Annotated in this window: 50 protein-coding genes and 1 pseudogene; 36 read left to right on the top strand and 15 right to left on the bottom strand. The window is 55.6% G+C overall.

Features of this window, described 5'->3' with window-relative positions; translation table 11 throughout:
* Positions 1-53: 53 nt before the first annotated feature.
* The 14 genes from ndk (at position 54) to M987_RS22325 (ending at position 13756) form a co-directional block, all read left to right on the top strand.
* Complete coding sequence (gene ndk, locus M987_RS22390) at positions 54-485, top strand: nucleoside-diphosphate kinase (RefSeq protein WP_014071336.1); 432 nt, start codon at positions 54-56, stop codon at positions 483-485.
* Between the two features lie 168 nt (positions 486-653).
* Entirely contained in the window at positions 654-1820 is a 1167-nt protein-coding gene (gene rlmN, locus M987_RS22385; RefSeq protein ID WP_014071335.1) for a dual-specificity RNA methyltransferase RlmN, read from the top strand.
* Positions 1821-2113: 293 nt separating this feature from the next.
* Positions 2114-3124: a cytoskeleton protein RodZ gene (rodZ, locus tag M987_RS22380; RefSeq protein WP_014071334.1), complete on the top strand. Its 1011-nt coding sequence runs from the start codon at positions 2114-2116 to the stop codon at positions 3122-3124.
* Positions 3125-3150: 26 nt separating this feature from the next.
* Positions 3151-4269 (top strand): flavodoxin-dependent (E)-4-hydroxy-3-methylbut-2-enyl-diphosphate synthase, encoded by a 1119-nt coding sequence (gene ispG / locus M987_RS22375; RefSeq protein ID WP_014071333.1) that lies wholly within the window; start codon positions 3151-3153, stop codon positions 4267-4269.
* 81 nt (positions 4270-4350) lie between these two features.
* Positions 4351-5625, top strand: a complete 1275-nt coding sequence (gene hisS, locus M987_RS22370; RefSeq protein WP_014071332.1) for a histidine--tRNA ligase — start codon at positions 4351-4353, stop codon at positions 5623-5625.
* 13 nt (positions 5626-5638) lie between these two features.
* Positions 5639-6259 carry a YfgM family protein gene (locus M987_RS22365; RefSeq protein WP_014071331.1) on the top strand — a complete coding sequence of 207 codons (621 nt, stop codon included), beginning with the start codon at positions 5639-5641 and terminating at the stop codon, positions 6257-6259.
* A 10-nt stretch (positions 6260-6269) separates the two neighbouring features.
* On the top strand, positions 6270-7448 hold the full coding sequence (gene bamB / locus M987_RS22360) for an outer membrane protein assembly factor BamB (RefSeq protein ID WP_014071330.1): 1179 nt from the start codon (positions 6270-6272) through the stop codon (positions 7446-7448).
* A 112-nt stretch (positions 7449-7560) separates the two neighbouring features.
* Positions 7561-9036, top strand: coding sequence for a ribosome biogenesis GTPase Der (gene der, locus M987_RS22355; RefSeq protein ID WP_014071329.1), 1476 nt, complete (start codon positions 7561-7563; stop codon positions 9034-9036).
* A 202-nt stretch (positions 9037-9238) separates the two neighbouring features.
* Positions 9239-9730 (top strand): Hcp family type VI secretion system effector, encoded by a 492-nt coding sequence (locus M987_RS22350; protein ID WP_014071328.1) that lies wholly within the window; start codon positions 9239-9241, stop codon positions 9728-9730.
* Entirely contained in the window at positions 9727-10275 is a 549-nt protein-coding gene (locus M987_RS22345) for a DUF2778 domain-containing protein (protein WP_014071327.1), read from the top strand. The genes M987_RS22350 and M987_RS22345 overlap by 4 nt, the downstream gene beginning before the upstream one ends.
* Positions 10259-10531 (top strand): hypothetical protein, encoded by a 273-nt coding sequence (locus tag M987_RS22340; RefSeq protein ID WP_014071326.1) that lies wholly within the window; start codon positions 10259-10261, stop codon positions 10529-10531. The genes M987_RS22345 and M987_RS22340 overlap by 17 nt, the downstream gene beginning before the upstream one ends.
* Before the next feature lie 316 nt (positions 10532-10847).
* Positions 10848-12389, top strand: coding sequence for a peptide MFS transporter (locus tag M987_RS22335; protein WP_014071325.1), 1542 nt, complete (start codon positions 10848-10850; stop codon positions 12387-12389).
* 63 nt (positions 12390-12452) lie between these two features.
* Positions 12453-13487, top strand: coding sequence for a Gfo/Idh/MocA family oxidoreductase (locus M987_RS22330; RefSeq protein ID WP_014071324.1), 1035 nt, complete (start codon positions 12453-12455; stop codon positions 13485-13487).
* A gap of 53 nt (positions 13488-13540) precedes the next feature.
* Positions 13541-13756 (top strand): zinc ribbon domain-containing protein, encoded by a 216-nt coding sequence (locus M987_RS22325; RefSeq protein ID WP_014071323.1) that lies wholly within the window; start codon positions 13541-13543, stop codon positions 13754-13756.
* Here the strand turns inward: M987_RS22325 and xseA are convergent.
* Positions 13753-15126 carry an exodeoxyribonuclease VII large subunit gene (gene xseA, locus M987_RS22320; RefSeq protein WP_014071322.1) on the bottom strand — a complete coding sequence of 458 codons (1374 nt, stop codon included), beginning with the start codon at positions 15124-15126 and terminating at the stop codon, positions 13753-13755. The two genes, M987_RS22325 and xseA, sit on opposite strands and share 4 nt — an antisense overlap.
* 159 nt (positions 15127-15285) lie before the next feature.
* On the opposite strand from xseA, the gene guaB reads away from it, so the two are divergent.
* Positions 15286-16752: an IMP dehydrogenase gene (gene guaB / locus M987_RS22315; protein WP_014071321.1), complete on the top strand. Its 1467-nt coding sequence runs from the start codon at positions 15286-15288 to the stop codon at positions 16750-16752.
* Between the two features lie 68 nt (positions 16753-16820).
* The gene (guaA, locus tag M987_RS22310) at positions 16821-18398 is read left to right on the top strand and encodes a glutamine-hydrolyzing GMP synthase (RefSeq protein ID WP_014071320.1); all 1578 of its coding nucleotides are present in this window, start codon (positions 16821-16823) and stop codon (positions 18396-18398) included.
* Positions 18399-18453: 55 nt separating this feature from the next.
* On the opposite strand, the gene M987_RS22305 is transcribed toward guaA, so the two are convergent.
* Positions 18454-19284: a MurR/RpiR family transcriptional regulator gene (locus M987_RS22305; RefSeq protein ID WP_014071319.1), complete on the bottom strand. Its 831-nt coding sequence runs from the start codon at positions 19282-19284 to the stop codon at positions 18454-18456.
* Positions 19285-19576: 292 nt separating this feature from the next.
* Here M987_RS22305 and M987_RS22300 point away from each other — a divergent pair, with 292 nt between their 5' ends.
* The 10 genes from M987_RS22300 (at position 19577) to iolB (ending at position 32746) form a co-directional block, all read left to right on the top strand.
* Positions 19577-21082 (top strand): CoA-acylating methylmalonate-semialdehyde dehydrogenase, encoded by a 1506-nt coding sequence (locus M987_RS22300; protein ID WP_014071318.1) that lies wholly within the window; start codon positions 19577-19579, stop codon positions 21080-21082.
* A gap of 11 nt (positions 21083-21093) precedes the next feature.
* On the top strand, positions 21094-23019 hold the full coding sequence (gene iolD / locus M987_RS22295; RefSeq protein ID WP_014071317.1) for a 3D-(3,5/4)-trihydroxycyclohexane-1,2-dione acylhydrolase (decyclizing): 1926 nt from the start codon (positions 21094-21096) through the stop codon (positions 23017-23019).
* A 346-nt stretch (positions 23020-23365) separates the two neighbouring features.
* Positions 23366-24352, top strand: coding sequence for an inositol 2-dehydrogenase (gene iolG / locus M987_RS22290; RefSeq protein WP_014071316.1), 987 nt, complete (start codon positions 23366-23368; stop codon positions 24350-24352).
* Positions 24353-24383: 31 nt separating this feature from the next.
* Positions 24384-25313: a sugar ABC transporter substrate-binding protein gene (locus tag M987_RS22285; RefSeq protein WP_014071315.1), complete on the top strand. Its 930-nt coding sequence runs from the start codon at positions 24384-24386 to the stop codon at positions 25311-25313.
* A gap of 50 nt (positions 25314-25363) precedes the next feature.
* A complete protein-coding gene (locus M987_RS22280; protein WP_014071314.1) occupies positions 25364-26911 on the top strand; it encodes a sugar ABC transporter ATP-binding protein in 1548 nt (515 codons plus the stop codon).
* Positions 26912-26922: 11 nt separating this feature from the next.
* On the top strand, positions 26923-27951 hold the full coding sequence (locus M987_RS22275) for an ABC transporter permease (RefSeq protein WP_014071313.1): 1029 nt from the start codon (positions 26923-26925) through the stop codon (positions 27949-27951).
* An 8-nt stretch (positions 27952-27959) separates the two neighbouring features.
* On the top strand, positions 27960-29093 hold the full coding sequence (locus tag M987_RS22270; protein ID WP_014071312.1) for a Gfo/Idh/MocA family protein: 1134 nt from the start codon (positions 27960-27962) through the stop codon (positions 29091-29093).
* Positions 29094-29105: 12 nt separating this feature from the next.
* Complete coding sequence (locus tag M987_RS22265) at positions 29106-31010, top strand: bifunctional 5-dehydro-2-deoxygluconokinase/5-dehydro-2-deoxyphosphogluconate aldolase (protein WP_014071311.1); 1905 nt, start codon at positions 29106-29108, stop codon at positions 31008-31010.
* An 11-nt stretch (positions 31011-31021) separates the two neighbouring features.
* A complete protein-coding gene (gene iolE, locus M987_RS22260; protein WP_014071310.1) occupies positions 31022-31912 on the top strand; it encodes a myo-inosose-2 dehydratase in 891 nt (296 codons plus the stop codon).
* Between the two features lie 9 nt (positions 31913-31921).
* A complete protein-coding gene (iolB, locus tag M987_RS22255) occupies positions 31922-32746 on the top strand; it encodes a 5-deoxy-glucuronate isomerase (RefSeq protein ID WP_014071309.1) in 825 nt (274 codons plus the stop codon).
* Positions 32747-32800: 54 nt separating this feature from the next.
* Here iolB and M987_RS22250 read toward each other — a convergent pair whose 3' ends face one another.
* Positions 32801-33544: an alpha/beta fold hydrolase gene (locus tag M987_RS22250; protein ID WP_014071308.1), complete on the bottom strand. Its 744-nt coding sequence runs from the start codon at positions 33542-33544 to the stop codon at positions 32801-32803.
* Between the two features lie 10 nt (positions 33545-33554).
* On the bottom strand, positions 33555-34016 hold the full coding sequence (locus M987_RS22245) for a DUF6130 family protein (RefSeq protein ID WP_014071307.1): 462 nt from the start codon (positions 34014-34016) through the stop codon (positions 33555-33557).
* A gap of 216 nt (positions 34017-34232) precedes the next feature.
* Here M987_RS22245 and M987_RS25235 point away from each other — a divergent pair.
* Positions 34233-34370 (top strand): annotated as a pseudogene (locus M987_RS25235) (oxidoreductase); the annotation flags it as partial.
* A complete protein-coding gene (locus M987_RS24545) occupies positions 34324-34482 on the top strand; it encodes an SDR family oxidoreductase (protein WP_425359145.1) in 159 nt (52 codons plus the stop codon). The pseudogene M987_RS25235 and the gene M987_RS24545, both read left to right, overlap by 47 nt.
* Here M987_RS24545 and M987_RS22235 read toward each other — a convergent pair.
* Positions 34479-35651, bottom strand: a complete 1173-nt coding sequence (locus M987_RS22235; RefSeq protein WP_014071305.1) for an MFS transporter — start codon at positions 35649-35651, stop codon at positions 34479-34481. The genes M987_RS24545 and M987_RS22235 overlap by 4 nt on opposite strands.
* 98 nt (positions 35652-35749) lie before the next feature.
* Between M987_RS22235 and M987_RS22230 the strand changes: the two genes are divergently transcribed.
* Positions 35750-36640, top strand: coding sequence for a LysR family transcriptional regulator (locus M987_RS22230; protein WP_014071304.1), 891 nt, complete (start codon positions 35750-35752; stop codon positions 36638-36640).
* Here the strand turns inward: M987_RS22230 and M987_RS22225 are convergent.
* Positions 36637-36825 (bottom strand): YfgG family protein, encoded by a 189-nt coding sequence (locus M987_RS22225; RefSeq protein WP_041162103.1) that lies wholly within the window; start codon positions 36823-36825, stop codon positions 36637-36639. The genes M987_RS22230 and M987_RS22225 overlap by 4 nt on opposite strands.
* A 352-nt stretch (positions 36826-37177) precedes the next feature.
* On the opposite strand from M987_RS22225, the gene M987_RS22220 reads away from it, so the two are divergent.
* Positions 37178-39418: a bifunctional diguanylate cyclase/phosphodiesterase gene (locus M987_RS22220; protein WP_014071302.1), complete on the top strand. Its 2241-nt coding sequence runs from the start codon at positions 37178-37180 to the stop codon at positions 39416-39418.
* A gap of 4 nt (positions 39419-39422) precedes the next feature.
* On the opposite strand, the gene ppx is transcribed toward M987_RS22220, so the two are convergent.
* From ppx to purM, 4 genes are all read right to left on the bottom strand, one after another.
* Positions 39423-40970, bottom strand: coding sequence for an exopolyphosphatase (gene ppx, locus M987_RS22215; RefSeq protein WP_014071301.1), 1548 nt, complete (start codon positions 40968-40970; stop codon positions 39423-39425).
* A gap of 3 nt (positions 40971-40973) precedes the next feature.
* Positions 40974-43034, bottom strand: a complete 2061-nt coding sequence (gene ppk1 / locus M987_RS22210; RefSeq protein ID WP_014071300.1) for a polyphosphate kinase 1 — start codon at positions 43032-43034, stop codon at positions 40974-40976.
* A gap of 205 nt (positions 43035-43239) precedes the next feature.
* On the bottom strand, positions 43240-43881 hold the full coding sequence (purN, locus tag M987_RS22205; RefSeq protein WP_014071299.1) for a phosphoribosylglycinamide formyltransferase: 642 nt from the start codon (positions 43879-43881) through the stop codon (positions 43240-43242).
* Positions 43878-44915 (bottom strand): phosphoribosylformylglycinamidine cyclo-ligase, encoded by a 1038-nt coding sequence (purM, locus tag M987_RS22200; RefSeq protein ID WP_014071298.1) that lies wholly within the window; start codon positions 44913-44915, stop codon positions 43878-43880. Before purM ends, purN begins: the two co-directional genes overlap by 4 nt.
* A gap of 266 nt (positions 44916-45181) precedes the next feature.
* On the opposite strand from purM, the gene M987_RS22195 reads away from it, so the two are divergent.
* From M987_RS22195 to M987_RS22180, 4 genes are all read left to right on the top strand, one after another.
* A complete protein-coding gene (locus tag M987_RS22195; RefSeq protein ID WP_014071297.1) occupies positions 45182-46612 on the top strand; it encodes a 6-phospho-beta-glucosidase in 1431 nt (476 codons plus the stop codon).
* Positions 46613-46837: 225 nt separating this feature from the next.
* Positions 46838-47464, top strand: coding sequence for a uracil phosphoribosyltransferase (gene upp, locus M987_RS22190; protein WP_014071296.1), 627 nt, complete (start codon positions 46838-46840; stop codon positions 47462-47464).
* A gap of 87 nt (positions 47465-47551) precedes the next feature.
* Positions 47552-48841, top strand: coding sequence for a uracil permease (uraA, locus tag M987_RS22185; protein ID WP_014071295.1), 1290 nt, complete (start codon positions 47552-47554; stop codon positions 48839-48841).
* Between the two features lie 95 nt (positions 48842-48936).
* Positions 48937-49638: a DnaA inactivator Hda gene (locus tag M987_RS22180; RefSeq protein ID WP_217187534.1), complete on the top strand. Its 702-nt coding sequence runs from the start codon at positions 48937-48939 to the stop codon at positions 49636-49638.
* 63 nt (positions 49639-49701) lie between these two features.
* Here M987_RS22180 and M987_RS22175 read toward each other — a convergent pair whose 3' ends face one another.
* From M987_RS22175 to celB, 3 genes are read right to left on the bottom strand one after another with little or no spacing between them, the layout of a single operon-like run.
* On the bottom strand, positions 49702-51126 hold the full coding sequence (locus tag M987_RS22175) for a leucyl aminopeptidase family protein (protein ID WP_014071294.1): 1425 nt from the start codon (positions 51124-51126) through the stop codon (positions 49702-49704).
* Complete coding sequence (locus M987_RS22170; RefSeq protein ID WP_014071293.1) at positions 51126-52082, bottom strand: glycosylasparaginase; 957 nt, start codon at positions 52080-52082, stop codon at positions 51126-51128. The genes M987_RS22175 and M987_RS22170 overlap by 1 nt, the downstream gene beginning before the upstream one ends.
* Before the next feature lie 3 nt (positions 52083-52085).
* Positions 52086-53405 carry a PTS cellobiose transporter subunit IIC gene (gene celB, locus M987_RS22165; protein ID WP_014071292.1) on the bottom strand — a complete coding sequence of 440 codons (1320 nt, stop codon included), beginning with the start codon at positions 53403-53405 and terminating at the stop codon, positions 52086-52088.
* 159 nt (positions 53406-53564) lie between these two features.
* Between celB and M987_RS22160 the strand changes: the two genes are divergently transcribed.
* Positions 53565-54389: a helix-turn-helix domain-containing protein gene (locus tag M987_RS22160; protein ID WP_014071291.1), complete on the top strand. Its 825-nt coding sequence runs from the start codon at positions 53565-53567 to the stop codon at positions 54387-54389.
* On the opposite strand, the gene arsC is transcribed toward M987_RS22160, so the two are convergent.
* Both arsC and bepA read right to left on the bottom strand, forming a co-directional pair.
* On the bottom strand, positions 54386-54742 hold the full coding sequence (gene arsC / locus M987_RS22155; RefSeq protein WP_014071290.1) for an arsenate reductase (glutaredoxin): 357 nt from the start codon (positions 54740-54742) through the stop codon (positions 54386-54388). The genes M987_RS22160 and arsC overlap by 4 nt on opposite strands.
* 18 nt (positions 54743-54760) lie before the next feature.
* Positions 54761-56224 carry a beta-barrel assembly-enhancing protease gene (gene bepA / locus M987_RS22150; protein ID WP_014071289.1) on the bottom strand — a complete coding sequence of 488 codons (1464 nt, stop codon included), beginning with the start codon at positions 56222-56224 and terminating at the stop codon, positions 54761-54763.
* A gap of 221 nt (positions 56225-56445) precedes the next feature.
* Here bepA and M987_RS22145 point away from each other — a divergent pair, with 221 nt between their 5' ends.
* Entirely contained in the window at positions 56446-57510 is a 1065-nt protein-coding gene (locus M987_RS22145) for an AI-2E family transporter (protein ID WP_014071288.1), read from the top strand.
* Positions 57511-57671 lie beyond the last annotated feature (161 nt).

The raw sequence follows: 57671 nt of genomic DNA, 5'->3' as shown, positions 1-57671 counted from the left end.
CGCCACACCATACTCCGGTATGCAAAACAACAGAACATTTGACAGAGGTTATCATGGCTATTGAACGTACTTTTTCCATCATCAAACCAAACGCGGTGGCAAAAAACGTTATTGGCAGCATCTTCGCTCGCTTTGAATCAGCAGGGTTCAAAATCGTTGGCACCAAAATGCTGCACCTGAGCGTTGAACAGGCTCGCGGTTTCTACGCTGAGCACGAAGGTCGCCCATTCTTCGACGGCCTGGTTGAGTTCATGACTTCTGGCCCAATCGTCGTTTCCGTACTGGAAGGCGAAAACGCAGTACAGCGTCACCGCGATCTGCTGGGCGCTACCAACCCGGATAACGCGCTGGCAGGTACTCTGCGCGCTGACTACGCTGACAGCTTCACCGAGAACGGCACCCACGGTTCTGACTCTGTAGAATCTGCTGCGCGCGAAATCGCTTTCTTCTTCGCTGAAGGCGAAGTGTGTCCACGTACCCGTTAATTTAACGGTTTCGTTTACACATTATTTTCGTAAATGCCGCGTGCAGACGTGGCATCCCTGCGCCAGACTTTGTACAATGCAACGCCCCGGATGAGCAGATGCTTTCCGGGGCGTTTCTTTTTAACCCTCCACGGGCCATAACGTGTAACAACGAGGCCGGAAAAAATTATGTCTGAACTAGTGAATACCTCCGAAGTCGTCATTCCTGCGGTTCCAAATAAAAATGGAAAAATCAACCTGTTGGATCTGAACCGTCAGCAGATGCGCGAATTCTTTAAAGAGATGGGCGAGAAGCCGTTTCGTGCCGACCAGGTCATGAAATGGATGTACCACTATTGCAGCGACAACTTTGATGACATGACTGACATCAACAAAGTGCTGCGCAATAAGCTTAAAGAAGTGGCCGAAATCCGTGCGCCAGAAGTGGTAGAAGAGCAACGCTCTGCCGATGGCACCATCAAATGGGCTATCGCCGTAGGCGATCAGCGCGTTGAAACCGTGTATATCCCGGAAGATGACCGCGCCACGCTGTGCGTCTCTTCTCAGGTCGGTTGTGCGCTTGAGTGCAAATTCTGCTCTACGGCTCAGCAAGGCTTTAACCGTAACCTGCGCGTGTCCGAAATTATCGGCCAGGTGTGGCGTGCGGCTAAAATCGTGGGCGCAGCAAAAGTGACGGGCACGCGTCCTATCACCAACGTGGTGATGATGGGCATGGGTGAACCCCTGCTGAACCTGACCAACGTCGTTCCGGCGATGGAAATCATGCTCGACGACTTCGGCTTTGGTCTGTCCAAGCGTCGAGTGACCCTGTCTACCTCGGGTGTTGTGCCTGCGCTGGATAAGCTCGGCGACATGATTGACGTTGCGCTGGCGATTTCCCTGCATGCCCCGAACGATGCGATTCGTGACGAAATTGTGCCGATCAACAAAAAGTACAATATCGAAACCTTCCTCGCCGGTGTTCGCCGTTACCTGGAGAAATCCAATGCGAACCAGGGTCGCGTAACCATCGAATACGTGATGCTGGATCACGTGAACGACGGTACCGAGCATGCACACGAGCTGGCTGAGCTGCTGAAAGATACGCCGTGCAAGATTAACCTGATTCCATGGAACCCGTTCCCGGGCGCGCCGTATGGCCGCAGCTCGAACAGCCGTATCGATCGCTTCTCCAAAGTACTGATGGAGTACGGTTTCACCACTATCGTGCGTAAAACACGTGGTGATGATATTGATGCTGCATGCGGACAGCTGGCAGGTGATGTGATTGACCGAACCAAGCGTACGCTACGTAAACGTATGCAGGGCGAGACCATTGCGGTCAAAGCTGTTTGATTATTATGCAGTCACGGCGCATTATCTGCGCCGTGAAGCATAATCTTACTGAATAATCAGTCAGATTCGTGATGTTTGATTAATAATTACGGTGCGTTTCATATGACTTTCGGGCAGTATGTAACGACGTAACAACAGTTTAGCCGCGCGGGCAGAGCTGCACTGTCATCTCCGGGCTGACAGTTTTATACTCTCTGTTCAAGGTTAACTGACCAGAAGTTTCGCGGTGCGGGTGGCATTGTGACTCACCGGCACCTGAACCCTTATTTTTCACGTACCAGTAGTTGTAGCGAATGAATACTGAAGCCACTCACGACCAACATGAAGCACTCTCCACTGGCGTTCGTCTTCGCAACGCCCGTGAACAACTCGGACTCAGCCAGCAAGCTGTTGCAGAACGCTTGTGCCTGAAGGTTTCCACGGTTCGCGATATTGAAGAAGATAAGGCGCCTGCCGATCTGGCTTCAACATTTCTGCGTGGTTATATCCGCTCTTACGCAAAACTGGTGCATATCCCCGAAGAAGAATTACTGCCTATGATCGAGAAGCAGGCACCGGTGCGTGCAGCAAAAGTTGCGCCGATGCAGACCTTCTCGCTGGGGAAACGTCGTAAAAAACGTGATGGCTGGTTGATGAGCTTTACCTGGCTGGTGCTGTTTGTGGTGATTGGCCTGACGGGCGCATGGTGGTGGCAAAACCACAAAGCGCAGCAGGAAGAGATCACCACCATGGCCGATCAATCTTCCGCCGAGCTGAACAACGCAGGTAGCGATAACGCACAGAACGTGCCGCTGAACACCGACAATGCGGCAACGTCTAACGACCCGCAAACGGCTGCAACAGATGCACCTGCAACCGACCCGGCTCAGGCACAAGCGCCAGCAGCGAATCCTGCTGCGCCAGCACCAAATAATACCGTTGTAGCCCCTTCTCAGGCGAATGTTGATACCGCGGCAACCACGCCAGCGGCATCTGCGCCTGCGGATAGCGCGGCTCAACCACTGCCAACCGATCAGGCGGGCGTAGCGAATGCTGCGGCCAACCCGAATGCGCTGGTGATGAACTTCTCGGCCGATTGCTGGTTAGAAGTGACCGATGCAACCGGTAAAAAACTTTTCAGCGGCTTACAGCGTAAAGATGGCACGTTAAACCTGACGGGCCAGGCACCTTACAAACTTAAAATCGGCGCTCCGGCAGCGGTACAGATCCAGTACCAGGGTAAACCTGTCGATCTGAGCCGCTTTATCAGAACTAACCAGGTTGCGCGTCTTACCGTTAATGCCGAACAATCAGCAGCACAGTAACAGACGGGCAACGCGGGAGATTTTTCATGCATAACCAGGCTCCGATTCAACGTAGAAAATCGAAACGGATTTACGTTGGGAATGTGCCAATCGGCGATGGGGCTCCTATCGCCGTCCAGTCGATGACCAACACGCGCACCACGGATGTGGAAGCCACGGTCAATCAAATCAAAGCATTAGAACGCGTCGGTGCGGACATTGTCCGCGTTTCCGTGCCAACCATGGATGCCGCCGAGGCGTTCAAACTGATCAAACAACAGGTCAGTGTCCCGCTGGTTGCTGATATTCACTTCGACTACCGTATTGCACTTAAAGTTGCCGAATATGGCGTTGACTGCCTGCGTATCAACCCAGGTAACATCGGTAACGAAGAACGTATCCGCATGGTGGTGGACTGCGCGCGCGACAAAAATATTCCAATCCGTATCGGGGTAAACGCCGGTTCTCTGGAAAAAGATCTGCAAGAAAAGTATGGCGAGCCAACGCCGCAGGCGCTGCTTGAATCGGCTATGCGCCATGTGGATCATCTGGATCGTCTTAACTTCGATCAGTTCAAAGTCAGCGTGAAAGCCTCTGATGTGTTCCTGGCGGTGGAATCTTATCGTCTGCTGGCAAAGCAGATCGATCAGCCATTGCACCTGGGGATCACCGAAGCCGGTGGCCTGCGTAGCGGTTCCGTTAAATCGGCGATCGGTCTGGGGCTGCTGCTCTCGGAAGGGATCGGCGACACCCTGCGTGTCTCTCTGGCAGCCGATCCGGTTGAAGAGATCAAAGTCGGTTTCGATATCCTGAAATCACTGCGTATCCGCGCGCGTGGGATCAACTTTATTGCCTGCCCAACCTGTTCGCGTCAGGAGTTTGACGTCATCGGTACGGTGAATGCTCTTGAGCAGCGTCTGGAAGACATTATCACCCCGATGGATGTGTCCATTATCGGTTGTGTGGTGAATGGTCCAGGTGAAGCGCTCGTGTCAACGCTTGGCGTAACCGGTGGTAACAAGAAAAGTGGTCTCTATGAAGATGGTATTCGTAAAGATCGTCTGGATAATAGCGACATGATCGACCAGCTTGAAGCCCGCATTCGCGCCAAAGCCACGATGATGGATGAAGCACAGCGTATCAGCATCCAGCAGGTTGAAAAATAACGTGATGGGAAGCCGCTCGCTTCCCATGTATGATTGAACCCATTCTTTGGGTTCTTTTTTGTATATAGAAAGAGAATAAACGTGGCAAAAAACATTCAAGCCATCCGCGGCATGAACGATTATCTGCCTGGCGAAACCGCCATCTGGCAGCGCATTGAAGGCGCACTGAAACAGGTGCTCGGCAGCTACGGTTACAGCGAAATCCGTTTGCCGATTGTAGAGCAGACCCCGTTATTCAAACGCGCGATCGGCGAAGTGACCGACGTGGTTGAAAAAGAGATGTATACCTTTGAGGACCGCAACGGCGACAGCCTGACACTGCGTCCGGAAGGTACGGCGGGCTGCGTACGCGCCGGCATCGAACATGGTCTCCTGTACAATCAGGAGCAGCGCCTGTGGTACATCGGCCCGATGTTCCGCCACGAACGTCCACAGAAAGGTCGTTACCGCCAGTTCAACCAGCTGGGTGTTGAAGTTTTTGGTCTGCAAGGCCCGGACATCGATGCCGAACTGATTATGCTAACTGCTCGCTGGTGGCGCGCGCTCGGTATTTCTGAGCATGTTTCTCTGGAGCTGAACTCTATCGGTTCTCTTGAAGCGCGTGCGAACTATCGCGATGCACTGGTTGCGTTCCTGGAACAGCATAAAGAGTCGCTGGACGAAGACTGCAAACGTCGCATGTACAGCAACCCGCTGCGTGTTCTGGATTCCAAAAACCCAGAAGTTCAGGCGCTGTTGAATGATGCGCCTGCACTGGGTGATTACCTGGACGACGATTCTCGCGAGCACTTCGCGGGTCTGTGCAAACTGCTGGAAGCCGCCGGCATTGCTTATACCGTCAACCAGCGTCTGGTGCGCGGTCTGGACTACTACAACCGTACTGTTTTCGAGTGGGTGACGAGCAGCCTCGGCTCACAGGGAACCGTATGCGCAGGTGGTCGTTATGACGGTCTGGTTGAACAGCTTGGTGGCCGTGCGGCACCTGCCGTTGGTTTTGCAATGGGCCTTGAGCGACTTGTTTTGCTGGTTCAGGCAGTTAATCCGGAATTTAAAGCAGATTCCGTTGTCGATATATACCTGGTGGCCTCAGGCGCGGATACGCAGTCTGCGGCAATGCAGCTTGCCGAACGCGTTCGTGATGAACTGCCGGGCGTTAAGCTGATGACCAACCATGGCGGCGGCAACTTTAAAAAACAGTTTGCTCGTGCCGATAAGTGGGGCGCAAGTGTTGCACTGGTGCTGGGTGAGTCTGAAGTGGCTAACGGCGAAGTGGTGGTTAAAGACCTGCGCTCTGGTGAGCAAACAACGGTAACGCAGGATGGCGTTGCGGCGCACTTGCGCGCTTTGACTTCCTAAGGAGAAGAACTGCGTGGAAATTTACGAGAACGAAAACGACCAGGTTGATGCGATTAAACGCTTCTTTGCTGAAAACGGCAAAGCACTGGCTGTTGGGGTAATTTTGGGTGTGGGTGCGTTAGTGGGCTGGCGTTTCTGGAACGGTCATCAGGCTGATTCTGCGCGTGGCGCTTCTCTGGCGTATGAAAACACCATCAGCGCTATCCGTGCCGATCAGCCGCAAACGCTGACCGCTGCCGAGAAATTTTCTGCTGAAAACAAAAACACTTACGGTGCGCTGGCCGCACTGGAAGTCGCGCAGCAGTTTGTTGATAAAAATGAGCTGGATAAAGCGGTAGCACAGCTGTCACAAGGCCTTGCTGCGGCGAGTGATGAAAACCTGAAAGCGGTCATCAACATGCGCCTGGCGCGTATCCAGGTTCAACAGAAAAAAGCCGATGATGCGCTGAAAACGCTCGATACCATCAAAGGTGAAGGCTTTGCGGCCATTGTTGCCGACCTGCGCGGTGAAGCACTGCTGAGCAAAGGTGATAAAGAGGGCGCGCGTAAAGCGTGGCAAGCTGGCGTAGATAGCAAAGCTTCACCTGCGCTGAGCGAAATGATGCAGATGAAAATAAATAATTTGTCCGTCTGAGAGGGACCCGATGCAATTGCGTAAATTACTTCTGCCAGGACTGCTTTCTGTTACGTTATTGAGTGGCTGTTCACTGTTCAGTGGCGAAGAAGATGTTGTAAAAATGTCCCCGCTGCCAACGGTTGAAAACCAGTTTACCCCGTCAACCGCGTGGAGTTCTTCCGTCGGTGACGGTATTGGTGAATTTTATTCCAACCTGCACCCGGCATTTGCTGACAGCGTGGTCTATGCGGCCGACCGCAAAGGCACGGTAAAAGCGCTTAATTCCGACGACGGAAAAGAAGTGTGGTCCGTTAACCTGGCGGAAAAAGATGGCTGGTTCTCCCGTAAGCCTGCACTGCTCTCTGGTGGCCTGACGGTTGCTGGCGGCCACGTCTATGTGGGCAGTGAAAAAGCGCAGGTTTATGCGCTGAACACAAGTGATGGCTCAATTGCATGGCAAACCACGGTGGCTGGCGAATCGCTGTCCCGCCCGGTTGTGAGCGATGGTCTGGTTCTGATCCACACCAGCAACGGCCAGTTGCAGGCGCTGAACGAAGCCGATGGTCTGGTGAAATGGACGGTAAACCTGGATATGCCTTCACTGTCTCTGCGTGGTGAATCTGCTCCGGCATCTGCTTTTGGCGCGGCGATTGTTGGCGGCGACAATGGTCGTGTCAGTGCGGTACTGATGCAGCAGGGCCAGATGATTTGGCAGCAGCGTATCTCTCAGGCAACCGGTTCAACTGAAATTGACCGCCTGAGCGACGTGGACACGACGCCGGTTATCGTCAATGGCGTGGTTTACGCGCTGGCTTATAATGGTAACCTGACCGCGCTGGACCTGCGCAGCGGCCAGATCATGTGGAAGCGTGAGCTGGGCTCTGTGAATGATTTCATCGTTGATGGCAACCGTATTTATATGGTTGATCAAAACGATCGCCTGCTGGCACTGAACACCGAAGGTGGCGTAACGCTGTGGACGCAAAGCGATCTGCTGCACCGTCTGCTGACGGCACCGGCGCTGTATAACGGCAGCCTGGTTGTCGGTGATAGCGAAGGTTATATGCACTGGATTGATCCAGAAACGGGTCGCTTCACTGCTCAGCAAAAAGTTGACAGCTCTGGCTTCCTGACCGAACCGGTTGTGGCTGATGGCAAACTGCTGATCCAGGCAAAAGACGGCACGCTGTACGCGATCACGCGTTAATTACTCAGCGGTTGTTGTATACTAAACGGCTCCTGTTAACTCAGGGGCCGTTTTGACTTTTTTAAAAACGCCGCGAAAGCGACGTGATTTTGAATTTTATGAGGCTTCAAACATGGTACCTGTGGTCGCGCTTGTCGGGCGCCCTAACGTTGGAAAATCCACTCTTTTTAACCGTTTAACACGCACCCGTGATGCGCTGGTTGCGGATTTCCCGGGGCTGACGCGTGACCGTAAGTACGGTCGTGCAGAAGTGGAAGGACGTGAGTTCATCTGCATCGATACCGGCGGTATTGATGGGACAGAAGACGGCGTCGAAACTCGTATGGCGGAACAGTCTCTGCTGGCCATCGAAGAAGCAGACGTTGTTCTGTTTATGGTTGATGCCCGTGCTGGCCTGATGCCAGCGGACTCCGCTATTGCCAAACATCTGCGCGCGCGTGAAAAGCCAACTTTCCTGGTGGCCAACAAAACTGACGGCATCGATGCCGATCAGGCGATTGCTGATTTCTGGTCGTTAGGTCTGGGTGAGATCTACCCAATCGCGGCATCTCATGGCCGTGGCGTGACCAGCCTGCTCGAAACCGTTCTGCTGCCGTGGGTTGACGAAGTGAACCCGCCGGAAGAAGTGGACGAAGACGCTGAATACTGGGCGCAGTTCGAAGAAGGTGAAGAGGGCGAAGAAGAAGAGCCTGAAGAGGCATTCAACCCGCAGGATCTGCCAATTAAGCTGGCGATTGTGGGCCGTCCAAACGTAGGTAAGTCTACGCTTACTAACCGTATTCTGGGTGAAGAGCGCGTGGTCGTTTACGACATGCCTGGCACCACGCGTGACAGTATCTACATCCCGATGCAGCGCGATGAACGTGAGTACGTACTTATCGATACTGCCGGTGTGCGTAAACGCGGGAAAATCACCGATGTGGTGGAAAAATTCTCCGTTATCAAAACTCTACAGGCAATTGAAGATGCCAACGTGGTGCTGCTGGTTATCGATGCACGCGAAGGGATCTCCGATCAGGATCTGTCACTGCTGGGCTTTATCCTCAACAGCGGGCGCTCACTGGTTATCGTCGTCAACAAATGGGACGGCCTGAGCAATGAAGTGCGCGAGCAGGTGAAAGAGACCCTGGACTTCCGTCTGGGCTTTATCGACTTCGCGCGTGTGCACTTTATCTCTGCGCTGCACGGTAGCGGCGTGGGTAACCTGTTCGATTCCGTTCGCGAAGCCTATGACAGCTCTACCCGTCGCCAGAGCACCGCGATGCTGACCCGTATTATGAATATGGCAGCAGAAGACCATCAGCCGCCGTTGGTGCGTGGTCGCCGTGTGAAGCTGAAATATGCTCACGCCGGTGGTTATAACCCGCCAATCGTGGTTATCCACGGTAACCAGGTGAAAGATCTGCCGGATTCCTACAAACGTTATCTGATGAACTACTTCCGCAAGTCGCTGGACGTGATGGGCACACCTATCCGTATCCAGTTCAAGGAAGGGGATAACCCGTTTGCGAACAAGCGCAATACCCTGACGCCAAACCAGATGCGTAAGCGTAAGCGTTTGATTAAGCACATCAAGAAAAGCAAATAATCATTGCTAGCTTTCATATAACCCGCGTATTTCGCGGGTTTTTTGTCTTTGTGATACGTGATAGCAAGGCATGAAAGCACAGGTTAAAAGGACCTTTCTGAACTTTCGGAATAACTAAAGATAAAGACGCATTTTGGGCTCAGGAAAAAATGATAAGCAGGTGTAGAAAAGTGGAAGCAATAACGACAAAAGGAAAATCAAAATGTCTGTACCCGCTTATATCTGGCTTTATCACTCTACCGGAATCCTGATACAGGGTGGCTCTAACGTCCTGATGCGTGAAGGCGCGATAGAAATGCAGAGCTTCAACCACGGCATACACATCCCCTACGATAATAATTTTGGAAAACTCACCGGCACACGCGTGCACGATCAGCTGAGCTTCACCAAAGAACTGGACAAGGCAACACCATACCTAAATCGCGCCGTCTGCAAGGGCGAAACGCTTCAGGAAGGTATTATCAAGTGGTATCGGATAAACGATGCTGGCGTGGAGGAAGAATTTTTGCACATCATTTTGAAGAGTGTGAAAGTGGTGGCGGTGACTCCTGTTATGCACAATTTCAAAAACACCGCTGGGCAAATGAATAACCCGGCTGAATCCATATCGCTGGCTTACGAAAGCATCACCTGGCTTTATCTCGACGGGAATATCACCTATACAGATACCTGGAATCAGAGGGTCTACGCGTGATCAGTTGCCGAGTTGATTTTAACCATCTTTATGATGATGGTCGCGAAGCTCGCCTTGATGTGAGCGGCGTTGGCTCATTCCCTGTGTTTAGCGGGCTGGGCGAGCTGGTAAACAAGCCTGAGTGTTCTGTCATGGAGAATGCGACCGTCCCTCCTGGAAGCTATTGGATTGTAGACAGGCCCGCTGGTGGCATGTACTCCCATGCGCAAACGTGGTTTAAACACGCTTTTACGGGGAATAATTATTATGACTGGTTCGCCTTGTATCGTAAGGATGGCGTGGTGGATGACTTTATGAAGTTTGATGTGGATGCCCAGCACCACTATCTCCGCGGTCATTTCCGGCTTCACCCGCCGCGGCCAGATGGATCGGGAATTAGCGAAGGATGCATTACCTTTTTTCTTTCGAGTGACTTTTACACAGTGCGAGCTGCGCTTCTACGTGCTCACCGTCACCGCATCTTGCAAGGAGATAACCTGTGGGCGTACGGTGATATAACCGTGATTGGTAATACCTCGGGGAGATGTGATGTCACGCCCGGCTAAATGGTCTATTCGCGTTTTGGGTATTCTGGCCATGACGTTCATGTTGATGCTTTCGGGCATTTTTGATCCACTGGCCGAATCCCTGAAATTCACCGTTACGGACCTGCTAAATTATATCCCATATGAAAAGGGACCATATGCTGACCGCGTAGAAGATAACTATTTCACGCTTTATATCATTTGTAATGCGCTGGCATCTGTTATGACTGTATTTATCGGCGAGATAGTAGTGAAATTAAGCCGTATCGAGTGTTAAAGGCAGAAAAGCAAGTAATTATTGCTGACTTCTCTAAAACTTGCGCACGCCGCGGTTTTTTTACGTCTTTCATACCGTGCGTTTTCTCTCTGTGATGTCAATCACTAATCATTTTTAACCTTGTTTAAATCCAGAAAAGTAGACAATCATCGAATTTTCGTCTTAAAGTCCTGTGTCTGGTACTAGACAAAACTAGCACCTGGTTATCAAATAGTTAACCAATTTTCGCCGCATGTAAAAAATCGATCAGATACGTAACTGATCGGCGTACATGTCGGTGTTTACAAGCACGACGACATACCTTTTCGGGAGAATTATGCAATCCTCTGTTAATCAAAAAGAAAGCCGAACGTTCTTCGGCCATCCGTATCCGCTTGGCTCACTGTTCTTTACTGAAATGTGGGAGCGCTTCTCGTTTTACGGTATCCGCCCGTTACTCATTCTGTTTATGGCGGCAACCGTTTATGACGGCGGCATGGGGCTGGCACGTGAGAACGCGTCTGCCATCGTGGGGATTTTTGCCGGTGCGATGTACCTCGCCGCGTTGCCGGGCGGCTGGCTGGCAGATAACTGGCTCGGCCAGCAAAAAGCCGTCTGGTACGGTTCTATTCTGATTTCCCTCGGCCACCTGTCGATCGCGCTCTCTGCTGTGATGGGGAATAACCTGTTCTTCATCGGCCTGATGTTTATTGTGCTCGGCTCTGGTCTGTTCAAAACCTGTATCTCGGTGATGGTCGGGACCCTGTATAAAAAAGGCGATGCACGCCGTGACGGCGGTTTCTCGCTGTTTTATATGGGCATCAACATGGGGTCGTTCATTGCTCCACTGATCTCCGGCTGGCTGATTAAAACTCATGGCTGGCACTGGGGCTTTGGTATCGGTGGTATCGGGATGCTGGTGGCGCTGGTTATCTTCCGCGTGTTTGCCGTTCCGTCCATGAAACGTTATGACAGTGAAGTCGGCCTGGATTCCACCTGGAACAGCCCGGTCGTGAAGCGAAAAGGCGTGGGTGCCTGGCTGCTGGCGCTGGCCGTGGGTGTGGCTGTTGTTGTGACGCTGATTGCGCAGGGTGTGATTGTCATTAACCCGGTAGCGGTTGCCAGTACGCTGGTTTACGTCATTGCCGCGTCTGTTGCGCTGTACTTCATCTACCTGTTTGTTTTTGCTGGCCTCAACCGTAAAGAGCGCGCCAGACTGCTGGTGTGTTTCATCCTGCTGGTTTCTGCGGCATTCTTCTGGTCTGCGTTTGAGCAAAAGCCAACCTCGTTCAACCTGTTTGCCAACGACTACACTAACCGCATGATCGGCGATTTCGAGATCCCGGCGGTGTGGTTCCAGTCGGTCAACGCGCTGTTTATCATCATTCTGGCGCCGGTATTCAGCTGGGCATGGCCGAAGCTTGCGAGCATGAACATTCGCCCAAGCAGCATCACCAAATTCGTTATCGGCATTCTGTGTGCCGCAGCGGGCTTTGGCCTGATGATGCTGGCCGCGCAGAATGTGTTGGCTAACGGCGGGGCGGGTGTTTCTCCGTTCTGGCTGGTGGGCAGTATTCTGATGCTGACCCTGGGTGAGCTGTGTTTAAGCCCGATTGGCCTGGCGACCATGACGCTGCTGGCACCGGAAAGAATGCGTGGTCAGATGATGGGCCTATGGTTCTGTGCAAGTGCGCTGGGTAACCTGGCGGCTGGCCTGATTGGTGGGCATGTGAAGGCCGACCAGCTGGATATGCTGCCGGATCTGTTTGCCCGCTGTTCTGTTGCACTGCTGATTTGTGCCGCGGTACTGATTGTGCTCATTGTTCCGGTACGCCGGATGCTGGAAAATACCCAGACTAAACCGGCCGCTAACGCCTGATAAAACCTCGACATTGCCGGGGCAGGCGTAATGCCCCGGCAATTTACTCAACGAGGTAAGCACATGCTGTTAGGGTTTGTTGGACTTGGCTCCGTGGTTGAAACGGCATACCTGCCTGCATTACGACATCGCTTCGGCGACTCGCTACAGTGTCTGGGGTTTGATGTTGACCCCGCAAAACAGCCCGACGGCGTGATGCGATGCGCATCGCTTGCTGAACTCCTCACCCAACCTCTTGATACCCTGTTTATCACCACGGCTTCTCTGCACCATCTTGAGGTGCTTGAGCAGGCGCTGGCTTCCCCGGTCCGGCGTATTGTGGTCGAAAAGCCCATCGTCGCGACGCTAACCCAAATCGAAAAACTGAAAACTCTACTGGTTTTGCCCGGTGCGGCTAGCCGGGTGCTGGCGCTCGATCACTGGATGGCGCGTCTCGGTACCGTACATCAGGGGCTGGTCGACACCGTGGCTGATATTGTCAGAATCGAAGGATTTCTTCAGGAGCCGAGTGGGTTTAACGCGGCGGGTGAGCCCATTGCGCTGAACTTTGCCACCGGCGAGCCGGATACGCGCACGCTTCGCCACCCGGATGGCGTTATCCTGGATATTGGCACGCATGTGCTGGCAATGATGCGTGAAACCTTGCGCTATCTGGGGGGAAAGGGCGATATGGCCTTGCAGGTGGTGACCGCTAAGGACCGTCTGGGTCGCGATATCAGAAAAGGGGATATGACCACCGCAGAGGGCGAGGCACACCTCCAGGGGCAGATCAGCGGCTTGCCGGTCGATCTCTGGTTAAACAAATATGCCGGGCCGTCTGGCGGGCAAAAAGGGCTGCGGATTTATCTGCGCGATGGACGCATCATCAGTCACGACAGACGTGGTGCAGAAGATGTTCTGGAACATATTGATGGCGAGGATATTCAGCGCTGGCACGTGCCCGGTTCCATCTATGAGCACTGCCTGGCCGGGCATATTCTGGGGGCACAAAGTCTGTTCGAACGCGATCCGCAGGAAGTGCCCCGCACGACGCAACGCAGGATTGAGGAGGTTGAGCTGCTGCTGACATTACAGCAACAGCTGCGTGGCCCTCATTAAGCGCATCGTGATAAAATTAACGCAGTAATGAATACCTGGCCAAAGGAGTCACTATGTCGATTATCTGCCCGGATTGCCATGCAGAGCTGGAGCCACAAAACGGTGTGGCGCACTGTGAACAGTGCAACAACGATATTGCGCTGGAAGCGCGCTGCCCGGAGTGCCATAAGCCGCTCCAGGTGCTAAAAGCCTGCGGAGCAGTGGATTATTTCTGCCAGAACGGCCACGGGTTGATCTCTAAAAAACGTGTGGAATTTGTGCCGGTTTAATCCGGCTTTTTCTTCCGCGTTTTTTTCGCAGCGGTCACGCCTTTCACTTCGCTTTCCACCCAGCCATCTGACAGCCGGGTGGTGAGCACATCACCGGCTTTCACTTGTTTGGTCTGTTTCAGCACTTTGCCATCCGTTGCGGTTGTCACGCTGTAGCCTCGCGCAAGCGTAGAGAGCGGGCTGACGGCCTCAAGATGGGTCACGGCATTACCAAAGCGTTCACGGGTGCTGCTCAGCCGTGCACGCAGGTTCTCTGCCAGGCGAAACTCCAGCTGCTGAATACGCGTTTGCGCGCGATAAATTTTCGGCTGCGGGTTTTGCTGGTTCAGGCGCTGAGTCACGCGCTGCTGGCGTGATACCGCGCGCTTAAGCTGATTATCCAGGGCGAAGTTCATCCGCTGACGCAGGCGATCCAGCACGGTTTGCTGACGCGCCAGACGCAGCTGAGGGTGCTGCTGTTGCAGGCGATGATGAAGCTGCGTAAAGCGGCGGGTGCGGTTGGCGAGGAAATAATCCATCGCCATTTCAAGACGCTGCTGCCCGTTCTGAAGCTGGCGCAGTAATTCAAGCTGATTGCGGCTCACCACTTCTGCTGCCGCCGATGGCGTTGGTGCGCGCAGATCAGCCACAAAATCCGCGATAGTCACGTCTGTTTCGTGTCCGACGGCGCTCACCACCGGGATAAGGCTGGCAAAGATGGCCCGCGCTACCCGCTCGTCGTTAAAGCTCCACAAATCTTCCAGCGAGCCGCCGCCGCGACCGACGATCAGCACATCACACTCCTGACGCGTGTTGGCCAGTTCTATTGCGCGGACGATTTGCGCTGGCGCATCGTCACCCTGAACGGCTGTCGGGTAGATGATGACGGGCAGGGAAGGATCACGACGCTTAAGCACGTGCAAAATATCGTGCAGGGCCGCACCGGTCTTAGAGGTGATGACGCCCACGCAGTGCGCAGGTGAGGGCAGTGGTTTTTTGAACTGCTGGTCGAACAGACCCTCTGCGGAGAGTTTGGCTTTTAACTGTTCGTATTTCTGTTGCAGTAAGCCTTCACCCGCGGGCTGCATACTCTCGACAATAATCTGATAGTCGCCGCGCGGTTCATACAGGGTGATATTGGCGCGAACCAGAACCTGCTGGCCATGCTGTGGGCGGAAGGTCACGCGACGATTGCTGTTGCGGAACATCGCGCAGCGTACCTGAGCGGTATCATCTTTTAGCGTAAAGTACCAATGGCCGGATGACGGTTGGGTGAAGTTTGAAATTTCACCGCTGATCCAGACCTGCCCCATTTCCTGCTCAAGCAGTAAACGAACCGTTTGATTTAGGCGGCTGACAGTAAAAATTGAGGGGGTTTGAGAGGATAACATGTGAGCGGGATCAAATTCTAAATCAGCAAGTTATTCAGTCGATAGTAACCTGCTGAGAGGGGAGCGCAAGTATTTTTTATAAAAAAGTGTGGATGCAATCGGTTACGCTCTGTATAATGCCACGGCAATATTTAACCACCCAGGTCAGAGATATTGCCCATGCTACGTATCGCTAAAGAAGCACTGACGTTTGACGACGTCCTCCTTGTTCCCGCTCACTCCACCGTTCTGCCGAATACTGCCGACCTCAGCACGCAGTTGACTAAAACCATTCGCCTGAACATTCCTATGCTCTCTGCGGCAATGGACACCGTGACTGAAGCGCGCCTGGCTATCGCCCTGGCACAGGAAGGTGGCATTGGCTTTATTCACAAAAACATGTCTATCGAGCGTCAGGCTGAAGAAGTTCGCCGCGTGAAGAAACATGAGTCCGGTATCGTCACCGACCCACAGACCGTTCTGCCAACTACCACGCTGCACGAAGTTAAAGCCCTGACCGAACGTAACGGCTTTGCCGGTTACCCGGTTGTGACTGAAGCCAACGAACTGGTCGGTATCATCACCGGCCGTGACGTGCGTTTCGTGACCGACCTGAACCAGCCTGTCAGCGTTTACATGACGCCGAAAGAGCGTCTGGTGACCGTTCGTGAAGGCGAAACGCGTGAAGTGGTCTTCGCGAAAATGCACGAAAAACGCGTTGAGAAAGCGCTGGTTGTGGATGCGAACTTCCACCTGCGTGGCATGATCACCGTTAAAGACTTCCAGAAAGCAGAACGCAAACCAAACGCCTGTAAAGACGAGCATGGCCGTCTGCGTGTAGGTGCTGCGGTTGGCGCGGGTGCTGGCAACGAAGAGCGTGTTGATGCGCTGGTTGCGGCTGGTGTTGACGTGCTGCTGATTGACTCCTCTCACGGCCATTCCGAAGGCGTTCTGCAACGTATCCGTGATACCCGTGCGAAATACCCTGACCTGCAAATCATTGGCGGTAACGTGGCGACTGGCGCAGGCGCTCGTGCTCTGGCTGAAGCCGGTTGCAGCGCGGTGAAAGTGGGTATTGGCCCAGGCTCCATCTGTACGACCCGTATCGTGACCGGCGTGGGCGTTCCACAGATCACCGCCGTTTCTGACGCGGTTGAAGCGCTGGAAGGCACCGGTGTTCCGGTTATCGCTGATGGCGGCATCCGCTTCTCTGGTGACATCGCTAAAGCTATCGCCGCTGGCGCTGCTGCCGTAATGGTAGGCTCCATGCTGGCCGGTACTGAAGAATCCCCGGGCGAAATCGAACTCTTCCAGGGCCGTTCTTACAAATCATACCGCGGTATGGGTTCCCTGGGCGCGATGTCCAAAGGCTCTTCTGACCGTTACTTCCAGACCGATAACGCCGCTGACAAACTGGTACCGGAAGGTATCGAAGGTCGCGTTGCCTATAAAGGCCGTCTGAAAGAGATCATTCACCAGCAGATGGGCGGCCTGCGCTCCTGTATGGGTCTGACCGGCTGTGGTACCATTGACCTGCTGCGTACTAAAGCGGAATTCGTACGTATCAGCGGTGCGGGTATCCAGGAAAGCCACGTTCACGACGTGACGATCACCAAAGAGTCCCCGAACTACCGTCTGGGATCATGATTTTCTTCGCCCGACCTTGTGTCGGGCGATTTATTTAATCTGTTTCACTTGCCTCGGAATTAGCGTCAATGACGGAAAACATTCATAAACATCGCATCCTCATCCTCGATTTTGGTTCTCAGTACACTCAGCTGGTGGCGCGCCGCGTGCGTGAACTGGGCGTTTACTGTGAACTGTGGGCGTGGGATGTCACGGAAGCACAGATTCGCGAATTCAATCCAAGCGGCATCATCCTGTCCGGTGGCCCGGAAAGCACCACCGAAGAGAACAGCCCGCGCGCACCGCAGTACGTGTTTGAAGCAGGCGTTCCGGTGTTCGGCGTGTGCTACGGGATGCAAACCATGGCAATGCAGCTGGGCGGCCACGTTGAAGGTTCTAACGAGCGTGAGTTCGGCTATGCTCAGGTTGAAGTGGTAACTGACAGCGCGCTGGTGCGTGGTATCGAAGACTCCCTGACCGCAGATGGCAAACCGCTGCTGGATGTATGGATGAGTCACGGCGATAAAGTGACCGCTATCCCGGCTGATTTTGTGACCGTTGCCAGCACCGAAAGCTGCCCGTTCGCGATTATGGCGAACGAAGAAAAACGCTTCTACGGCGTACAGTTCCACCCGGAAGTGACCCATACCCGTCAGGGGATGCGCATGCTGGAACGCTTCGTGCGTGACATCTGCCAGTGTGAAGCCCTGTGGACCCCGGCGAAAATCATCGACGACGCGGTTGAGCGTATCCGTCAGCAGGTTGGCGATGACAAAGTGATCCTCGGCCTGTCCGGTGGCGTTGACTCCTCTGTAACTGCGATGCTGCTGCACCGTGCTATCGGCAAAAATCTGACCTGCGTATTCGTGGACAACGGTCTGCTGCGTCTGAACGAAGCCCAGCAGGTTATGGACATGTTTGGTGACCACTTCGGTCTGAACATCGTTCATGTGGAAGGCGAGAAGCGCTTCCTCGATGCGCTGGAAGGTGAAAACGATCCAGAAGCCAAACGTAAAATCATTGGCCGCGTCTTCGTAGAAGTGTTCGACGAAGAAGCGCTCAAGCTTGAAGACGTTAAATGGCTGGCACAGGGCACTATCTACCCTGACGTTATCGAATCCGCTGCATCAGCAACCGGTAAAGCACACGTCATCAAATCTCACCACAACGTGGGCGGCCTGCCGAAAGAGATGAAGATGGGTCTGGTTGAACCGCTGCGTGAGCTGTTCAAAGATGAAGTGCGTAAAATCGGTCTGGAGCTGGGTCTGCCGTACGATATGCTCTACCGTCATCCGTTCCCGGGTCCAGGTCTGGGCGTGCGTGTGCTGGGCGAAGTGAAGAAAGAGTACTGCGACCTGCTGCGTCGTGCGGATGCTATCTTCATCGAAGAGCTGCACAAAGCTGACCTGTACAACAAAGTGAGCCAGGCGTTCACCGTGTTCCTGCCGGTTCGTTCTGTAGGCGTGATGGGCGATGGCCGTAAATACGACTGGGTTGTTTCCCTGCGTGCGGTAGAAACCATCGACTTCATGACTGCACACTGGGCGCACCTGCCGTACGACTTCCTGGGCCGTGTGTCTAATCGCATCATCAACGAAGTTAACGGTATTTCCCGCGTGGTGTATGACATCAGCGGTAAGCCACCGGCTACGATTGAGTGGGAATAATCCCCCTCTGATCTAACCCAAAACCCTCTGCCTGTGCAGGGGGTTTTTTATTTCCTTACTTCCCCTCACCCAACCGATACGCCAGCGCCACCACCAGCGACTGCACCAGACACAGCGTTGCCGACTGAGACCGGAACGCATCTACCTGCGCCTCTTTCACCACAAAGCAGAGATCGCTAAACGTCGCCAGCGGGCTGATCTGGCTGTCCGTAATCACAATCTGCCGCGCGCCGACACTGGCGGCGGTTTCACTGACCATCACCGTCTCTTCCGCGTACGGCGAGAAGCTGATCGACACCACAATGTCCCGCGCCTTAATGCGGCTGATCTGCTCGCGCAGCATCCCGCCCATGCCATCGAGCAGAATAGGGCGGCACTCCAGATGGCTCAGGGCGTAGGTCAGATAGGCAGCGACGCTAAAGGAACGGCGTAAACCGGCGATGTAGATGGTGTCGGCATCGGCCAGCAGCTGCACGGCGCGCTCCAGCATCTCCGGCTCGGCGCGGGCGGCCAGCTGTTGTAGCGCCTGCGCATTTGAACGGGCGAACTCTTGCAGGATATCGAGCGGCGTTTCCGGCACGGTCTCGTTCTCCATTTCGCGGAACAGCCGGGCGCGATCGCTGTAGCTGGCGGTTTCTTCCACCAGGTTCATACGAAACAGCTGTTTCATTTCGTTGAACCCGGTGAAGTCAAAGGCGTTAGCAAAGCGGATCAGCGTCGATGGCGGCACGTCGGCGCGCTCGGCAATGACGGCAACCGTATCAAAGGCCACGCTGTTAGTATTATCCAGCACATAGCGGGAGACCTGTTGCAGCCTCTTGCTCAGGCTATCGTAGCGATCGCGGATTTGCTGCTGCAGTTCGTTCAGGCTGGTTGCTGTCGTCATGTTATCCCCCAAATACAGTCATATGATTCTAAACGCAAAACCGCGTCTTTTAAATGTCGGCCATCCATCTGGCAGCAAAAATGAAACAGAAGCTTCAGTCATTTCCTCGCCTGAAATGCCTTAATAGCGCACGCTGCGTCAGTGTTGTTGGCTGTTAACATGAAAATCCATCCTTGATCACAATAATCATCATTTATTTTATTTCAGCTTAAAATGGAATATTTGTTTCATATATAGTGTTCTGTACACAGTGTTCAGGTAACAGTCACGTATCAACAGCGAGAGGTTAAGGATGGAGACGGTAGCGAATTTTATTCACGGCGAAAGTGTCACCGGTTCAGGCCAGCGCGTTCAGGCGATCTTCAACCCGGCCACCGGCGAGCAGATCCGCCAGGTGGTGATGAGTACGGCACAGGAAACCGGGCAGGCCATTGCCGCCGCGCAGCAGGCGTTTCCGGCATGGGCGCGGCAGGCTCCGCTTAAGCGCGCGCGTGTGATGTTCCGTTTCAAGGCGCTGCTGGAAGAGAACATGACGCGCCTGGCCCGTATCATCAGCGAAGAGCACGGCAAGGTCTTCTCCGACGCGGTGGGCGAACTGACCCGCGGCCTGGAGGTGGTGGAATTTGCTTGCGGCATCCCGCATCTGCAAAAGGGTGAACACTCTGCGAACGTGGGCACCGGCGTCGACAGCCACTCGCTGATGCAGCCGCTCGGGGTCTGCGTCGGGATCACGCCGTTTAACTTCCCGGCGATGGTACCGATGTGGATGTTCCCGATTGCACTGGCAACCGGCAACACCTTTGTGCTGAAACCGTCGGAAAAAGACCCTTCTCTCGCGCTCGCACTGGCGCAATTGCTGAAAGAGGCTGGCCTGCCGGACGGCGTTTTCAACGTAGTGCAGGGCGATAAAGAGTCCGTTGATGTGCTCCTGACCGACCCGCGTGTGCAGGCGGTGAGCTTTGTCGGCTCCACGCCAATTGCGGAATACATATACCAGACCGCGTCTGCCCACGGTAAGCGCTGCCAGGCGCTGGGCGGCGCGAAAAACCACTGCATTTTAATGCCGGATGCGGATATGGAGATGGCGGCCAACGCCATTATGGGCGCAGGCTTCGGCGCAGCGGGGGAACGCTGCATGGCACTCTCGGTGGTGCTGGCGGTAGGCGATAAAACTGCCGATGACCTCTGCGCCCGGCTGGAAAAACAGATTGCCGCGCTGCGTGTCGGGCCGGGTCTGGACCAGTCGCCAGAAAACGAAATGGGGCCGCTTATCTCTGCCGCGCATCGCAGCAAGGTGCTGGGCTATATCGACAGCGGGGAAGCGCAGGGGGCGAAACTTCGCGTGGACGGTCGCGGCTTCAGCGTGAAAGGGCACGAACAGGGCTATTTCGTCGGGCCGACGCTGTTCGATAACGTCACCCCGGAAATGACCATCTATAAAGAAGAAATTTTCGGCCCGGTGCTTTCTGTGGTGCGTGTAGCAGATTACGCCAGCGCGGTGGATCTGATTAACCGCCACGAATATGGTAATGGCTCGGCGATCTTCACCCGTGACGGCGGCTGCGCGCGTCGCTTCTGCGAAGAGGTGCAGGCGGGCATGGTGGGGGTCAACGTGCCGATCCCGGTGCCGATGGCATTCCACAGTTTTGGCGGCTGGAAGCGCTCGATTTTTGGTGCGCTCAACGTCCACGGCAACGACGGCGTGCGTTTCTACACCCGAATGAAAACCATCACCGCGCGCTGGCCGGAAATGCAGCAGGAGACAGGCGCTGCGTTCTCCATGCCAACGCTGGGCTGACAGGAGGTTTTATGCAAACCGAACGTATGACCATGGCCCAGGCGCTGGTCCGGTTCCTGAATCAACAGTACGTCAGCGTGGACGGCGACGAAACGCCCTTTGTGGAGGGCATCGCCACAATCTTCGGGCACGGCAACGTGCTCGGTATTGGCCAGGCGCTGGAGCAGGACCCCGGTCATTTGCAGGTGATGCAGGGCTGCAATGAGCAGGGCATCGCCCATATGGCGACGGGGTTCGCCAAACAGCACCGCCGTCAGCGTATTTTTGCCGTTACTTCGTCCGTCGGGCCGGGGGCCGCGAATATGGTGACCGCTGCGGCAACCGCCACGGCGAACCGTATTCCGCTGTTGCTGCTGCCGGGCGATATCTACGCCAGCCGCCAGCCGGACCCGGTGCTACAGCAGATCGAGCAATATCACGATCTCAGCATCAGCACCAACGACTGCTTCCGTCCGGTCTCCCGCTACTGGGACCGTATTAACCGGCCGGAGCAGCTGATGAGTGCAATGTTAAGCGCGATGCGAACGCTTACTGACCCCGCCAATACCGGAGCAGTGACCATCTGCCTGCCGCAGGACGTGCAGGGCGAAGCCTGGGATTATCCCCTTAGCTTCTTCGTGCGTCGCGTGCATCACATCGAACGTCGTCCGCCTGACCCGCAGCGTCTGGCGCAGGCGCAGGCGCTGATTGCCCGCAAGCGTCGTCCGCTGGTGGTGTGCGGCGGCGGCGTACGTTACTCCGGCGCGCATGAGGCATTTCGTGAATTTGTCGAGACGCTACAACTGCCGTTTGCCGAAACCCAGGCCGGAAAGGGGGCGCTGGTAAGTGACCACCCACTTAATCTGGGCGGGTTGGGCGTGACGGGCGGAATGGCTGCCAACCAGCTTGCGCCGCAGGCGGATTTAGTGATTGGCGTCGGCACGCGCCTGACCGACTTTACCACCGGCTCCAAGGCGCTCTTTTCCCATCCTGACGTCGAATTTCTGCTGCTGAACGTGGCCGAATTTGACGCCCTGAAGCTGGACGCCACCGCGCTGATTGCCGATGCCCACACCGGGCTGAAGGCGCTAACCCATGCGCTCAGGAATTACCGTAGCGGCTGGGGAGAAGAGATTGCCCTGGCGCAATCCGCCTGGCGCGATGAGTGTCGCCGTCTGTGGGATCGCCAGTGGCATCCGGCAGATATACCCGAAGTGGCGGGGCACCTGGATGCGCAGCTGACGGAATACGGCGAGACGCTTAATACCCGCCTGACCCAGACGCGGGTGCTGGGGCTGATTAACCAGCATATTGAAGATAATGCCATCGTGGTGGGTGCGGCTGGTTCGCTGCCGGGAGATTTGCAGCGCCTCTGGCAGGTCAAAACGCCGGACAGCTATCACCTGGAGTACGGCTATTCCTGCATGGGCTACGAGATTGCGGCCGCCATTGGTGCCAGGCTCGCCAGGCCAGAACAGCCGGTATACGCCATGGTGGGGGACGGCTCCTACATGATGCTGCACTCCGAGCTGCAAACCGCGGTGCAGGAGGGGATTAAGGTCACCATTTTGCTGTTTGATAACGCCAGCTTCGGCTGCATTAACAACCTGCAAATGGGGCACGGCATGGGCAGCTTGGGCACGGAAAACCGCCAGCGCAATCCAAAAACCGGGCGGCTTGACGGGCCGCTGGTGAAGGTCGATTTTGCGCAAAACGCACAAAGCTATGGCTGCCGCGCGTGGCGGGTAAACGATGAGCAAAGCCTGCTGGCGGCGCTTGAGGCGTCACGTGCGCATCCAGGCCCGACGCTGCTGGACATCAAAGTGCTGCCGAAGACCATGACCCACGATTACGCCGCGTGGTGGCGAACCGGCGATGCGCAGGTGGCAGAGTCATCTGCCGTGCGCAAGGCCGCTCTGCAAACGCAGGCGCAGGTTAAAAAAGCCCGTCAGTATTAAGTTTTCCCGCCGTAACGAAATTTTCATTTCATTTCCCCCTCACCCTAACCCTCTCCCCAAAGGGGAGAGGGGACGGTTCGGTGCGGCCTTTTCTCCCTGGCCAACTTGGGGAGATGGGACGGCTCGGGGCTGTCTTTTCTCCCTCTCCTCTTTGGGGAGAGGGCCGGGGTGAGGGGAAGAGGTCCTCCCCTCCCATGTTGTGAGATTGATAACAGAATTTATCTCATTCATCTCAAAAGTGTTAACTCACACTCAAAAACATAATTTTCACTATTTATAAAAATGAAATAAATGTTTTATTTATAGGGTCGTTAGTTCACAGCATTCACCAACACCGGGAGCCGTTATGTTTAACATTGCTTTACTGGGCGCTGGCCGAATTGGCCAGGTACATGCAGCTAACATCGCCAGTCACAGCGCGACCACGCTCTGGTCCGTGGTTGACCCGAATCAGGAATTTGCCACCCGCCTCGCCACGCAGTATCAGGCCCGCCAGCAGAGCCTTGACGAAGCGATGACTGACCCTAACGTTCATGCCGTGCTGATCGCTTCCGCGACCGATACCCACGCGGACCTGATTGAAATGGCCGCCCGCCACGGCAAGGCCATCTTCTGTGAAAAGCCGGTACATCTTGATCTCGCCCGCGTGCGCGATTGCCTGAAAGTGGTCAAAGAGTACGACGTGCCGCTGTTCATCGGCTTTAACCGTCGGTTTGACCCGCAGTTCCGCCGTGTGAAAACCGACGTCCAGGCCGGGCGCATCGGCAAACCAGAGTCACTGCTGATTATCTCACGCGATCCCTCCCCGCCGCCCGCGGAGTACGTGCGCGTCTCTGGCGGCATGTTCCGCGATATGACCATCCACGACTTTGACATGGCGCGCTTCATCATGGGTGAAGAGCCGGTGTCGGTGTATGCCCAGGGCAGCAACCTGGTGGATCCGGCGATTGGCGAGGCGGGGGATATCGATACCGCGTTTATCGTTCTGAAATATGCCTCCGGCGCAATGGCCACCATCGTCAACAGCCGCCGCTCCTCTTATGGCTATGACCAGCGTCTTGAACTGCACGGCTCCGAAGGGCTGCTGTGCGCGGGCAATATTCTTGAAAACCAGGTGCAGCACTACGGCCAACAGGGTTGCACCAGCGCGCTGCCGGAACACTTCTTCCTGCAACGCTACAAATCCGCTTACGCCGCGGAATGGGAACACTTTGTCGCGGTCCTGCGCGGCGAAGCGGTGCCTGATTGCAGCGGCGATGATGGTGAACGTGCGCTGTACCTTGCGGATAAAGCGCTGGAATCGCTGCGTAGCCAGCGCGAGATCGTCCTCTAAACACAACAACCCTACACAGAGAGACATAATAATGAAAAAACTGATCTTAGCCGCCCTCATCGCCATGACGTCCGGGGCTGCCCTCGCCGAAAACGAGCAAATTGTTTTCAGTACGCCAAACCTGGCCATGCCGTTTGAGGTTCACATGCAGCGCACGGCGGTGAAAGCCGCAAAAGAGATGGGCGTGAAGCTTCAGGTGCTGGACGGGCAGGGCAGCTCACCGAAACAGGTAGCTGACCTTGAAAACGCCATCACCCGTGGGGCGCAGGGTTTTATCGTCTCCCCGAACGACGTGAACGCGGTCTCCAGCGCGGTGGATGAAATTCAGGATGCGAAGCTGCCGGTGGTCACCCTTGACCGCTCCGTCGATAGCCAGAAGAAAGTGCCGCACTTTGGCGCCAACAACTACAAGGGCGGCCAGGCTATTGGCGACTTCGTCAAAACCAAATTCCCCAACGGCGCGGACATCATTCTGCTCACCGGTCAGCCAGGCTCTTCCTCCAATATTGAACGCACCAAAGGGATCCGCGACAGCCTGAAGGCGGGCGGGGATAAGTACAAGATCGTCGCCGATCAGACCGGCAACTGGATGCGTTCAGAAGGGATGCGCATTGTTGAAAGCGTCCTGCCTTCGCTGCCGAAACGTCCACAGGTGATCCTCTCCGCCAACGACGATATGGCGCTGGGGGCGATTGAAGCCCTGCAAAGCCAGGGCGTGAAACCGGGTGAAATTCTGGTCACCGGTTTTGATGCCGTTCCAGAAGCGCTGGCCCGCGTGCGCGACGGCTGGCTGGCGGTAACGGCGGATCAGCGCCCGGGCTTTGCGGTGCAGACGGCGATGAGCCAGCTGGTAGCCAGCGTGCGTGAGAAGAAAGCGATTACCGGGGCAGACTACCCGCCGACGCTGATCACCAAAGAGAACCTGCAACAGGCTGAGCGTATCGGTGAGGCCGGTAACTAACATATTCGGAGCCGCCCCAGCGGCGGCTCCTTATGAGGAGGAGCAGACTGATGTCGCAACCCTTACTGAAAGTGACCGACCTGGCCAAAAGCTTTTCCGGCGTCTGGGCTCTGAGCAGCGCTCAGCTGACCGTCGGCAGCGGCGAAATTCACGCCCTGCTGGGGGAAAACGGGGCAGGAAAATCCACGCTGCTGAAAGCGCTCGCGGGCGCGCAGCCGCAAACGCGCGGCGATATCTGGTTCAACGGCGAAACGCTGCCGGTGGACGACTCCCCGGTGGCGCGGCAGAACAAGGGCATTATCACCATCTATCAGGAATTTAACCTGCTGCCCAACATGACCGTCGCGGAAAACATGTTTCTCGGGCGTGAGCCGCGCAGGCGTAACCTGATCGTCGACGAAAAGGCGGTAAATCAGGAAGCGCAGGTTATTCTCGATTACCTGCAACTGAATGTCGCCCCCACCACGGCCGTTGCCCGTCTGAGCGTCGCCCAGCAGCAGATGGTGGAGATCGCCCGCGCGCTGACCCTCAACGCCAGGTTAATCATTATGGACGAACCTTCCGCCGCGCTGAGCGACAGCGAGGTGGAAAGCCTGCACCGCGTGGTGCGTGAGCTTAAAAACCGTGGCGTGAGCATTATTTATGTTACCCACCGTCTGCACGAAGTGTTCCAGCTTTGCGATCGCTTCACCGTGTTCCAGGACGGCCGTTTCACCGGCACCGGTGCGGTGGCAGAGACCAACGTCGAACAGCTGATCCGCCTGATGGTCGGGCGCGACGTGGCCTTTAATCGCCGCCCGGCCAGCGAAACTCATCATGAAGACAAACCCGTCCGCCTGGCCGTTAAGGGGCTGAGCCGCGAAAAACCGCCTCTGGATCCGCACGGCATTGCCCTGCACGACATCAGCTTCCACGTCCACGCCGGGGAAGTCTTAGGCATTGCCGGGCTGGTGGGCGCAGGGCGTACCGAAGTGGCGCGCTGCCTGTTTGGCGCAGACGCCTTTACCTCGGGCAGCTTTGAGCTCGACGGCGTGCCGTATCAGCCGCGAGACCCGCTTTATGCCCTTGATCAGGGCGTGGCGCTGGTACCGGAAGACCGCAAAAAAGAGGGGGCGGTGCTGGGGCTGTCGATTCGCGACAACCTGTCGCTCTCCTGCCTTTCGTCGCTCCTGCAATGGCGCTGGTTCGTGAACACCCGCAAAGAGGACGACCTGATCGAGTCTTACCGCAAAGCGCTACAGATCAAAATGGTCAACAGCGAGCAGGAAGTGCGCAAGCTCTCCGGCGGCAACCAGCAAAAAGTGATCCTCGCGCGCTGCATGGCGCTCAACCCGCGGGTGCTGATCGTTGATGAACCGACGCGCGGCATCGACGTAGGGACCAAATCAGAAGTGCACCAGGTGCTGTTTGACATGGCGAAAAAGGGCGTGGCGGTGATCGTGATCTCTTCCGATCTGCCTGAAGTGATGGCGGTGTCTGACCGGATCATCACGCTCAGTGAAGGCCGGGTGACCGGCGAGATCCACGGTGACGACGCTAACGAAGAACGGCTGATGACGATGATGGCCATCAACCACAACGCCCTGAACGCGGCATAACGGAGTTTCTCATGACGCAGATGATTTCTAAAACGCAGGCCCCGGCTAAACGTGCCGGACGCATCGATCCCATCGCCTTCTTCGAGCGCTTCGGGGTGCTGATTTTCATGATCCTGCTGCTGATTTTCTTCCAGTCGCAGAACAGTAATTTTTTCTCTGAACGCAATATTTTCAACATCCTGACCGAAGTCTCCATCTACGGGATCATGGCCGTGGGGATGACCTTCGTCATCCTGACCGCCGGGATCGACCTCTCCGTGGGCTCTATTCTGGCGGTGTGCGCCATGACCGCGGCGTACGTGATTAAGGGCGACAACTTCACCACCGTCGACCCGAACGCCTGGGGCGGCATGAGCTGGCTGATTGGGCTGGGGATTTGTCTGGCAATGGGCACGGCGATTGGCTTCCTGCACGGTCTGGGTGTGACACGCCTGCGCCTGCCGCCGTTCATCGTCACCCTCGGCGGGATGACCATCTGGCGCGGCCTGACGCTGGTGATTAACGACGGCGCGCCGATTGCCGGTTTCGATCCTGGCTACCGCTGGTGGGGACGCGGGGAGCTGCTCGGCATCTCCATTCCTATCTGGATCTTCGCCATCGTTGCCATCGGCGGTTATCTGGCGCTGCATAAAACCCGCTGGGGCCGCTTCGTCTACGCCATTGGCGGTAACCCGGAGGCGGCACGCCTGGCGGGGGTGAACGTCAAGCGTGTACTGGTCAGCGTGTATGTGTTGATTGGCTGTCTGGCGGGGCTGGCGGGCTTCATTCTGAGCGCGCGTCTGGGGAGCGCCGAGGCGGTGGCCGGGATCTCCTTTGAGCTGCGCGTCATCGCTTCGGTGGTGATTGGCGGCACCTCGTTGATGGGTGGTTATGGACGCATCGGCGGCACCATTATCGGCTCCATCATCATGGGCATTCTGATTAACGGCCTGGTGCTGATGAACGTCTCGGCCTACTACCAGCAAATTATCACCGGATTAATTATCGTTCTGGCGGTGGCGTTTGATACCTACGCCAAGAGCCGTCGCGGCGCACTGTGAGGATCATGATGAAAGAGGTTCGTATTGGATTGATTGGCACCGGGTATATCGGCAAGGCACATGCCATCGCCTATGCCCAGGCCCCGACGGTATTCAACCTGCGCGGCAAACTGGTGCGCGAGATGGTGGCCGAAGTGAACCCGACGCTGGCGGCAGAGCGGGCGCAGGCGTTTGGCTTCAACCGCTCAACCGGGGACTGGCGGGCGCTGGTGGCCGACCCGGTCATTGATGTGGTGGATATTTGTTCGCCTAACCATCTGCATAAAGAGATGGCGCTGGAGGCGATCCGCCACGGCAAGCACGTTTACTCGGAGAAGCCGCTGGCGCTTAACGCCCACGATGCGCGTGAGATGGTCGACGCCGCGAAGCGGGCAGGGGTGAAAACCCTGGTGGGGTTCAACTACATGAAAAACCCGACAGCGCAGCTGGCGAAAGAGATTATTGCGCGCGGCGAGATTGGCGAGGTGATCCATTTCTACGGCACCCACAACGAAGATTATATGGCCGACCCGCTCTCTCCGATCCACTGGCACTGCTTTAAAGAGACCGCCGGGCTGGGGGCGCTGGGCGACCTCGCGGCGCATATCGTCAATATGGCGCAATACCTGGCGGGGGATATTGAACAGGTATGCGGCGACCTGAAGATTGTCGTCCCGGAACGCCCGGCGAAGGCCGGTTCGTCGGAGATGATTGCCGTTGAAAACGAGGATCAGGCCCATGCGATGGTGCGTTTTGTGGGGGGCGCGCAAGGGGTCATTGAAACTTCACGCGTCGCCTGCGGCCGTAAGATGGGGCTGTCGTATGTCATCACCGGGACGAAAGGCGCCATCAGTTTCACCCAGGAGCGCATGGCCGAGCTGAAGCTCTATCTGCATGACGATCCGGTGAATCGCCAGGGGTTCCGCACGCTACTCGTTGGCCCGGCACACCCGGACTACGCCGCGTTCTGCATGGGCGCAGGCCACGGGATTGGCTTTAACGACCAAAAAACGGTGGAGGTGCGCGACCTGGTAGATGGGATTGCCGCCGACGTGCCGATGTGGCCGGACTTCGAAGAGGGCTGGAAAGTGTCTCGCGTGCTGGACGCGATTGCACTCTCGCATCTACAGGGCCGCTGGCTGAACGTGAACGACATTGTCTGATGAGGTATCAACGTGGAAAAGCAGTTTGATGTGATATGCATGGGCCGCGTGGCGGTAGACCTCTACAGTCAGCAGATTGGTGCCCGTCTGGAAGATGTGTCGAGCTTTGCCAAGTATCTCGGTGGTTCGTCCGGCAACGTGGCTTACGGCACCGCGCGTCAGGGTTTACGCTCGTCGATGCTGGCGCGGGTTGGCGATGAACATATGGGCCGCTTCCTGCGCGAAGAGTTAAACCAGGTGGGCTGCGATACCAGCCATCTGATAACCGATAAAGACCGCCTCACGGCGCTGGTGCTACTCGGCATTAAAGACCGGGACACCTTTCCTCTGATTTTTTATCGCGATAACTGCGCGGATATGGCGATTACCGCCAGCGATGTGGACGAAAGTTACATTGCCTCCGCACGGTGTCTTGCCATCACCGGGACTCACCTTTCTCACCCGCAGACCCGCGAGGCGGTGTTGACGGCGCTAGGCTATGCCCGTCGCCACGGCGTGCGCACGGTGCTGGATATCGACTATCGTCCGGTGCTGTGGGGGCTGACCTCCTTAGGCGATGGCGAAACGCGCTTTATCGCCGCCGATAAGGTCACCCGCGAATTGCAGGAGGTGCTGCACCTTTTCGACGTCATTGTCGGCACCGAAGAGGAGTTCCATATCGCGGGCGGCAGCACGGATACCCTGTGGGCGCTGGAGCAGGTGCGTGGCGTGAGCCAGGCCACGCTGGTCTGCAAACGTGGTGCGCTCGGCTGTTCGGTCTATCCCGATACCATTCCGCACTGGCTGGACGATGGCCTGACGGTGACCGGCGTGCGCGTGGAGGTGCTGAACGTTCTCGGTGCGGGGGACGCGTTTATGTCCGGTCTGCTGCGAGGCTACCTGAATGACGAGGGCTGGGAGCAGGCGTGCCGCTATGCCAACGCCTGCGGCGCGCTGGTGGTCTCGCGCCACGGCTGTGCTCCGGCGATGCCGAGCAAAATTGAGCTGGATGATTATCTCTCCCGTGCTGCGCTCGTACCGCGCCCGGATCTTGACCCGCATCTTAACCATCTTCATCGCGTCACCACCCGCCGCCGCGAATGGCCGGAGCTGTGCGTGATGGCCTTCGACCACCGCAGCCAGCTGGAAGAGATGGCGATGCAGTGCGGTGCGTCGCTCAAGCGCATTCCGGCGCTGAAGCAGCTGATCCTGCAAGCCAGCCGTGAGGCGGCGAGCCGCGCCGGGCTGGAGGGCAAAGCCGGTCTGCTGTGCGACGGCACCTTTGGCCAGGACGCGCTGAACGCGATAACCGGCGAAGGCTGGTGGATTGGTCGCCCCATTGAGCTGCCGGGCTCCCGGCCGCTGGAGATGGAGCATGGCAACATCGGCACCCAGCTTATCAGCTGGCCACAGGAGCATGTGGTGAAATGCCTGGTCTTTTTCCATCCGGAAGATGCCCACGGCCTGCGCCTGGAGCAGGAGCAGAAAATCGCCGAGGTTTACCACGCCTGCTGTCAGTCCGGGCATGAGCTGCTGCTGGAGGTGATATTGCCTGCGACCATGCCGCGCAGCGATGAACTTTACCTGCGTGCTATCTCCCGTTTCTACAATCTCGGCATTTACCCCGACTGGTGGAAACTGCCGCCGCTCTCATCCGAGGGCTGGACGGCGCTGAGTGAAATCATCAAACGCCGTGACCCGCACTGCCGTGGGGTGGTGATCCTGGGTCTGGACGCCCCGGCAGAACAGCTGCGCGCCGACTTCAAAGCCGCCTCGGGGCAGGCGCTGGTGAAAGGCTTCGCCGTGGGACGCACGCTGTTTGGCGATGCCTCCCGCGCGTGGCTGAAACACGATATTGACGATGCGCAGCTGGTGGCGCGCATTCGGGACAACTACCTACAGCTTATCGCCTGGTGGCGCGAGCGCGGACACGCATAATGGAGACGACAATGAGTGTACAACTGGGCATTAACCCGCTGACATGGACTAACGACGATCTGCCTTCCCTCGGTGCGGAGACATCGCTGGAGACTTGCCTGAGCGAAGGTAAAGAGGCCGGTTTTGCCGGTTTTGAGCTGGGCAATAAATTCCCGCGCGAAGCGCGCCTGCTTGGCCCCATTTTGCAGCGCCACGACCTGCAACTGGTTTCCGGCTGGTACTCTGGCCGCCTGCTGGAGCGCAGCGTGGAGGAAGAGATCGCCGCCGTGCAGTCCCATCTGACGCTGCTGCGCGAGCTGGGAGCGAAGGTGCTGGTCTTTGCGGAAGTGAGCGGCTGCATTCACGGCGAGCAGCAGACTCCGGTACATCTGCGCCCGCGCTTCCCGCAGGAGCGCTGGAAAGAGTATGGCGAGAAGCTCACCAAATTTGCCCGCTATACGCAGCAGCAGGGGGTGCAAATTGCTTACCATCATCATATGGGCACGGTCATTGAGTCTGCCGAAGACGTGGACAACCTGATGATCCACACCGGCGACGCGGTGGGGTTACTGCTGGATACCGGCCATCTGACCTTTGCCGGGGCCGATCCGCTGGCGGTGGCGCAGCGTTGGGCGTCGCGTATCAACCATGTTCACTGCAAAGATGTGCGTGCCGACGTGCTGGCGGATGTGAAAAACCGTAAAACCAGCTTCCTCGATGCGGTGCTGAGCGGCGTGTTTACCGTGCCGGGCGACGGTTGCGTAGATTATCCGCCGATCATGCGCCTGCTGAAAGCACAGGATTATCATGGCTGGCTGGTCGTTGAGGCTGAGCAGGATCCGGCGATTGCCCATCCGCTGACTTACGCCCGTCTGGGGTATAACAATCTGAGCCGCCTGGCGCGCGACGCCGGACTTATTTGAGGAGGTGACATGTCACGTCTGTTATCACGCTGGCAACAGCCGAACGGCGAGGGGCGCACGCAGTCCGTCACGCCGGAAAGCGCAGGCTGGGGGTATGTCGGCTTTGAGGCGTATGAGCTACAGGAGGGGCAGCAGCTAACGCTGCCCGCCGTCAGCGAAGAGCGCTGTCTGGTGCTGGTGGCCGGACGCGCCTCCATCAGCACGCCTTCCGCTCAGTTTAACGACATCGGCGAGCGGATGAGCCCGTTCGAGCGTATCAAGCCGTGGGCGGTTTACGTCACCCCGCAGGAGGCGGTGCAAGTGAAGGCGCTGACGAAGCTGGAGCTGGCGGTTTGCGCCGCTCCCGGTAAAGGCACGTACCCGACGCGGCTGATTGCCCCGCAGGATATCGACGGTGAGGCGCGCGGCAAGGGGCATAACCAGCGCTACGTGCACAACATACTTCCGGAAGATAAACCGGCCGACAGCCTGCTGGTAGTGGAGGTCTGGACCAACGAAGGTTGCACCAGCTCGTACCCGAGCCATAAGCACGACACGAATAACCCGCCAGACGAAACCTATCTGGAGGAGACGTACTACCATCGTCTCAACCCGGAGCAGGGGTTTTGTATGCAGCGCATCTATACCGACGACCGGTCGCTGGATGAGTGCATGGCGGTCTACAACCGGGATGTGGTGATGGTGCCGAAGGGCTATCACCCGGTGGCGACGATGGCCGGGTATGACAGCTATTATCTCAACGTGATGGCCGGGCCGGTACGCAAATGGATGTTCACCTGGGAAGATGACCACGCGTGGATTAATCGCGATTATCCCGCGGATGGCGGGCGCTGAGGCTGTTTTTTGCCGGGTGGCGCTGCGCTTACCCGGCCTACAATTCGCAAAAAATTACTTTGCTTCAATCGCCTGCTCAATCGTGCGGGCGATGGCGTCCGGCTGGCTCACCATCGACACGTGGCTGGCCGCCACCTCGGTGGTTTTTGCGTGGAGCGCTTTCGCCATAGCACGTTCAAGATCGGGGTTGATCATACGGTCATTCTTGCTGACCACAAACCAACTCGGTTTGTCATGCCACGCCGCGTGGGCAACTTTTTCACCAAATGCCTCGGCCTTAATTGGCCCCTGTGTGGCTGCAATCGTATCTTGAATGGCTGGCTTCACGTCAGGCGCGAAGTCCTTCCTGACGGCTCCTGTCGGCAGGTATAAGTAGCCGTCCGCTGTTTTAGCAATGCCCGCGCTGCCCGGCGGCGCGGGGAAGCTTCCTGTAAGATCCGCCGTAGACTGACCGGAATCCGGCGCGAATGCCGCCACGTAAACCAACGATTTTACCCGTGCATCATTGCCCGCTTCGCTAATCACCGTCCCGCCCCAGGAGTGGCCGACCAGCACCACATTACCCTGTGCACGAGCAATGGCACGCTGTGTGGCGGCCACGTCATCTTTCAGCGACGTTAACGGTAGCTGCACGGCAATGACCTCCGTGTGCTGCTTTTGCAACTGGTTAATGACCTTATTCCAGCTACTGCCATCGGCAAAGGCGCCATGAACCAGCACCACGCTGGTTTGGGTTTCAGCAAATGCGCTGGCAGAAAACGCCAGCAGGCCAGCCGTTAAGATCGACAATGTTTTCATTTTCAGCCCCTTAAAAGTGATGAATTGCCGCATGTGGCGGTACGGTGAACACGATGGTTTTGTGATCGATGGGTTTATGCGTCGGATCGGCGAGGATGATGGTCACTTTATGTTGACCTGCGGGTAGCCCGACCAGGATCACCGGCTCACTGCTAGTGTCCGCCCAGTGCCATGGCGCGTCATCCACGACGACGTGAATATGGCCAATACGCGGCGTGACCTTTAGCGCTTCCGGGCCGAATACCGGCTCGATACGCAGGTTTTCGACCCGGTATTGAATAAACACCGCGCCTTTGCTCAGCGGGCCCGCAAGCGGCGGGTCGACAATCAGCTTTGCCGGCGGTTGTGGCTGCGCGAGTTGCGCAACGGCCGCAGGGCCGTTCACCTCAGCAGCGCTGAGGCCATCTAATGGGCCAGCCCAGCCAGGGGAGGTGAGCGCGATAAAGGGGAGTAACAGATAGTGATATTTCATCCAGTGTCTCCTGTGAATGTAAAAACTGACGACAGACACAGAAGACCACTTTTATGTATCAGGCCTGTTTGTCTTCATGGGTTTTTTGTATCGCCGCGTAAGCCAGGGCGGTGAGATACAGTGCGATACAGTTGGCTCATGCACCGCCGCGGAACTACTGGCATGGTGTCTTCAGTGGCACCTTTTATGGGGCTGACATAAACCGGAGAGAACATCATGAACAACGAGAAAGTCGCTTTGATTTTTGGCGGTGCTCGCGGAATTGGCGCAGCCATTGCCGCATGGCTGGCACGGGAAGGGTACCGCATTGCAATTACCTGGGTTTCCCGACCAGACCGCGCAGATCCCGTTGCAACGCATTGGGCAACCGGAGGAGATCGCCTCGCTTGCCATATGGCTTGCCAGCGAGGAATCTGGCTATATGACGGGCGCGAGTTTGACGATTGACGGCGGGTTTGTACTTTAACTGCTCAGGGCAGGGACGCCCTGACGACGTTGCTTTCTCACGAGCGTGATGGCCAGTGCAGCAATCATCAGCGTCAGGCTTAACGAAACCCACATCGCGCCTGTTATTCCAAGCGTTTTATTCAGCCACGCATAAGCAAAGGGTGACGCCGCTGCCATCAACTGACCCGGGATAAGCAATAATCCGGTGCGCCTGGCATAGCTTTCAGCATTGAATAGCTCCAGCGGCAGCGTGGCTTTGACTATCGTCACCAGCCCGTTTATCGCGCCATACCCCAGCACAAATCCGGCGGCGCACCACACAAATGTAGACCCACTCAACCCAACGAGAAAACAGAGCGGCATGGCCAGCGAGGTCATTAGCGTCAGCCTGAGCGCTGTCAGGCGCGTACCCGCCAGCACTTCCATCAGCCGTGCACCGGTTTGACCAAATCCCCACAGCATCCCGATACCCACCGGTAGGCCAAAGCTGGCGATAAATTCCGGCAGATGTGTCGACGTACCGTTAGAGACAAAGGTGATAAGAGCGATAAATGTCGCATACAGCCATCCGTTATTCGGGTCATCTTCCGGTACAGAGGCTTTGGCTTTTGCAGTGACCAGAGGCTTGTGGTGAGGCAACTGGCAGATAAGCACAGCACTCAGTAGGCCAAAAAGAGCATAGATCAGAAGCGCATCCTGCCAGCGCATCACCCTGAGCAGCGCATCGCCCAGGGGCCAGAATACCGCTGATGCCAGGCCACCGGCCAGAGTCACGCGGGAAATCGTGCGCCGGGCCTGCTGGCCGTAGAGGTTTACCAGAGAGGCGAAAAGCGCGTCATACAGCGAGAGCCGCATTCCGATGCCGGTGATGAGCCAGACGGTATACCAGCTCGCGAGCGTAGAGGTATATGTCATTGCCACACAGCTTGCGGCAATCAGTAAAGTCCCGCTCATCACCACCCGTTGCCCGCCAAATCGCGCCAGCAAGCGGGCGACAAAAGGGGAGGCGGCGGCCATCATCAGCATGGCGAGAGTCAGACCAAGATAGATTTCCGGCGATGACCATCCCCGGTCGCGGGCAATCGCCTGTGCAAAGGTGCCCGGCATATAAAAAGAGATACCCCAGTTGATGAGCTGATTACAACCGGCAGTCAGAGAGAGGCGTCGGGGCAGAACAGGTGTTTCCATTATTTTTCATTCCGTTAATGCAGTTGTCCTCAGCATAACGGGCGCGGTATTGTGCAGGCAGGCTCGCGACCTTATGACCTGTATAAGAGAAACTTTGAATGACGACGCTAAATCTGGGCAATCTGGCGACTTTTCGCCTGGTGGTACAGCGGGGTAGCTTTTCCGCCGCTGCGGATGTGCTGGGCATTTCTCAGCCTGCGGTTAGCCTGCAAATCCGCCAGCTTGAGCAATTTCTCCAGACGCGATTAATCGAGCGCACAGGGCGCGGCATTAAAGCCACCGCCGCCGGACTGGCGCTGTTGAGCCACGGGGAGCGTATCGAACAGGTGGTGGATGAGGCCATTCGTTCCGTTAGCGAGTTTAACCGCGAGGTGAGCGGCACAATCACGCTCGGGACGGGGGCTACGGCCTGTATCCATCTTTTGCCCCCGCTGTTGCAGCAGTTACGAAACGACTACCCGTTGTTAAAGGTGGGTGTCACCACCGGGAACACGCTCGATATTGTGCGCGCGATTGAAGAAAACCGTCTGGATATGGGGCTGGTCACGCTGCCTGTCAGCGGGCGTGCGCTGGATGTCATGCCGGTGATGAACGAAGAGTTTGTTTTTATTGTTTCGCAGGAGCAGCCTGGCGCGTGGGATCTACTGACGCCAGAGGCCCTGCACGCTCAGCCCCTGATTGCGTTCGAATCGGGAAGCGGTACGCGTGCGCTGATTGACGGCTGGTTTGAGGCCTGCGGAATAGCGATAGCGCCGGTAATGCAGCTCGGGAGCATTGAGGCCATCAAACGTATGGTGCGTGCAGGGCTTGGATACAGCATCGTGCCGCGAATGGCGGTAGAAAACCTGGCCGATCGGGAAGGGTTAAGCGTGCATTCATTGACGCCGGTTTTGCAGCGTCAGCTGGCCGTGGTGATGCGCCAGGACAAAATCCTGAGCAAAGGGATCTCTGCCATTATACGGATGCTGCAAAATAAGCCGCTGGATTAGCGTTCGGAAGTCTCGACAGACAAACTGGTTTGCTGGGATTGCATCTTGTCCTGATGGTGATACCAGGCGCCAATGGAAGAATAAACAAAGCGGCCAAAGAAAAAGAGAAAACTGATAAGCAGTATGATGCGGGTCATCCGAGTGTTAAATCGATGTCGTTTGTGCATACGCGTGGCCTGACTCACTGTGTTTATCCTGGGCATACCCTTTTGGGCGATACGGATATTAAGGCACAGCGGGAAGAGGGGGTCAATTCCGGGATGTGTAAAAAACCGTCAATGTTTACATTAACTAATGTTATTAAACATGGTTCATGCATTTACTGCTTTGATAAAATAAAGAAAATTAGTGCCGAATTTCGTAAGAAAGCATTATTCGAATAAATTAGTTTGATTTAAGTCAACGGATTCCCTGGGCCTCAAACTAAAATCCTTCCTCCTTATGCTTGCACAGAAATTGACTGGCGAGCATGTTCGTCAGGTTGGATGCCTGTCTTAATTTACCCACAGGAGCGAATGGGTTTTTAATCGGGCATCTATGAACATTCTCCTCTTCCTGAAAAACAACAAAGATCGCTGGTGGGCGCTTCCGCTAATTTTACCCATCGTATTGTTGCCGTTGCTGAGTAGGGTAAATACCTTTGCGCAACTGGGTGATGGAGTGGCTGTTCTCTATTACCTCCCTCTCTTTTTCCTGCTGGCCATGATGTCGTTTTTTGGCCTGGTGGCCGTCCCCGGGATCATTCTGGCGCTGTTTTTCCGCTACTACCCTTCGGTTGGGCTGTTTGAAACGGGCGCAGGTATTTTGCATTTTATCGTCCCGCTGGTGCTGAGTTGGGGAGGGTATCGCGTATTTACCCCCAGACGTAATATGACGGCCTATGGGGATGTGCGCCTGATGGCACAGCGCATTTTCTGGCAAGTCTTTTGCCCTGCGACGCTGTTTCTGTTGCTGTTTCAGTTCGCGGTGTATCTGGGGGTGTATGAAAGCCGCCAGAGTTTGGCGGGTCTGAATCCCCTGAATATCCGTACGCTTATCAATTATCAGGCGCTGCTGGTCAGCGGGCTGACGGGCGTGCCATTGAGCTATCTGTTGATTCGCCTGATCCGTAACCCGCGCTACATCAGAGGTTTGATCTCTCAGGTACGTGCGCAGATAGATAAGAAAGTCAGCGCCCTGGAGTTCCTGAGCTGGGCCGTGATGTTAGGCGGCTTGCTTTCTCTGCTGCTGGTCCCGATGAACGAAAACAGCTCCATTTTCAGTACTAACTATACTTTGTCGCTGCTGATGCCTGTGATGCTTTGGGGCGCAATGCGGTTTGGCTATAAGCTGATGTCGATTATCTGGACGCCGGTACTGCTGGTTTCCATTCACTACTATTACCGCTACATTCCGCTGCACCAGGGATATGACGTGCAGCTGGCGATCACCTCGTCGAGCTATCTGGTCTTTTCGTTTGTGGTGACTTATATGTCCATGCTGGCGACACGCCAGCGGGCCATTAATATCCGCGCGCGCAGGCTGGCGCTGCTCGACCCGGTAGTGCATATGCCAAACCTGCGGGCGTTGTCGCGCGATCTGGCCAAAAATCCGTGGTCGGCGCTTTGTTTGCTGCGTATCCCTGAGCTGGAAGTGTTAGGGCGTAACTATGGCGTGCTGCTGCGTATTCAGTACAAACAAAAACTGGCGGAATGGATTAATGGCACGCTCCAGCCCAATGAACGGGTTTACCATCTTACAGGCTACGACCTGGCTGTACGCCTGAATACAGAATCTCACCAGCAGCGTATCGACACGCTGGATGAGCATATTAAACAGTTCCGGTTTGTCTGGGATGGAATGCCGTTGCAGCCCCAGGTGGGCGTCAGCTACTGCCTGGTCCGTTCGCCGGTTAATCATCTCTATCTTGTTCTGGGTGAGATGGGGGTCATTGCTGACCTTTCGATGTCTACCAACCATCCTGAAAACCTTCAGCAGCGCGGTGCCGTGAATTTGCAGCGGGATCTGAAGGGCAAAGTGGCAATGATGAACCGGCTCCAGCGCGCGCTGGAGCAGGATGAGTTTACCCTGATGATTCAGCCGGTGCGGGGACTGCGTGGCGATCATTACCATGAAGTGTTGCTGAGGATGTCAGATGAACGGGGTGAACTCATCTCGCCTGATATGTTCCTGCCGGTGGCTCAGGAGTTTGGTTTGTCGTCGCGTGTTGATTTGTGGGTACTGGAACGTACGCTGCGTTTTCTCACTGAACATCGCGACAGACTTCCGGGCCAGCGTTTTGCCATTAACCTGGCACCGTCGACGGTGTGTCGGGCGCAACTGCCGCTGGAAGTCAGCCGCCTGCTAAGGAAGTACAGCGTTGAGGCCTGGCAGTTAGTGTTTGAAATCACCGAAAGCAGTAGCTTCGGCAATTCGCCGCTGGCGGCGCAAACGCTCAGGCAGTTGCAGCAGATGGGCGTGCGTATTGCCATTGATGACTTTGGCACGGGATATGCCAGCTATGCGCGTCTGAAAAGCGTCGATGCCGATATTCTGAAGATTGATGGCAGCTTTATTCGCAATATTGTGAGCAACAGTCTGGATTATCAGATTGTGGCATCAATTTGCCATCTGGCCCGGATGAAGAAAATGCTGGTGGTGGCGGAATATGTGGAAACTGAAGAGATACGTAGCGCGGTGCACGCGCTAGGTATCGATTATGTTCAGGGATACCTGATAGGTAAACCTGTGCCGCTGGAATCGTTACTCGAAAAGAAGGCGCCCTGTGAGAGCGCCTGAGTCACTAGGCCGCAACGTTCGCGTCAGGTGAGCTCTCTTCTTCAATTTTCAGTAACCAGCCGGTCACGGCTTCCCAGTACTGTTGCTCGCGTTCCAAGTCCAGCAGCACCAGCGCATTCTGGCTAAACCAGTCATGCGGGAAACTCAGCGTCCAGTGATGATCGTCCGTTTTCAGGCGCAGCGTCGGCGGCGTGGTGGTCGCCTGGCGCTGGTTATTCAGCAGCACGCTTAAACGCAGCAGCTGAATCAACGGCAGGAACTGCTTTTTCTTAAACAGCGTAAAGCGCGGCAGCTCGTCGAGCTTAATGGCTTTGCGATGGTAACGCACCAGCGTCGCCATCATCATCTGCTGCTCCTGGTTGAAGCCAGGTAAATCACTGTTTTGCAGAATATAAGCAGAATGGCGATGCATTCCACTGTGGTTAATATTCAGTCCCACTTCGTGCAGCATGGCGGCCCATTTCAGCAACGCGGCCAGCTGCGGATGCGCAAGCTTAGGATTCTGCTCTTGCCACTGGTCATACATTTGGGTCGTGGTATCCAGCACGCGCTTGGCCTGTTCACGGTCAATGTTGTACTGGTTAGCCAGGCTTTGCGCCGTGCGGCTGCGGATATCCTGATGACGGAAGCGGCCTTCCATTTCATACAGGACACCTTCACGCAGCGCGCCATCGGAAAGACGCAACTCCTTAATGGCCAGCGCATCAAACACACCGCACAGGATAGCAAGGCCCGGCACAAACACCGCTTTACGTTCGTCGGAAAGACCGGGCAGGCTCAGCGCGTTAAAGCTTTTATGCTTGAGCACCTCTTCGGTGAGCATGGTCAGGCGTTCTGGGGTAATAAAACCGTCTTTTTCACCCATCGCCAGCAGCACTTCATGCGCCGCTTTAATGCTACCGGATGCCCCAAGCGCCACGTTCCAGCCCTGTATGCGGTACTGCCAGGAGAGCGTTTCCAGCTTTTGAATGGCTGCCATGCGCGCACGCTGAAAGTTTTCGCGGGTGATTGCTCCACCAGGGAAGTAGATCTGCGCAAAGCTGACACACCCCATGCGACGGCTTTCCACCAGACGTGGTTCGAAGTCTTCGCCTATTACCAGCTCCGTCGAACCACCGCCGATGTCGATCACCAGCTTGCGGCCTTTTTCGGGCTGCGTGTGTTCCACGCCCATGAAAATCAGACGCGCTTCTTCATTACCCGAGATGATTTCAATCGGGTAGGGGATCACTTTTTCAGCACGTTTGAGAAATTCCGGCGCATTCAGCGCCTGGCGCAAAGTATGTGTTCCCACGATACAAACGCTGGAGGGAGAAAAGCCTTGCAGGCGTTCAGCGAACAGAGACAGGCAGTTTAGGCCGCGCTCCATCGCTTCTTCGCTGAGCATACTTCTCTCATCCAGACCGTCCGCCAGATGTACACGTTGCTTCAGACGACCGATTATCTGCAACGCGCCATCCACCTCACGGGCGATGACCATGTGGAAACTGTTAGAGCCAAGATCGACCGCGGCAAATTCCTGCGGTCGTGGGGTCTGATCATTTATCGGCATAGGTTAATCGGGTTGCTCGAGTGATTTGATATAGTCGTAAATCGCCAACTGTGACCGCACTTTGCGGCGGTTGCCGCGCGGCACATAGCGGTTACTGAGTTCTTTATCGATATGGCGTGCTTTCACCGTATCGCTAAACAAAATCTCGATAATGTCGAGGATCTGCTGCTTCAGACGAGGATCAAGCAGCGGAGCCGCTACTTCAATTCTGTAATCAATATTGCGTGTCATCCAGTCCGCAGATGAAAGATAAACTTGTTTATCTCCCGCATTATCGAAAATGTAGATCCTGTCGTGCTCCAGATAGCGGTCAACGATGCTGATCACGCGGATATTTTCGCTGATACCTTCCAGTTCCGGGATCAGGGAACACATACCGCGAATCAGCAGATTGACCGGCACGCCTGAACTGGACGCAGCGTAAAGTCTGTCGACCAGTCCTTTATCCACCAGGTTGTTAAGCTTCAGCGTGATGCCGGAAGACAACCCTTTTTGCGCATTGGCGATCTCTTTGTCGATCATCTCGTACAGCAGGCGACGAGAGTTCTGCGGCGATACCAGCAGATAATCGAAGCTGACCGGGCGGTAGGGGTTCTCAATGAAGTTAAACACCCGGCGCACTTCGTTGGTGATGCGCGCATCGGCGGTCAGCAGTGAGTAGTCGGTATAAATTCGTGCCGTCTTCTCGTTAAAGTTACCGGTACCGATATGGGCATAACGCACCACGTCGTCACCCTCTTTACGGGAGATCAGGAACAGTTTGGCGTGAATTTTCAGACCAGGGGCCGAGAAGATAACGTGCACACCCGCTTCCGTCAGACGACGAGCCCAGTGAATGTTGGCTTCTTCGTCGAAACGCGCCTGCAACTCAACGACAACGGTCACTTTCTTGCCGTTATGCGCAGCATGGATCATGGCATCAATGATGCGTGAATCTTTGGCCACGCGGTAGATGTTGATCTTGATGGCCAGCACGTTCGGGTCGAAAGAGGCCTGGCGCAGCAGTTCCAGCACGTGTTCAAACGTGTGATACGGATAGTAGAGCAGCACATCGCGTTCGCGAATAGCATCAAATCCGTTGCGGAATTTATCAAACCAGAGATGGCGTAAACGCGGCAGCGGTTTGTTGACCAGGTTGGCTTTGCCGACGTTCGGGAAACCAATAAAGTCTTTAAAGTTGTGGTAGCGACCACCCGGTACGATGGAGTCATAGCGGGAAATCGTCAGTTTTTCGCGCAGCATTTCAACCATGGCATCTGGCATGTCACGCTGATAAACGAAGCGCACTGGCTCTGCCGTCAGACGCTGTTTCAGGCTGGATGACATCAGCTCCATCAGGCTGGCTTCCATCTCGTGCACCAGGTCATATTCGGCGTCACGGGTCATCTTCATGGAATAGGCGTTTAACGCATCGTAATCGAAGAAGCCTTTGAAGATATCGTCCAGGCAATAACGCAGAATGTTGTCCAGCAGGATCATAGGCTTGCGTCGGCGCGGCGTTTCCGGGGGCAGGTTCACAAAACGCGGAACCTTATCAGACGGGATTTCCAGCAGCGCATAGCGAATAGATTCGCCGCGAATGATCTCAACCGCCAGATAGGTGTAATCATCTTTCAGGAACTGCACCAGGTCAGTTTCGCGGTTAATCAGAATCGGGGTAATGTGCTGGCGCAGATACTGTTTGAAGTAGTGGCGTAACCAGGTTTGCTGGTTGACGGAAAGCTGACGTTCGTTGATCAGGAAGATTTGGTTGCGTGCCATTTCCAGCAGCAGTTCGTTGTACAGACCGTCAAATTCCTGATCGGCTTTCAACACGCGGGCCTGGATTTTTCCAAGTAGATGCCGCGAGTGCGAGTTTAAGCCTTGCTCTTCACTGATGATGATTCGGCGCTTCAGCTCTGCAAAGCGAACTTTATAGAATTCATCCAGGTTGTTGGAATAAATACCCAAAAAACGCATACGCTCAATCAGCGGGTTGGCTTTATCTGCCGCTTCCTGAAGGACACGCTCGTTGAATGCTAACCAGCTTAGCTCTTTCTCGATATATAACTTTTCCTGACCCATTACAGCTCACACTCCAGTTCAATCACAGGACGTGGTAAATTCGTCTCGTCCTTATTATGGCGAGCATTTCCACGATATGTCCAACAGTGCCAGAAAAGTATGACAGTTATTTTTTTTCTGGGGGATTTTAGAGGTTTGAGGGAAGGGAATATCGGGTAATGCAATGTGTAGGTCGGGTAAGCGCAGCGCCACCCGACATAACAAACTACTCTTCCGCCGCATAGCCCTGCGGGGGTAACTGAACGCCGTCCAGCCAGGCCGTGCCGTCGCGCATCTCCAGACGCCCATCGACAAACCAGCTCACCACCAACGGATATATAGCGTGTTCCTGCGTCTGCACGCGCTCTGTCACATCCTCTTCGGTGTCGCCGTCAAATACCGGAACCTTCGCCTGTAAAATAACAGGCCCGCCGTCAAGTTCGTCGGTCACGAAGTGTACGGACGTCCCGTGCTCTTCATCGCCATTTTCCAGCACCTGGCGATGGGTATGCAGGCCCGGGTATTTAGGCAGAAGAGAAGGGTGGATATTGAGCAGACGCCCGGAATAGTGAGAAACGAACGCCGGGCTGAGAATACGCATGTATCCTGCCAGCACCACCACATCCGGCGCGTAGGCGTCTATCTCTTGCACCAGTTCGCGGTCAAAGGCTTCACGCCCCGAGAACTGGCTGGCTTCCAGCGCGTGCGCCGGGATATTGGCATCGCGGGCACGCTCAAGGCCGAATGCATCGGCCTTGTTGCTGAAAACTGCACGTATGGTGCCATTTATCTTCTTCTGTTTGCAGGCGTCAATGACCGCCTGCAAATTGCTTCCGTTGCCGGAAATGAGCACCACGATGTTTTTCATTCAATGACCACACGCTGTTCGGAATCAGATGCTTTGATGATACCGATTTTCCACGCGTTTTCACCTTTCTCATTCAGAAGCGCAATCGCCTTATCCGCTTCGCTTGCAGGCAGCGCGATGACCATGCCCACGCCGCAGTTAAAGGTACGATACATTTCATGAGAGCTGACGTTGCCTGCGGTTTGCAGCCAGTTAAATACGGACGGCCACTGCCAGGAGGATTCGTCGATCACGGCCTGGGTGTTATCCGGCAGTACGCGTGGAATGTTTTCCCAGAAGCCGCCACCGGTCAGGTGGGCAATCGCGTGAACGTCGACGTTCTCGATAAGCTCCAGCACGTTTTTCACGTAGATGCGGGTTGGTGCCAGCAGGTGATCGGCCAGAGGTTTGCCATCCAGTTCAGTGGTCAGCGGGTCAGAACCGCTGACTTCAAGGATTTTACGTACCAGAGAATAACCGTTGGAATGCGGGCCGCTGGAAGCCAGCGCAACCAGCACATCGCCGTCAGCCACTTTGCTGCCGTCGATAATTTCTGATTTTTCTACCACGCCGACGCAGAAGCCGGCGACGTCATAATCTTCACCGTGGTACATACCTGGCATTTCAGCGGTTTCGCCACCGACCAGTGAACAGCCCGATTGCAGACAACCTTCGGCGATGCCGTTAATCACGCTGGCTGCGGTATCCACGTCCAGTTTGCCGGTTGCGTAGTAGTCGAGGAAGAACAGCGGCTCAGCGCCCTGTACCACCAGGTCGTTTACGCACATTGCCACCAGATCGATACCGATCGTGTCATGACGTTTAAGATCCATCGCCAGGCGCAGTTTAGTACCTACACCGTCAGTACCCGAGACCAGAACAGGTTCACGATATTTTTGCGGCAGCGCGCACAGTGCGCCGAATCCACCCAGACCACCCATCACTTCCGGGCGGCGGGTTTTTTTCACCACACCTTTGATTCGGTCAACCAGCGCATTACCTGCGTCAATATCAACACCGGCATCTTTGTAGCTGAGAGAAGTTTTGTTGGTCACGGCTCAAGTCCCCACGCGATTGCATAGCTAGTAAGAAAAATCGGCGCAATTCTAACAGTCCAGGCAAACGTTTGCGAGCCTATTCTCGGTACGAGGATTTTTTTTTCTTCCGGGCAGGTAAGAGCCGCCAAACTTGACTCTGTTCACGAAAATGAAACCGGTTTCGGTGATCTGCTTGCAACGCGCTGTCCCTTTGCACATCATCGAACTGAAACCGGTTTCTGTAATTATTTTTGCAGAAAATAACGCAGAATGAGGGAAAGCGAATGCCAGGATTTAAAGAAGGTTTTCTGTGGGGAGGCGCGGTTGCGGCGCACCAGCTTGAAGGCGGCTGGAAAGAGGGTGGCAAGGGCGTCAGCGTCGCCGACGTGATGACCGCAGGCGCGCATGGCGTACCGCGTGAAATCACCAACGGCGTGTTGCAGGGGAAAAATTACCCGAACCATGAAGCCATCGATTTCTACCATCGCTATAAAGAAGACATCCGACTCTTTGCTGAAATGGGGTTCAAATGTTTCCGAACCTCTATCGCCTGGACGCGTATTTTCCCGAAAGGGGATGAGCTGGAGCCTAATGAGGCTGGCCTGAAATTCTACGACGACCTGTTCGACGAGTGCCTGAAGTACGGCATCGAACCGGTCATCACGCTCTCGCACTTCGAAATGCCTTTCCATCTGGTTACCGAATACGGCGGCTGGCGTAACCGCAAGCTGATCGATTTCTTTGTGCGTTTCTCAAAAGTGGTCTTCCAGCGCTACCAGCATAAAGTGAAGTACTGGATGACCTTCAACGAGATCAACAACCAGGCAAACTTCCACGAAGACTTCGCGCCGTTTACTAACTCCGGGCTGAAGTACGAGCCGGGCGAAGACCGCGAGCCGGTGATGTTCCAGGCGGCGCACTACGAGCTGGTGGCCAGCGCGCTGGCCGTCAAAGCCGGGCGTGAAATTAACCCGTCGTTGCAGATTGGCTGCATGATTGCTATGTGCCCGATTTATCCGCTGACCTGCGCGCCAGACGACATGATGATGGCGATGAATGCAATGCACCGTCGTTACTGGTTTACCGACGTGCACGTACGCGGCAAGTACCCGCAGCATCTGCTCAACTACTTTGAGCGTCGTGGCTTCGCGCTGGATATTACCGCTGAAGATAAAGCCGCGCTGAAACAAGGCTGCGTGGATTACATCGGTTTCAGCTATTACATGTCATTCGCCACCAAAGCCACGGCAGATAATCCACAGCTGGATTACGACGAAAGTAAGAGCCTGGTCTCTAACCCGTACGTGCAAAAATCTGACTGGGGCTGGCAGATTGACCCGGTTGGCCTGCGTTATTCCCTGAACTGGTTCTGGGATCACTATCAGCTGCCGCTGTTTATCGTGGAGAACGGTTTTGGCGCAATCGACGTGCAGGAGAGTGACGGTACGGTGAACGATCAGTACCGCATTGATTATCTTGCGGCGCACATCAGCGAGATGAAAAAGGCGGTGGTGGAAGACGGCGTTGACCTGATGGGTTACACCCCGTGGGGCTGTATCGATCTGGTTTCCGCCGGTACTGGCGAGATGAAAAAACGCTACGGTTTTATCTTTGTCGATAAAGACAATGAAGGAAACGGTACGCTGAACCGCAGTAAGAAGAAGTCGTTCGACTGGTATCAGCAGGTTATTGCCAGTAACGGCGAGCAGCTATAATTGCCCGGTGGCGCTGCGCTTGCCGGGCCTACGGGATTTGTAGGCCGGGTAAGCGTTAGCGCCACCCGGCAGAACCCCGCACCAAAGCCGGAGCTTGTCTCCGGTTTTTTTGTCTCTAAATCATTTTGATTGATCGTAGTCAAGCAAGATGGGTATGGCCTAATCCGAAAAAAGCGGTATAATCCCGCGATTTTTTTGCGGTTGCCACCTCAGAGGAGAAAGAGAATGAAGATTGTGGAAGTGAAACACCCACTCGTTAAACACAAGCTGGGCCTGATGCGTGAGCATGACATCAGCACGAAGCGTTTTCGCGAACTGGCATCGGAAGTGGGTAGCCTGCTGACTTACGAAGCAACCTCTGACCTGGCAACTGAAAAAGTGACCATCGAAGGCTGGAACGGTCCGGTTCAGGTCGAGCAGATCAAAGGTAAGAAAATTACCGTTGTGCCAATCCTGCGTGCGGGTCTGGGCATGATGGAAGGTGTGCTGGAGCACGTACCAAGCGCGCGTATCAGCGTTGTGGGTATCTACCGTAATGAAGAGACGCTGGAGCCGGTTCCGTATTTCCAGAAGCTGGTGTCCAACATCGACGAGCGTATGGCGCTGGTTGTTGACCCAATGCTTGCGACCGGCGGCTCTATGATCGCCACCATCGATCTGCTGAAAAAAGCAGGCTGTAGCAGCATTAAAGTTCTGGTTCTGGTTGCGGCACCTGAAGGTATCGCTGCGCTGGAAAAAGCGCACCCGGATGTTGAGCTGTACACTGCATCTATCGACCAGGGGCTGAACGAGCACGGGTACATTATCCCGGGGCTTGGCGATGCCGGCGATAAGATTTTTGGTACTAAATAATCGAATAACAAATGAAAAGCCGACTTTGATAGTCGGCTTTTTTTTGAATAAAACGTCCCACAACAAACAACACTTGAGGAAAACACTATGACGCGCCGTGCTATCGGGGTGAGTGAAAGACCGCCGCTTTTACAGACAATCCCGCTTAGTTTGCAGCACCTGTTCGCCATGTTTGGCGCAACCGTGCTAGTGCCAATCCTGTTTCACATTAACCCGGCTACCGTACTGCTGTTTAACGGTGTCGGTACGCTGCTTTATCTCTTTATCTGTAAAGGTAAAATCCCGGCCTATCTGGGGTCGAGCTTTGCCTTTATCTCGCCAGTGTTGCTGCTGCTGCCGTTAGGTTATGAAGTGGCGCTGGGTGGTTTCATTATGTGCGGCGTGCTGTTCTGTCTGGTTTCCTTCATTGTGAAAAAAGCGGGTACGGGCTGGCTGGATGTGATGTTCCCGCCTGCGGCGATGGGCGCAATCGTTGCCGTCATTGGTCTTGAACTGGCGGGTGTTGCGGCAAATATGGCGGGCCTGCTGCCTGCTGACGGCCAGTCACCGGATTCCAAAACCATCATCATCTCGCTGGTAACGCTGGGTGTGACCGTATTTGGCTCTGTGCTGTTCCGCGGATTTATGGCCATTATCCCGATCCTTATCGGTGTGCTGGCGGGTTATGCGCTCTCCTTCGTGATGGGTGTTGTGGATACGACACCTATCGCGCAGGCGCACTGGTTCGCACTGCCAACCTTCTACACCCCGCGTTTCGAATGGTTTGCTATTTTCACCATTCTGCCAGCGGCGCTGGTGGTTATCGCGGAACACGTGGGTCACCTGGTGGTGACGGCCAACATCGTTAAGCGTGACCTGATCCGCGACCCGGGCCTGCACCGTTCGATGTTTGCTAACGGCCTTTCTACGATTATCTCCGGTTTCTTCGGCTCTACGCCTAACACCACTTACGGTGAGAACATCGGCGTAATGGCGATCACCCGTGTATATAGCACCTGGGTTATTGGTGGTGCGGCAATTATCGCGATCCTGCTCTCCTGTGTGGGCAAGCTGGCCGCTGCCATTCAGATTATCCCGGTTCCGGTCATGGGCGGTGTCTCTCTGCTGCTGTACGGGGTGATCGGTGCATCCGGTATTCGCGTACTGATTGAATCCAAAGTGGATTACAGCAAAGCACAAAACCTGATCCTGACCTCTGTTATCCTGATCATCGGCGTGAGCGGTGCGAAGGTACACATTGGTGCAGCCGAGCTGAAAGGTATGGCGCTGGCCACCATCGTGGGTGTGGCGCTGAGCCTGATCTTTAAACTGATCTCCGTTCTGCGCCCGGAAGAAGTTGTGCTGGATGCTGACGACAGCGAAAAAGCACCACATTGATCTCAAAACCGGGCGGATGATCCGCCCGGTTCTCACCTTGCAGGTTCCGTGCTAAACTCGTTGCCGATTTTATGTAAGATCTGGTTGAGGTATTTCTGAACGGACCGGCACAGCTCTCTCTGCCACTTTATCTACCTGACGACGAAACTTTCGCGAGTTTCTGGCCGGGTGATAACCCCTCTTTACTGGCCGCACTGCAAAACGTGTTGCGCCAGGAACACAGCGGATACATCTATATCTGGTCACGCGAAGGCGCGGGGCGCAGCCATCTGTTGCACGCAGCCTGCGCGGAGCTTTCTGCGCGCGGTGACGCAGTAGGCTATGTGCCGCTGGATAAACGTACCTGGTTCGTACCCGAAGTGCTGGAGGGAATGGAACACCTCTCTTTGGTCTGCATCGACAATATCGAATGCGTTGCGGGAGATGAGCCATGGGAAATGGCGATGTTTAATCTCTATAACCGCATCCTGGAGTCGGGCAAAACCCGGCTGCTGATCACCGGCGATCGTCCACCGCGCCAGCTCAATCTGGGGCTGCCGGATCTGGCTTCGCGCCTGGACTGGGGGCAAATCTACAAATTGCAGCCGCTGTCTGATGAAGACAAACTCCAGGCTCTGCAATTACGGGCAAGACTGCGCGGATTTGAACTTCCGGAAGATGTGGGTCGCTTCCTGCTCAAGCGCCTGGATCGCGAAATGCGCACGCTGTTTGATACGCTCGATCAGCTCGATCGTGCCTCCATTACCGCCCAGCGCAAGCTGACCATTCCGTTTGTGAAAGATATTCTCAAGCTTTGAGTTTGCTCGCCCGGTGGCGCTGCGCTTACCGGGCCTACGAAAACCCGCCACCCGGCTTAACATTCAGGCACTATCCCCCAACAAGTGCTCCATGAGCAGCGGAATCGGCCTGCCCGATGCCACGCTCCGCCCATTCTCACGCCACAACGCCGTACCGCTAATATCCAGATGTGCCCACGGGATCGTCGGCGGGCAGAAGTGGTGCAGCAGCCAGGCCGCCGACGCGCTAATCGCCGCGTTGTTGGTAGGCGTGTTGCACAGATCGGCAATGGCACTGTCGGTCTGCTTTTTCAGCCGCGCATCCAGCGGCAGCGACCATACTTCATCGCCGCTCTTTTGACCTGCCCGGGTAAGCGCATGGCGTAATGGCTCATCCTGCGTCATCAACCCACTCAATTCATACCCCAGCGCTTTCACCACTGCCCCCGTTAGCGTTGCCATATCAATAATATAGCGCGCCTGCGGATGGCGCTTGCTGGCCCAGGCGATAGCATCTGCCAGCACCAGTCGCCCTTCAGCATCGGTATTGTTGATTTCCACCGTGGTGCCGTTGCAGGCTGTCGCTACCGTGCCGGGCTGCATGGCGTCCGGACCAATGGCGTTTTCTGCCAGGGCCAGCACGCCCATGATCCGAACGGGTAGGCCCAGCTCTGCCACGCTGAGCATCAAACCCAGCACGTTTGCCGCGCCGCACATGTCGTACTTCATGGTGTACATGCCCGCGCCTTCTTTCAGCCACAGGCCGCCGGTATCAAACGTAATGCCTTTGCCCACGTAGCAGCGCACCGGGCCGTCAGGCACACCGTTATAGTGGATGGCCAGCAGACGCGGCGGGCAGGTAGCGCCTTTGCCAACAGCGTGCAGCAGCCCCAGACCTTGCGCCACGATCTGCCGTTCATCAAGCACCTCGCAGTGCAGGGCAGGGAAGGCGGCACACAGTTTCTGCGCCTCTTCGACCATAAACTGTGGGGTACAACGATCGGATGGAAGGTCGGCTAGGCGTCTTGCGGCGACCATGCCCTGCGCAACGGCCTGCTGCTGGCGGAAGAATGTTTCCAGGCTTGCCTGCTGTTCCGGTCGACAGAGAGCAGTAATGTGGCAAAGGCGGACGGCGGTTTCGTCGGTTTTCTTCAGCTGCAAATCGCTCAGGGAATGGGCCTGATTAAAGAGAAACAGGAGCACCTGCGCCAGGACCGTATCGTGGATGTTCGTCACATCAAGCACCACCTCACGGCTGACAGGGGCGGCGAAAAGGGGGCGCAGTGCGGCAAGTAAGCCCCCGGTCAGCGCGTCGTTCCACAAAGCCTCTGGCAGTAGGGTTATCCGGGAAAACGGGGTGCAACTAAAACGGGTATCTGCGACGGTTTTCTGTTCACGCATTTCAGCGATAAGCGCCGTGTCCGGCAGCTGTGAACAGGACGAACAGGCAATCAGGTGACTCTGTGGCTTAGCCTGTGAAAGGGTGGTTATGAGTTGCCAGGTGATCATCATTCTTCCTCAATCGGGGCGCGAATACGCTCGGCATAAGCCTGCATCCAGTCGTCATCGACGGCGTGATAATGGGTTTTCTCCCGTAGCCGCTCGGTGCGAAACACTGTGAGCGGCTGGCGGGCGGTGGCCACCACGAACGAAAAGGTTTTGATATTGGTGGCTGCGCCGAATTCGCCTTTGTTATTCATGCAGACGACGGAGAGGTCCCCCACACGGCCAAAGCGAGACATCAGCTTATCTTCCAGCTCAAAGACCACCGAGTCTGCCGCCTGTTGCGGTGACATTCCCTGCGCCATCCGGCGCACAATTTCGTAGCTGGTGCAGCCTTTCATCAGATCTTCACCCACGCCGGTAGCGGTGGCGGCACCGGTTTCACTGTCACAGTAAAAGCCGGAGCCAATGATGGGTGAATCACCAATGCGGCCACGCTTTTTCATAAACAGGCCGCTGGTGGAGGTCGCCACGCTCATCGAACCCTGTTTATCCAGGCCGATAATGCCGACGGTATCGTGGCCATCGTACGGGCTTAAGCCCTTATCCAGCGTTTCGCGGCAGCGTTTGCGGTAATGCTGCATAGCGCGGTCGGTCAGCATGGTTTTGTCGGAAAAGCCCTGGCTCAGAGCCCACTCGCGCGCGCCCTGGCCAACCAGCAGGCTGTTATAGCGCTGGCGGCTTAATGCGTGAGCGACGCGCACCGGGTTGGCAATATCCACCAGATTACCCACGGCACCAAAGGCCAGCGAATCGCCGTCCATGTATGCGGCGTCGAGTTCCACTTCGCCATTCTCCGTGGGAAGCCCGCCATAGCCGACGGATTTATAAAACGGGAAGTCCTCTACGGTGGCGACAGCATCCACTACCGCTGTTGCCACCGGTTTCCCCGCAGCCAGCGCAGACGCAGACTCCGTTACCCCTTCAAGCGCCATTCGCCAGGTTGCGATAATTCCCCACATGCTTTACTCCTGTTTAGCCAGCGTGGTTTCGGGTTGCGTAAGGGTGGCAATTTCCGCCGCGCGGTACTGTTTATCCACGATACGCATGAAAGGCAGGTACAGCATTGCGCCGATCAGCAAGTTGATAAGCTGCATGACGCTGCCACTGAGATGTCCGGTGACGATAAAACCGCTGATGACGGGTGGCAGCGTCCAGGGGATAAAGACCCCGGTGGTGACGGCAACCGCACCGATTTTCATCGCCGCATACTGCACGGTGACCAGCACCAGCGGGACAAGATTGAAAGGGATAAGCATGATGGGGTTCATGATGACCGGCAGGCCAAACAGGATCGGTTCGTTAATGTTGAACACCGAGGCCCCTGCGCCAAGCCGGGCCACTTCGCGCATGTTTTTACTGCGGGCGAAAATCAGCATGGCTATCACCAGCGACAGGGTTGCGCCTGCGCCACCCATCCAGATCATGTCAAAAAACTGTTCGGTAATAATGTGCGGCGGGGTTGTACCCGCCTGGATAGCGGCGATGTTATCGGTCTGGTTCTCCATCCACAGCGGGCGAATAATGCCGTTGATCATCGAGCCGGAGTTAATGCCCACTGACCACAGGATAGTGATACTGAACACCGTCATCAGCGCGCCAAAGTAGGACGTGCCGTAGTGGCGCACCGGCGTGGCAACGACCTCGTAAATAAACTGATGAATGGTGTGGTAGTGGGTGTTTTCGAAGACGATGCGGATAACCAGCACCAGAATCATGACCAGCAGGGCCGGGATCAGCGCCGCAAACGACTCCTGCACCGCAGGTGGCACACCATCTGGCATTTTGATGACCAGATTTTTGCGCTTCAGCCAGCAGAACAGTTCCGTCCACAGCAGCGAGCCGATCATCGCCACAAACAGCCCCTTACTGCCTATCCACTCCACCGGTATTACAGTAATACCGCCGTTTTCAGCCACCTTAATAAACGGCGTCAGGATCAGGAATGCCACCAGCGCCAGAATACCGCAAGAGATGCGGTCTTCACCGTAGTGTTCGGCCAGGCGGAAGGCGACCAGGAAGCTAATGAACAACGACATGGTCGAGAACACCGCATTGAACGGGATTTCGATAATCGCGCTCCAGCTCTCACCAAAGGCCTGCGCCATAAAGTGCTGATAGGTTTGATTCGGGAACGACGAGATCACCAGCAGTATTGAGCCAACGATGATAAACGGCATGAATGAAACGTAGGCACCGCGAATGGCCCCAAGATGACGCTGCTGTGCCGTTTTTGCTGCCAGCGGCATCAGTTTTGCTTCAAGAAATCCCAGAACATTGTTCATTGTGAACTCCGTACAAGATTGAGTAGTGTTGTTTATGTTATGTCTGTGGATTATCAGTGAAGCGAGGTGAGTGAAAGGTGAAATCGGTCACATTGTATTCGCTGAGGTAATATAAATCTCATCAGATTGGTTATAAGAAAATTAACTGGAACTCTCGCGATGGAAATCAAACTGCACGCCAACGCCACAACCACACCGCGTATTCGCCGCTATCTTCAGCAGTCTGATAAAAGCGACAGGGAGCTGGCTACCGAGCTTGGGATCTCTGTGACAACCGTCAGGCGCTGGCGTAATCGTGAGCAGGTTTCAGATAATCACACCACACCAAAAGTGATACACAAAGCGATGAGACAAGATCAGGTTTTACTGGTGAATTGTCTTCGTGATACTACTGGCGCCCCCCTTGATGAGTTACTCCTTCTGGTCAATGAAGGGCTGGGGATTGCCGTTTCTCGCGCCACGCTGAACCGCTACCTGAAACCCGCGTCGGCAAAAACCAGAAACGCGCCCTTGCAGGGAAAAAAGGCGCTAAAGGCCGGTATTGTGCCCCGGCAGCTGGCATTGCACCATCAGCCGTTATCGCTGCATATGGATGACGGAGGAGAGCAACATCTGCTGTGGGCGCGTGAGCCTGTGAGCGGATGGCTGTATGCCCGCCTTTACGCCGGTGTTTCACCCCAGCTGCTGACGAACTGGGTGCTGGCGCTGCTGGATGCCTGTCCGGCTGATATACAATCTCTTGAGACTTTTGGTTTTGAGGTCGCTCTGCCCGGGCGCGATATCGCGGTGAAGGCCCATGCGGCAAAACACAATGCCGTGCAGGTGGCGGTTCCGTTAGGGGAGCTTATTCCGCGGGTGAATGTTGAGCCGGCCGGGCAGCTCCTGATCCAGATGTGTGATTTCTACAACCAGGGGAAAACGCAGAAAAAGCTGGGGGATTGTACGCCGCAGGCCTTTCTCGAAGCACTGCGGCGTAAAGATTAGAGGATTTCGAGCACGTCTTCCGGTGGGCGACCAATACGTGCCTGGCCGTTGGCAACGACTATCGGGCGCTCAATCAGCTTTGGATTTTCAACCATCGCCTGAACCAGCTGGTCTTCTGTAAGATGCGAGTCGTCCAGATTGAGCGACTTATACAGGTCTTCTTTCTGGCGCATCAGTTCTCTTGCGCTGCCCATTCCCAGCATGTGCAGCAGTTGGCGGATAGTCTGCGCATCCGGCGGTGTTTCCAGATACAGCACCACGTCAGGATCCACGCCGTTAGACTTCAGCAGGCTGAGGGTGTCGCGGCTCTTGGAGCAGCGAGGGTTGTGGTAGATTTTTACCGCGTCTGTCATGACCTGTTCTCTCCTTTATTACATCTTTTCATACGGCTTGAAGCGCTGCTGCAAACCACGCAGCTGATCGATTCGGGCATCGTAGCGAGCCTGTTGCAGGCTGCCGAGCTTAACCTGCGAGCTGGCACTGCTTAACAGCGAAATCGCCTGATCGAGGCGGCCGACCAGCGCAAAACCTTCAGCACGCGCCGCCAGCTCCTGATCGCGGTTGCCCAGCTGTGCTTCCGCTTGCGCCAGTAAATCCCAACCGTTTTGGTCGTCTTTATTATTAAAGGTGTAGCGGTTAAGAATGTTCGCCGCTTCATTTGGCTGGCCGCCCTGTAAGTAAGCATTCGCCAGGTTTAATTGCAGTACCGGGTTGGTACGCACATCTTTTGCACCCTTCAGGCGATTAATGGCATCGCTGGCTTTTTTCTGCCCCAGGTCGATATCGGTGGCAAGGTCGAGATACCACGGATTATTCGGGTCTGCCGACAGAAGGGGTTGCAGCGCTTTGCGCGCTTCATCGTATTTATCGGCTTCCATCGCCTGCAATGCCTGGCCGTACTGCGCCGCATTTTTCTCGCGCACGTTGCCTTTAGCCAGCGCATCCAGCAGATCGCTGGTAAGCATATTACGCCCGGATTTATACATCCCCAGCGTTCTCACTTTCGCCATATAGAAATCCTGCGACGACTGCACCACCACCGGGCGCATCTGGTTGGCGCGGTTACGCGCATCTGACAGACGGCTTTCCGGCAGGGGGTGAGTCAGTAAGATTTCAGGTGGGCGTGTTGAATAACGTGCCTGATCGAGCAGTTTTTCCAGGAAGGTTGGCATGGCCTGCGGATCAAATCCTGCGCGCTGCAACACCTGAATACCGATGCGGTCAGCTTCCTGTTCGTTCTGCTGGGTAAAGCTGATCATGCCCTGGCGCGTACCGGCCAGCGTACCGGTTAACGCTGCCATCCCGGCCTGAGGGCTGGCCATTGCCAGCAGAATCGAGCCCAGTGCGCCAACCCAGGTCAGCGGGGCATTACGTTTCTGGTCTTCCATCGCGCGCGCCAGGTGGCGCTGCGTGACGTGGGAGATTTCGTGCGCCATTACTGAAGCGAGCTGGCTTTCGTTATCGGAATAGCGGAATAACGCCGAATGCAGCACCACGTTGCCGCCAAAGAAGGCGAAGGCGTTGATTTCGTCGTTATTGATTAAATAGAAGTGGAACGGGGTTTTCACCGAGTTGGCGTGCGAGACAAGACGCATCCCCAGGCCGTTGATGTATTGCACCAGTAGCGGGTCATTAATGAGCGGAGCACTGCCGCGCAACTGGCGAACGTAGTAATCACCCATTTGCATCTCTTGCCCGATGGAGAGCGTGCTTCCTGCTGAGGTGCCCATATCCGGCAAAGTATCGGCCGAGTCGGCAAAAGCAGGCATGACCTGACCGACCGTCAGTGCGGCGATAAGTGTCGCAACCAGTGTTTTTCTCAACTGCCTGAACATAACCACTGTCCTGTATTTTGGGTGTGCTAATTTGACCGACGAACCCGTACTTCGTTCATCACCACTGCCCTGCGAGTGTAGCCGTGTTGCAGCATGAAGAAAATCCCATTCATCAGGCTTTTGCGGATCGTTACAGTGATACAAAAAGCGAAAGTCTTTTTTGTGACAGTTAGATACAATTCACATTCTCACTCCCGCCATTCGATTCAGGGAAGGGTTGTATGCTCGAAATGTTAATGCAGTGGTACCGGCGTCGTTTTAGCGACCCGGAAGCCATTGCTTTGCTCGTCATTCTGGTTGCCGGATTCGGTATTCTGTTCTTCTTTAGCGGCCTGCTGGCTCCGCTGCTGGTGGCCATTGTTCTGGCGTATCTGCTGGAGTGGCCAACGGTGCGACTGGAAAATATCGGCTGCTCTCGTCGCTGGGCGACCAGCATTGTGCTGGTGTTGTTTGTCGGCATCCTGTTGCTGATGTCTTTTGTGGTGATGCCAGTTGCCTGGCAGCAGGGCATTTACCTTATCCGCGATATGCCTGGCATGTTGAATAAGCTCTCCGATTTTGCCGCCACGCTACCGCGCCGCTATCCTGCGTTGATGGACGCTGGAATTATTGATGCGATGGCTGAAAATATGCGCGCCCGGATCATGACGATGGGGGATTCCGTGGTGAAATACTCCCTGGCGTCCCTGGTTGGTCTGCTGACGCTGGCGGTGTATCTGGTGCTGGTTCCGTTAATGGTTTTCTTCCTGGTCAAAGATAAAGATCAGATGCTGAATGCGGTACGGCGCATTCTGCCGCGTAACCGCGGTCTGGCCGGGCAGGTCTGGGAAGAAATGAACCAGCAGATCACCAACTACATTCGCGGCAAGGTGCTGGAGATGATTGTGGTGGGTGTGGCGACCTGGATTGGCTTCCTGATCTTCGGTCTGAACTACTCGCTGCTGCTGGCGGTGCTGGTGGGGCTTTCGGTGCTCATCCCGTATATCGGTGCTTTTGTGGTGACTATTCCCGTGGTGGGCGTTGCGTTGTTCCAGTTTGGTCTGGGAACCGAATTCTGGAGTTGCTTCGCGGTGTACCTGATCATACAGGGGCTGGACGGCAATCTGCTGGTGCCGGTGCTGTTCTCTGAGGCTGTTAACCTGCATCCGCTGGTGATTATTTTATCGGTAGTGATTTTTGGCGGGTTGTGGGGATTCTGGGGCGTGTTCTTTGCTATTCCACTGGCGACGCTGATTAAGGCGGTGGTGCACGCATGGCCGGATGTGCCTGCGGTCGACGAAACGTAGAGGTTGCGCGGTCTGATGCCCTCACCCCAACCTCTTCCACGGGAGAGGGGAAAAATACTAAAAACGGCAACCTGCGTTGTAATGCCAGTCAGTTAAGCGGTATGAAGCCACTCTGTTATTTTAGTGGCATCGTTCCGTTCACTCAGACTTTCCTGCTACCC

Source organism: Enterobacter soli ATCC BAA-2102, from assembly GCF_001654845.1.
Taxonomy (GTDB): Bacteria; Pseudomonadota; Gammaproteobacteria; order Enterobacterales; family Enterobacteriaceae; genus Enterobacter; species Enterobacter soli.
Note: the sequence above shows the minus strand (reverse complement) of the source record. Positions and strands in the feature narration are given on the sequence as shown.

Excerpts from the sequence above, each read along its gene's own strand:
- ndk (WP_014071336.1), top strand. The coding sequence starts at position 54 with ATGGCTATTGAACGTACTTTTTCCATCATCAAACCAAACGCGGTGGCA.
- rlmN (WP_014071335.1), top strand. The coding sequence starts at position 654 with ATGTCTGAACTAGTGAATACCTCCGAAGTCGTCATTCCTGCGGTTCCA.
- rodZ (WP_014071334.1), top strand. The coding sequence starts at position 2,114 with ATGAATACTGAAGCCACTCACGACCAACATGAAGCACTCTCCACTGGC.
- ispG (WP_014071333.1), top strand. The coding sequence starts at position 3,151 with ATGCATAACCAGGCTCCGATTCAACGTAGAAAATCGAAACGGATTTAC.
- bamB (WP_014071330.1), top strand. The coding sequence starts at position 6,270 with ATGCAATTGCGTAAATTACTTCTGCCAGGACTGCTTTCTGTTACGTTA.
- der (WP_014071329.1), top strand. The coding sequence starts at position 7,561 with ATGGTACCTGTGGTCGCGCTTGTCGGGCGCCCTAACGTTGGAAAATCC.
- M987_RS22350 (WP_014071328.1), top strand. The coding sequence starts at position 9,239 with ATGTCTGTACCCGCTTATATCTGGCTTTATCACTCTACCGGAATCCTG.
- M987_RS22340 (WP_014071326.1), top strand. The coding sequence starts at position 10,259 with ATGTCACGCCCGGCTAAATGGTCTATTCGCGTTTTGGGTATTCTGGCC.
- M987_RS22335 (WP_014071325.1), top strand. The coding sequence starts at position 10,848 with ATGCAATCCTCTGTTAATCAAAAAGAAAGCCGAACGTTCTTCGGCCAT.
- M987_RS22330 (WP_014071324.1), top strand. The coding sequence starts at position 12,453 with ATGCTGTTAGGGTTTGTTGGACTTGGCTCCGTGGTTGAAACGGCATAC.
- M987_RS22325 (WP_014071323.1), top strand. The coding sequence starts at position 13,541 with ATGTCGATTATCTGCCCGGATTGCCATGCAGAGCTGGAGCCACAAAAC.
- xseA (WP_014071322.1), bottom strand. The coding sequence starts at position 15,126 with ATGTTATCCTCTCAAACCCCCTCAATTTTTACTGTCAGCCGCCTAAAT.
- guaB (WP_014071321.1), top strand. The coding sequence starts at position 15,286 with ATGCTACGTATCGCTAAAGAAGCACTGACGTTTGACGACGTCCTCCTT.
- guaA (WP_014071320.1), top strand. The coding sequence starts at position 16,821 with ATGACGGAAAACATTCATAAACATCGCATCCTCATCCTCGATTTTGGT.
- M987_RS22305 (WP_014071319.1), bottom strand. The coding sequence starts at position 19,284 with ATGACGACAGCAACCAGCCTGAACGAACTGCAGCAGCAAATCCGCGAT.
- M987_RS22300 (WP_014071318.1), top strand. The coding sequence starts at position 19,577 with ATGGAGACGGTAGCGAATTTTATTCACGGCGAAAGTGTCACCGGTTCA.
- iolD (WP_014071317.1), top strand. The coding sequence starts at position 21,094 with ATGCAAACCGAACGTATGACCATGGCCCAGGCGCTGGTCCGGTTCCTG.
- iolG (WP_014071316.1), top strand. The coding sequence starts at position 23,366 with ATGTTTAACATTGCTTTACTGGGCGCTGGCCGAATTGGCCAGGTACAT.
- M987_RS22285 (WP_014071315.1), top strand. The coding sequence starts at position 24,384 with ATGAAAAAACTGATCTTAGCCGCCCTCATCGCCATGACGTCCGGGGCT.
- M987_RS22280 (WP_014071314.1), top strand. The coding sequence starts at position 25,364 with ATGTCGCAACCCTTACTGAAAGTGACCGACCTGGCCAAAAGCTTTTCC.
- M987_RS22275 (WP_014071313.1), top strand. The coding sequence starts at position 26,923 with ATGACGCAGATGATTTCTAAAACGCAGGCCCCGGCTAAACGTGCCGGA.
- M987_RS22270 (WP_014071312.1), top strand. The coding sequence starts at position 27,960 with ATGAAAGAGGTTCGTATTGGATTGATTGGCACCGGGTATATCGGCAAG.
- iolE (WP_014071310.1), top strand. The coding sequence starts at position 31,022 with ATGAGTGTACAACTGGGCATTAACCCGCTGACATGGACTAACGACGAT.
- iolB (WP_014071309.1), top strand. The coding sequence starts at position 31,922 with ATGTCACGTCTGTTATCACGCTGGCAACAGCCGAACGGCGAGGGGCGC.
- M987_RS22250 (WP_014071308.1), bottom strand. The coding sequence starts at position 33,544 with ATGAAAACATTGTCGATCTTAACGGCTGGCCTGCTGGCGTTTTCTGCC.
- M987_RS22245 (WP_014071307.1), bottom strand. The coding sequence starts at position 34,016 with ATGAAATATCACTATCTGTTACTCCCCTTTATCGCGCTCACCTCCCCT.
- M987_RS22235 (WP_014071305.1), bottom strand. The coding sequence starts at position 35,651 with ATGGAAACACCTGTTCTGCCCCGACGCCTCTCTCTGACTGCCGGTTGT.
- M987_RS22230 (WP_014071304.1), top strand. The coding sequence starts at position 35,750 with ATGACGACGCTAAATCTGGGCAATCTGGCGACTTTTCGCCTGGTGGTA.
- M987_RS22220 (WP_014071302.1), top strand. The coding sequence starts at position 37,178 with ATGAACATTCTCCTCTTCCTGAAAAACAACAAAGATCGCTGGTGGGCG.
- ppx (WP_014071301.1), bottom strand. The coding sequence starts at position 40,970 with ATGCCGATAAATGATCAGACCCCACGACCGCAGGAATTTGCCGCGGTC.
- ppk1 (WP_014071300.1), bottom strand. The coding sequence starts at position 43,034 with ATGGGTCAGGAAAAGTTATATATCGAGAAAGAGCTAAGCTGGTTAGCA.
- purN (WP_014071299.1), bottom strand. The coding sequence starts at position 43,881 with ATGAAAAACATCGTGGTGCTCATTTCCGGCAACGGAAGCAATTTGCAG.
- M987_RS22195 (WP_014071297.1), top strand. The coding sequence starts at position 45,182 with ATGCCAGGATTTAAAGAAGGTTTTCTGTGGGGAGGCGCGGTTGCGGCG.
- upp (WP_014071296.1), top strand. The coding sequence starts at position 46,838 with ATGAAGATTGTGGAAGTGAAACACCCACTCGTTAAACACAAGCTGGGC.
- uraA (WP_014071295.1), top strand. The coding sequence starts at position 47,552 with ATGACGCGCCGTGCTATCGGGGTGAGTGAAAGACCGCCGCTTTTACAG.
- M987_RS22175 (WP_014071294.1), bottom strand. The coding sequence starts at position 51,126 with ATGATCACCTGGCAACTCATAACCACCCTTTCACAGGCTAAGCCACAG.
- M987_RS22170 (WP_014071293.1), bottom strand. The coding sequence starts at position 52,082 with ATGTGGGGAATTATCGCAACCTGGCGAATGGCGCTTGAAGGGGTAACG.
- celB (WP_014071292.1), bottom strand. The coding sequence starts at position 53,405 with ATGAACAATGTTCTGGGATTTCTTGAAGCAAAACTGATGCCGCTGGCA.
- M987_RS22160 (WP_014071291.1), top strand. The coding sequence starts at position 53,565 with ATGGAAATCAAACTGCACGCCAACGCCACAACCACACCGCGTATTCGC.
- arsC (WP_014071290.1), bottom strand. The coding sequence starts at position 54,742 with ATGACAGACGCGGTAAAAATCTACCACAACCCTCGCTGCTCCAAGAGC.
- bepA (WP_014071289.1), bottom strand. The coding sequence starts at position 56,224 with ATGTTCAGGCAGTTGAGAAAAACACTGGTTGCGACACTTATCGCCGCA.
- M987_RS22145 (WP_014071288.1), top strand. The coding sequence starts at position 56,446 with ATGCTCGAAATGTTAATGCAGTGGTACCGGCGTCGTTTTAGCGACCCG.